Origin of the sequence: Pelagicoccus enzymogenes, from assembly GCF_014803405.1 — a bacterium.
In the GTDB taxonomy this organism is placed as follows: Bacteria; Verrucomicrobiota; Verrucomicrobiia; order Opitutales; family Opitutaceae; genus Pelagicoccus; species Pelagicoccus enzymogenes.
Map to the genome: position 1 here is coordinate 814,902 of NZ_JACYFG010000006.1, position 57,671 is coordinate 872,572.

The window sequence follows — 57,671 nt, forward strand, 5'->3', positions numbered from 1 at the left end:
ATCTGGGGACCCTCAGTCGTAATCATGAAGTTTTGGATGAGCTCTTCCATGGAGGTGAGCGTCTTGTCCTTGTGCGGCAGGATTATCTTCTTGGCGTCTTCCGCTCGGTAGGGTCCTTCCGGCACCTGGGCGATGGCCTGGCGGATGATGCGCACGCTCTGTCGCATCTCTTCCATGCGCACGAGATAACGGTCGTAGCAGTCGCCATTTTCGCCGAGCACCACTTCGAAGTCATACTTCTCGTAGCCCGAGTAAGGAGCATCGCGACGCAGGTCTACGTCGACCCCAGAAGCGCGAGCGTTTGGCCCGGTGAGGCCGTAAGCGATGGCGTCTTCCTTGCTGATCACGCCAATGTCCGCCGTACGGTCCACGAAAACGCGGTTACGGGAAAGTAGGCTCTCCACGTCGTCGAGCAGCGGGAGGAACTGGGTACAGAAATCCAGAACCTTGTCCGTCCAGCCCGCAGGCATGTCGCGCGTAACGCCGCCGATACGGCTGTAGCTGGTGGTAAAGCGGGCTCCCGTCAGCTCTTCGAAGAGCGTGTAGAGCTTTTCACGCTCGGTGAAGGTGATCATGAACACCGTCAAAGCCCCCACGTCCATGGTGTAGGCACCCAATCCCAGCAAGTGAGCGGAGATACGGGCCATTTCGCTAGTAATCACGCGGATTGATTGGCAGCGCTCCGGCACTTCGATGCCGGTCAATTTTTCCACCGCGATAGCGTAGATGGCGTTGTTGGCCAGCGGTGCGAGGTAGTCCAGTCGGTCCGTGTAGGGCACGAACTGGTTGTAAGTCATGTTCTCCGCAATCTTCTCGTCGCCGCGGTGCAAGTATCCGAGTACCGGGTCGCACTTTTGGATGATCTCGCCGTCGAGCTCGAGGTTGAGTCGTAAAACCCCGTGCGTGGACGGGTGAGAGGGTCCCATGCTCAGCTCGAGCTTTTCAGTCTCGAACTCTTCCGAAGCTTGCGCCGCGCGGGATCCCGCGTCGGGCATGGTGTATTCTTTGGATTCGGTCGCCATTGGCTTAAATTCGTTTGGGTCGCTAGGCTGCTACAGGCGCGAGCCCTAGCCTTTCGGCTTTTCTTTCTTTTCGTGCCAGCTTTCGTCCTTGGCTCGTGGTTCGCGCTCCGCCTCGAAGCTGGAATTCTTGGAAACGAAAGGACCGCCCATCATGGGAGCGGGAATCGTACCCGTACCCGTCTCCTCGTTGATTTCTTCGTCCCAGAGCGGGCCGTCGTGGCCAGCCAGCGGAAAGTCCTTGCGCAGCGGATGGTACTCGTACTCGTCCCACATCAGGATGCGGCGCAGATCAGGATGGCCCTCATATTTGATGCCAAACATGTCGTAGCTCTCACGCTCGTGCCAGTCTGCCGCCGGCCACAGGTGCGTCACCGTAGGAGCCACTGGATTTTCGCTGTCCGGACAATCCGCGGCCACTCGCACGTAGACCGCGTTGGCAGTCGACTGCAGGTGATAGACGACGGTGAAGCGCGGGCTGGCTTCTACGCCGTTGTCGATTCCCGTGGCGTCGACCAGCATGTCGTAGCCGTGGTTGTCGCGCAGTGCCTTGAGGGCATCGACGAGGGAGTCGATCGGGCAGTTGAAAGAGGGCCAATCGGCAGAATCGCGCTCTGCGACTTCGGAGTTAACTCCTTGCAGGGCGGCGAGTAGATCTTGAGCAATCATCGTGCGAGCAGATCAGGATTTTACTTTGAGGAGGTCCTTGGCCGACGTTTCCGTACGCACCTTGTCCTGCAACTTTATAAGAGCGTCGAGCAACGCCTCCGGCCGCGGCGGGCAGCCGCTCACGTAGACGTCCACCGGCACGATGCGGTCCACGCCCTGCAAAGTGGCGTAGGAGCGATACATGCCGCCCGAAGAGGCACAGGCCCCCATGGCGATCACCCACTTCGGCTCCGCCATCTGGTCGTAGATGCGACGCACGACCGGAGCCATCTTGTAAGTGACCGTTCCCGCCACGATCATCACGTCTGACTGGCGGGGAGAAAAGCGCATCACCTCAGCGCCGAAGCGCGAGATATCGAACTTCGAAGCCCCGGAGGCCATGAGCTCGATCGCGCAGCACGCCAAGCCCATCGGCATCGGCCAGAGGGAATGAGTGCGAATCCAGTTAATAACCGCATCGGCCTTCGAGACGATCACGCCGCCCTCAACCTTGCTGTTGTAACCTATGTCTGCGTTAGAAGAGACCATTTTTCTCAGAAAGCTTCAAACGCCCGAACCTACGTCGCCCTAGGTAACATGCAAGCGGGATCTGCCCGAAAGCGGGGCGAATTCCCCGCGAATTTATTTTTTGAGAAAAGACATTGACCGCGGAGATACGAATCGCCTTATTTGGCCGTTCTTTTCTGGGGGCTCCAAGGAGGCCCGATGAAAACCGACCGTGGAGAGATGGCTGAGTGGTCGAAGGCGCGCGCCTGGAAAGTGCGTGTACGGGTAACCGTACCGAGGGTTCGAATCCCTCTCTCTCCGCCACTTTTGCCCTAGGGCAAAAGCGGCTCCGTTCGAGGGATACTCCCTTGTCTCGTCGCAGAGCTCCTCGAGTGTCGTCACTTCGCTCCTCGGTACTCTCCGTCACTTACAACGCCCGCTCTATGCGGGCTTTTTTGTGGGCGGACCGGAGAGAGCTATTTGAACCCGAGCAGAGGGTTCGACCAAGGGAGCGCAACGACCAGAGATGGGACGCCGAAGGCGGGTCCGCAGGACTTGAGCAACGCTCAACCAATCCCTTGTCTCGTCGCACACTCCCCGTACCGAAGCCGAAGGCAGACAGTTGAGGGCCAAAGGGAGGAAACATGTCGTCACTTCGCTCCTCGACATGTATCGGATTTAGAACACACAGTGTCGAGAGATCCCAAGCCCAGACCCTTAACGTTTCGCAACCGGATTCCTTGGCAGTCATCTTCGAGCTGCAAGCGAGTCGTCTCCCAAGCGACAAGCGGTACCGCGCCCTCAGGCTGCCTCCCCCGAGCCCTCTTCGCCGCTAGGCAAATTCCGGGACAGGCATCGGTAGTGGAGCCGCCTGTTTGTATAAAAGAAATGTTATCTCCTAGCCTGCGGGGCGTTTGCGTTAAGCGAGATTTCCGACCGGTCGAAGTCACTACCTACCTCGCATCTCGAGCGGCAGGAAAACCAACCCTACCATGAAGGGCTGGGGTCCGCTCGGATCCTTAGTCCTCTTCCAGAGGAATCGAATACCCAGCTTTTCAACGATGAGATCCGGTAAGCATATAACAACAACAACCCTAGTCGCCCTTTCCTTTTGGGCGGCGACGTGCTTGTCGGCAGCCGAGATGAAAGTCTTCGATTGGAATGGACCTGCAAGCGAGAGCAATCGCGGATTTCCCCATGATCAACCTCCCCTGCAAAACGGGGATTGGGAAACTCCCATAAATTACGCCGAAGGGACCTTTCATATTCGCATCGAGATTCGCAGCCAGCCCGTTCCGCAATCAATGAAGCTCCAGTTCTGCATTTGGCAGGAAAAGGACGGAAACAAATTCGAACTGGAAACCTGCACGAAGCAGCAGCTAATTGTCGGCAGCGAAGGGGCGACCCTGATCCATTCCCAAGCGATCGCGGACATGTGGAAAAAGGGCGGTAAACCAATCGAATGGCATAGGGCGCGTCACAGGGTGGGCGTTGCCATTAAAACCCAGGACGGAACGCCTGTTAGCGACTACCAAGGATGGAATTGGAACGGCGAAGACCCCAAAGCATGGTATCCCTTGGACTTTCGCTACACCGTGGTTGTGGTATCGAAGGATAGCGAGTTTTCGGGTTGGGAGAACTACCTTGAAAAAGGCAGCGAAGAGCCGACGGATCCTTCGGATCCTGAACCGGAACCCGTTGATCCCGAGCCAGAACCGGTTCCCGGTCCAGAACCCGAACGAGGTTTCGGCGTTCTTTCCAATGGAGGCTTCGAAAAGGGAATGGAGTCCTGGAAATTTTATACGAACGGATCGGGCAGCGCCCTGGCGACCAGCCCGGGCTACGATGGGTCGAGCAAATGCGTTTCCGTGGCGATCGATTCTTTGGGCAGCAACATTCAATTGAATCAATCCGGCCTGGAGCTGGCAGCCTACCAGGACTACCGACTCACCTTCGATGCGTATTCAAGCACCGGAAGCGACCTGCGCGTTTCTCTGGCCAAACCAGATAGCCCCTACACAGTTTACGGGCTCAACAGAGTGACGGTGGAACTGAGCTCAAGCTGGCAATCGCACTCCATCGATTTCTCTACCATGAACTTCAATTCGAAGGTGGCCGATGGGCGCTTGTTCTTCTGGTTCGCGAACGATGCCCGGCCCGGCGACGTGTATTACATCGACAACGTGAGGTTGGTTCGCGCTGCTGAGATGTCACTCCCACTCGCGCCGAGCAATCTGATGGTGCGGTAAGGAACTCCGTGCAAACAGACGCAATCCTCCTCGCGCTCCTCTGCCAGCAATGAGCTCACTTTAAGTCACGCTCTAGATTTCGCCCTGCGTTACCCGCGCTATAGCTTGAGCTGGATCGGCAGCGCTTCGCTCTTGCTGGGGGCTGCGGGCGGCTTAGCTTAGCTCTATGCGTTTGCCTACCCCCTTTGTGATGCTTTGCTGCGTCTGGGCGTTTGCCTGGAACGGCGTCGACCTGAAAGACGCCCGTGCGGAGACGGATAAAGTCCGCGTATGGGAGATGCAGGAAATCCTGCTGGAGGCGAAGGGCGAATACGAAAATCCGTACCTCGAGGTGTTGTGCTGGATCGATCTCCAAGGACCGGGATTCAGCAAAAGAATCTACGGATTCTGGGATGGGGGCGCTGTCTTCAAAGTCCGCTTCGTGGCCACTGCACCGGGAAATTGGTCATGGGAAAGCGGCTCGAATCAGACTGAGGATTCAGGCCTGAATGGCCATGGAGGCAGCCTTCAGGCAAAAGCATGGAGCGAGCGCGAAAAACGGAAGAATCCGAATCGCCGCGGTTTCGTGAAGGCGAGCGAGAACGGCCACGCCTTGGAGTACGCGGACGGGACGCCCTACTTCATGCTAGGCGATACCTGGCTGGCTGGCAGTACCTGGCGACTTCCGTTTCGCCATGCGGCAACGAGTCCCGAGTACGTTCCCGGGCCAGGAATAGGCTTCGAGGATGCAGTGCAGTATCGCAAAGGCCAGGGCTTCAACTCCGTCAGCATGATCGCGGCCTTCCCGAACTGGGAAGCCGATCTCAACCCCAGCACCTATGCGGACGAAAACGGCATCTACGTTCGCAACGCGTGGGAGAAATTTCACTACGACGTATCGGAAGGCCGCGGAACCGACGCTTCCGGCGGCTTGAGCTATTGGGGAACCTTCACCGCAAAAAATATGCGGGACGAACGGGGCAACCTGCCCTTCGCCTTGTCCGAGGAGCATCCGGGGGTTTCGAACTTTAACCGCTTGAATCCGCAGTTCTTTCAAAGCTTGGATCGCAAGATGGGCTACCTTTCCGAGGTCGGCTTCGTGCCACTGCTGGAAACGGTGCGGCGCGATGTGGGACCGTCGTGGAACGCCTATTTCGATTTCAACGAGACCTTTGCTCGCTATTACCAGTATCTAATTTCTCGATACGGAGCCTACAATCTATTGTTTAGCGGCATCCATTTGGATTGGGTTCCGGAGGATTTCAGCCTGACGGCGGAGCAGTTCAACCAAGCCTTGATCTACCACCGCGAAACCTACGGGCCGCCGCCCTTCGAACAGCTTTGCACGGCCCTGATCGACCGGGCCACCCATACTACGTTGGGACAGGGCGAGCAAGTGCCTTGGCTCGACATGCACAGCGTGGGAAACAAACCGCGGGACCATCGAGTGGGCGAAAACCTGGAGGTCCAGTTCGCCATCGAACCACCCAAGCCGACCATCAACTTCGAGCCGTACTATACAGGATGGTTGCATGAGATCAACAAACCGGGAGGAGAGGAGCCACCTCCCAATTCCGCCCGCGACGTATACTTCTCTCGGGCCCAGATGTACGGCTCGGTATTGTCGGGTGGACTCTCAGGCCACGTGCACGGCACCGCGGCCTACGACATCACCACCACCGGAGAGCCAGCCGGAGCGCGGCCCCACATCTGGGACGCCCTTAAGTACCAATCTGCTGAATACATGGCTCCCTTGCAGGATTTCGTCCTCTCCGAAGGCAAGCGCTATCAGGAGCTAGCGCCGGCGACAACTTCCATCGAGCCGCGCAAGGCGCCAGGCGCTCCCGAGGACGGACTGGACGGTTGGTCCTACATGATGCGGACCGAGGACGCGAGCTTCGCCTTGCTGTACTTCGAGAACGAGGCAGCGAGAGCAACGCTTTCCGGCTTCGAGCCAAACGCTCGTTACCGTTGGCGTTGGTATGACCCGCGTCGTGGCCAATGGCTTGAGATGCGCGAGCTGCGGTCGAACGAGGATGGCGAAATAAAGGCGCCAACCTTCCCAGAAGGCGCAGACGTCGCCGTGGGCGACTGGGCGGCGAAGGTGCTGCTTCGCTAGGCGGCCCAGAGCGTTACGACCTGCGCCTAGCGAGTCGAGAAATGCAGCTTCGCTGCGTACTTTCCATTGTGGGCGGATGAGTCGTAGATCGTTGCGTCGATTGCGCCTAGAGGCATAAGCAGCAATCCTTTCGTAGTACCGTCTAGGATACGCTGCATAACAGGTCGCGAAAGCGTAATATGCGTCTTGCCGCCGTCAGCTTCCGCTAGCTCGGTGTCGAAGATCATCTGCTCGTTCACCACGTTCCAGAAATCTTGTCCCTCGAGGAAGGAATGGTAGGTGACCGACGCATCGCTCCATTCACTCGGCCCACCGAAAACTTCGAAAATACGAACCTTGCCGAACTCGACTCCTAGGTCCTCTCCAAAGGCCTTGCCGTAGTCGCCGCCCTTGGAGAGCGAGCGAGTCGTGAGCTCAAGAACCCCAGGCCCTGTAGCCTCGGCTCCACGAAGCTCAGCGAGGTCCCAGCGAAGTATCGGATACTGCCCTTCGCTGACAGTGAGAATGGAAATCCCGCTTTGCTGCCAAGCGCCGAAACTGACATCCGGAAAGCGAAGGTTTAACATACCGTCTTCCGCTACGGAAAGATGATGGGCAAAAGAATCGATTGACGGAATTGGGGGATGGTAGAGCAAGGGTTCGCCGAGGTCGGGGCCCGCTTCGGCGGCTTTGACGATATCCGCTTTGTAATAGTCGACATCCATGTGGTAGCGGTCGTACCCCCAGTCGGTCATGCACAGCTGAACGTAAAGATTGTCCCCCGGCTTCGCATCGAGGTTTTCGGTGGTAAAGCTGATGGTGCTCCATTCGCCCGCCTCTTCGATATCGTATTCACGAAGGTGTTCGTGATAGTCCAAGGTTCGCTGCGTGTTGATCATGATATTGACCCGACGCGGCGCATGGCTGGTGCGCAGCTTCACCTCGACGCGTAGTTCGTAGGCCGGATCTTCCAGCTTTTCCATATCGACGAAACTGGATACGTCACGCCGGAGCACCGACCACCACACGTTGTAGGGATCGTCGGTCGCATCTACTTCAGAGCGAGCAAATCCCGAATTCGGAGTGAAGGAGATCGTCGCGAACCCATCGCCGGTGAAAGCATTCCAGCCGTCCACGTTTCCGTCATCGAAGTCGTCCAGAAACTGGCCGTTCAAGGTCGCTTGGCAAACGACGAAAAGCAGGCTTGCGCCAATAGATTTGAAAAATGGATTCACGATATGAGATCTCCTTTCGGTCTTGTCTGGGAACCGTGATGCGTCACGTTCCGCAAAACGTTTGATGAACCACTTCCTCCGGCTTGGGTCGGGCTTCGAGATCCGCATAGGCAGCTCGATCCGCATAGGGCTCCGCGTAGGCTTCAAGCAAACGTTCGAATTTAGAATAGTCACCTGCGTAGGCAGCCTGGATCGCCTGCTCAACGCGATGGTTTCGCGGTACCAAGACGGGATTTGCCTTCGCCATCCCCGCTACCGCCCGCTCGTCGCGAGACAGCTCGCGCCATCCGGCGAACCACGCCTCGAAAGCTGCTCGATCGGAGAACAGGGCAACAAGCCCTCCCGCCTCTTCGCCCTGCGCGACCTGCGTCAAGCGACGGAAGAAGAGCGTGAAGTCGACTTCTTGCTCCGCCAGCAGCCTCAGGGTTTCTTGTATTGTCCTTTCGGATACTCCTACCTCCAGCCCTAGTTTTGCCCTGAAGCGCGCGGTGTAGTTTTCCTGAAACTGCTCGGGAAAAGCCGACAAGGCCGCTTCCGCCTTTCGGGCCGCTTCTTCGGGCTTCTCCGCCAACAAGGGCAGCAAGGCTTCCGCGAGGCGGGTGAGGTTCCACAGGGCGATGTTCCCCTGGTTTCCCCAAGCGTAGCGCGCGTTGCGATCGATGGAGCTGAAGACGCACTCCGGGTGGAACTCCTCCATGAAGGCGCAAGGCCCGTAGTCGATCGTCTCTCCCGATACCGCCATATTGTCCGTGTTCATCACGCCGTGGATGAAACCGAGCGACATCCAATGCGGCACCAAGCCCGCCTGCCGCTCGATCACCCCCCGCAAAAGTTCAAGGTACGGCTCCTCCGCCTCACGAGCTTCCGCGTAGTGACGCTCGATCACGTAGTCCGCCAGGATTCGAAGCCCTTCGACGTCCCCGCGAGCTTGAAAATACTGGAAGGTTCCCACCCGCACGTGGCTGGCTGCCACCCGCGTAAAAACGCCGCCGGGCACCTCCCCTTCCTGCCGAAAGACCGTTTCCCCCGTGCTTATTGCCGCCAATGCACGCGTGGTCGGAACGCCCAAGGCCGCCATCGCCTCGCTGAGGATGTATTCGCGAACCACGGGACCGAGAGCGGAACGGCCGTCGCCCGCTCGCGAAAACGCCGTCTGTCCAGCCCCCTTCAGCTGCAAGTCGCGACGCTGGCCAGATCGGCCCCGCACCTCCCCCAACAAGACGGCTCGCCCATCGCCCAACTGCGACACGAAATGCCCAAACTGGTGGCCGGCATAAGCTTGGGCGATCGGTTCCGACCCCTCCGCTACCGTATTGCCCGCCAGGACGGCAAGGCCCTGCTCCGACTCTAGCCAGTTCGCATCGATGCCCAGCTCCTCCGCCAAAGCGCGATTGATTCGGATGAGCTGCGGCTTCGCGACCGCAGCCGGCGCCCGGCGCTCGAAGAATCGGTCCGGCAGAGCGCAGTAGGTATTGTCGAAAGAAATTCCCATAGTCCTCCCCCAGAGGACGAAGAACTGGCTGCGAGTGTCGAACACAAATCACTGGCCAGCCCAATCGTCGAAAGCGTCGATCATTTTTCACCTAGGGTGGCCTTTGGCGCCCTCCATGCACCGGGCCCGGATAGATGAAAACTCTGATCCTGCTCCTATTCACCCTCTACCTGATTCCAACGATTGCGCTAGCGAAGCCTGACCCCGACGCAGCGAAAAAAAACTGGGACTTGCTCCTGCCATCAAAATTCACCTGGGCAGAACTGTCGCCCAACGGACGCTTTCTGCTCCTCTACAGCAACCTTCCCTACGACTACAAACAGGACCGCAACTTGCGCGAGAAAGAGGGACGCACCCTCGTCAATCCCACCGAATTCATCCGCCGCGGCTACATCTGGGACTTGAAAACAGGGACCATGACCCTCGCCGGGCCACCCGACAAAGCCAGCGCCGGGCAAGATTTCGAGGATCGGCTCGTCGAGACCCGCTGGACCGAGTCGAACACGCTCATCATGGTGACCGGCCAAGATTTCCACGAATACGACCCGGAAAGCCAGAAAACGATCAAAAGCATCAACATCCACGGAGCCCTCGATGAGGCTTGGCCCGTTTCGCTTCCCTCCGGACTGGACGAGCCAATGCTCTTCCGCGACTCCAAATGGGAACAAGGCTACAAGACTTCCCTCTGGTCCTACATTCCCAGCAAACGCAAGTTGAAGCGGCTGCCCGCAGAGTACGTCATCAACGATGTCGTGGTAAGGACCCTGGAACACCGCGGACGCAACGCCGTGACCATCCGATCGAACTTCGGAGAAGAGCTGACCGGCTACACCTACGAACTGGACGAGGAGCAAGTTCCCCATACCTACCCAATGAAATTTCCGGGAGATTGGGATTTCTATTCGGTGAAAACCGAGCACCTGGCAGCAAACGAGATCCTCGCCTACCGGCGTATCAGCGAGGGAAAGTTCGTGGCAGAGGCGCAGCTCTTCGACTACACCACGAATACCATGCACCCGGCGTCCCTGCTCATGACGCAATTCGAATTCGAGGAAGCCGTGCATCTTCTCAAGAAACCGGTGCTCGACGCCCTCCGAGCCTCCTCCGGCCCCCTCGAGCTAAGTTCCGTCTCCGACAAGGCCGTCGTGCAGATCCTAGGCGACTTGGAAAAAGCGTTTCCTGCAGGCTCATTCCTGATTGACGAACCCAGCCAAACGAGCGACCGAGCCCTCATCCGAGTCAGCACCAGCAGTCGCCCCACCGCGTGGTACATCCTTGACCGCAAATCAAACAAGCTGATGAAGCTGCTGGAAGCCGATACAACCCTTTCGGAAAGGTCGCTTTCCGATACGCGCCTGCTGAGCTTCGAATCCGAATGGGAACCGGACGGCAATGGACTCGTCTCCCTCAGCCTTCCTCCTGCCGGCCAAGAGGAAATCCGGGAAGAGCTCATCGTCATGATCGAACCGCAACAAGATCTTGGATACGCGTGGGGATTCGACAAGTACCGCGAGTACCTCACAGCGGAAGGCTTCTCCGTAGTTGCGATAAAACTACCGTGGTCGCTCCAGCTTCTCGGAGCGCAGTCGAACGGGGACACTGAATTCGCGCAAGCCCAACAAGCAGCATCCACTTACATCGACGCGGCCCTATCCACCGTAAAAGAAGCCGCGCCGGAACTTTTCGCGAATCCGGAGAATGTCCACTTCAGCCTGCATGATGCGGCAGCCTCATTCTTCCCTGCGATTCCGAGCAATCCGCAAGGACCTTCGGGCAAAGCCTTTCTGGTCGACCCCAGGTTCCTCACCGGATTGCATGCCGTCCCGCACTCCCAAATCATCCTCGCCCAAAACTTTCCCTTCGACCGCCTCTTCGACGCAAAGGCCTGGTCGGAAGCAGCCGCAAAACTGTCCCCACCACAGCTAAAGCAAGCAGTGATTGTCGGACGCGAAAACAACCATCCCTACTTCAACTCGATCGAACAAATTCGACACTTCCGCAAGTACGCTGAAGCGGAAAGCATCGAAGTGGCGGTCGACCGCTTCAACTGGGCAGGCTACAAAAGCCTCCCCAGCTGGAAGCGCAACGGTTCCATCGTCGTCGCCATCGCCGACTTCCTGAAAGACAGGGACTCAGGCTTCAGCCGAACGAAATCCGGAAGCCTCTAGCGCCCGACCCTCCCCAAGCGAGGGGGAGGCAAAAAGAAAGGTTCATCACCAAAGACAGTAGAAATTCCTGGCTAAGCATTCGGTCCAACTGTGGGAAGCGGCCTAATGCCGCGATTGGGCAGGATCGATCGTGCCACAAGGGCACTTCCCACTGTAGACTCTCTATTCCCGCAAAAGGGTGATGAACCAAAAGAAAGCCGAGCACGATGGCCCGGCTTTCCGATTCGGGCAATCGAATCAACAGACTCTATTGGCTCCACATCTTGGCGCCGTAGCGCTTGAGCAGACGACGCATCTTGAAGCGGCCAAACATAGTGGCAAACAACAGCGGGGCTTTGCCGCCACCGTTGTCGGCATTCACATCGGCGCCATGTTCGAGAAGCAAATCCGCAAGCTCGCAGTACCCCTTGAAAGCAACGCCTCCCAGCGGAGTTTGACCACGGTCGTTGCGCTGCTCCGTTGCCGCACCGCGCTCGAGCAGGACCCTAGCGGTTTCAAGCTGTCCATTGTAGGCCGCCAACATCAGCAAAGTATTGCCCTTCGCGTCGCTCAGGTTGAGCGGCAGCCCCGCTTCGAACATCGACACTAGCGTATCCGTTTCGCCGCGACGGGCGAAATCGGCCGCTTGGACCTGCAACTCCTCGTAGCGCGCCAACTCTTCCGCCGTGATCTCCGATGCTTCAACTAAGCCGGGCATGAGGCAGTCTCCTCCTCGGGCGAAAACTCGATCTCCAAGGCAGCTGCGATTCCCGCCGCGTAGGCTGGGTCGCACTTGTGAAAGTGGTTCAACTGACGCGTCACAATTTCAAACGGCACGCCCTGCATCGCACCCGCGATGTTCCGATGCAGGCGATCACGCTGTTCGTCATTGAAAAGTCGATACAAATTTCCAGGCTGGGTGTAGTCGTCGTTTCCATCGCGATGATCGTAGCGGTCCGCGTCGCCGGAGATTTTGAGCGGGGGCTCCTTAACAGACGCATCCTCTCGGGCCGCCCCTTCCACGGTGTTGGGCTCGTAGTAGGCGTCTGGATTTCCGAAGTCGTTCGTGAAGAATCGCATGGCACCATCTTTGTGGTAGTGGTTGAGAGTCGACTTGGGCCGATTGACTGGAAGCGCTTCGTAATGAGTTCCCAGACGATAGCGGTGAGCGTCCGCATAGGAAAACACCCGCGCTTGCAACATCTTGTCCGGTGAAAAACCGATTCCAGGAACGACGTTGGATGGTGAATACGCAGCCATCTCGATATCCGTAAAGTAGTTGTCCGCGTTTTTGTTCAGCTCAATCTCGCCCACCTCTATCAAGGGGTACTCTCCATGCGGCCACACCTTGGTAAGATCGAACGGATTGTAGCTGGTCTTCTCCGCATCGAGTTCGGGCATGACCTGCACGTACATCGTCCACTTGGGAAATTCGCCCTTCTCAATCGCCCCGAAGAGTTCCTCTTGGTAGGTTTCGCGGCTTTGCCCGATTACCTTCTCCGCCTCTTCGTTGGTATAATGCCTGTGTCCCTGCTGCGTCTTGAAGTGAAACTTCACCCAAAAGCGCTCGCCTTGAGCGTTCCAAAAACTGTAGGTGTGCGAGCCGTAGCCATTCATGTACATGGGCGCCACCGGAATACCGCGGTCGCTCATGAGAATAGTGACCTGATGCAGGCTCTCCGGCGAAAGCGACCAGAAATCCCACATGGCCTTGGGGGAACGCAAGTTGGTGCGAGGGTGGCGCTTCTGGGTGTGGATGAAATCGGGAAACTTGTAGGGATCGCGGACGAAGAACACCGGAGTGTTGTTGCCTACCACGTCCCAGTTCCCCTCTTCCGTGTAGAACTTGAGCGAGAAGCCGCGCACGTCTCGCTCCGCGTCCGCGGCGCCAAGCTCGCCCGCCACGGTGGAGAAACGGGACACCAGCTCGGTCTTCTTCCCCACCTCCGAAAACACCTTGGCACAAGTGTACTGCGAGATGTCATGGGTTACCGTGAAGGTACCAAAAGCTCCCCAGCCCTTGGCATGCACCACCCGCTCCGGGATGCGCTCCCGATTCTGGTGGGCCAGCTTTTCGATCAGCTGGTAATCCTGCAATAGCAACGGACCACGGGGGCCGGCGCTCAAAGAGTTCTGGTTGTCGGCAATTGGATTGCCCGCAGAAGTGGTGAGTCTAGAGTTCGGTTGATTCATATGTCAGGCCGATAGTAACACAGCTTTTGCCATAGACATAATCGAATGAATCAATCACCTTCATCGATAGATTCTATGGAGTTCACCCAACTGAAATGTTTCATCGCCGTCGCCCGAGAGCAAAGTTTCACGCGGGCTGCCAAAGCCTGCAACTTGAGCCAGCCTTCCTTGAGCTACCAAATATCCAAGCTCGAGGAAGAGCTCGGCGAGTCGCTCTTTAACCGCAAGCCGAAAGGCGTCGAGCTGAGCGACTCCGGAAGGCTGCTGCTCGACGGCGCCCATCGCCTTGTCGAAGAGCAGGAGAAGATAGTATCCATCTTTCGGATGCGCGAAGAACTGATGTCGGGCGACATCCGATTCGGAATCATTCCCACCATGGCGCCCTATCTTCTTCCTCCCCTCCTCGGAACCTTTCGAAGCGAGCACCCTCAAGTCCGCTTGCTCGCCCGCGAATCCCGCACCTCCCAACTACTTAAGGAAGTGGTCGAGGGAGAACTCGAGTTCGCGGTCGTCAGCGACGTCGCCCCCGCCCTGCTCAAGCGCTACTCGCTACACCTCAGCAAGCTTTTCGACGAGCCCCTGGCCTTGGCTGTGCCCCACGCCCATCCAAGCTGCTCGCTTGAGGAACTGACTCCCGATCGCATCGACGAAAACGAGCTCATCCTGCTCAGCGAAGGCAACTGCCTGCGCGACCAAACCGTAAAGCTCTGCCAGCGCAGCGAACGCAAGAGCCCCCTGGAATGCGAGCAGCTCCCCACCCAGCTCTCCATGGTCGCCGCCGGCCTAGGGGTTGCCATCGTGCCGGAGATGGCTATCGCCAAGCACCAAGACAAAGGAGTCTCATTTCTCCCCTTCAAAAGCCCAGCCCCCAAGCGCATGATCGGCTTGCTGAAAAAACGAGGCGGCAAGCTCAGCCCCGCCGCCTCCGAATTCCTGAAACGACTCAAGAAACAATCCGCTTCCTAGAAAAAGACAGAAACAATTTACCAACATGATCGGCGAAAGCGAAAAGCAACGTTTGGCAGAAGACGCAACACGAGAAAAGAACTGGAAACGCTGGGGCCCCTACCTCTCCGAACGCCAATGGGGCACCGTGCGGGAAGACTACTCCGTCGACGGCCAAGCCTGGCGGCACTTCCCCTTCGAGCACGCCCACCTGCGGGCCTACCGCTGGGGCGAGGACGGCATCGCCGGCTTCTGCGACCGAGAGGGACGCCTCTGCCTCGCGCCCGCTTTCTGGAACGGAGCCGACCCCATCATCAAGGAGCGGCTCTTCGGCCTCAACGGCGAGCAAGGCAACCACGGCGAGGACTGCAAGGAACACTACTACTACCTCGACTCCACTCCAACCCACACGTATTCAAAAGCTCTCTACAAATACCCGCAAAGAGAATTCCCCTACGAGCAGCTGAGGCAGGAAAACGCTAAGCGCGGCCTGAAAGATCCTGAATTCGAGCTAAGCGATACCGACGCGTTCGACGAGAACCGCTACTTCGACATTCATATCGAATACGCCAAAGGCAGCCCCAACGACTTGCTCATGCGGCTCACCATCACCAACCGCGGCCCCGACACTGCCCCCATTGCCGTTCTTCCTAAGCTTTGGTTCCGCAATACTTGGATCTGGGGCTGCGAGCATGAAGGCTGCTCCCTTAAGCCGTCCATCCAATTCAACAAACCCAACACCCTCGACCTCGAACGCGAAGGGCTCGGACCCTTCCACTTTGCAGCCGGCACAGCCTCCGACGGCACCGAACCTGTCATCGGAATCGCAGAAAACGAAACGGCTTCCAAAGCGCTGTATGGGGTAGACAACTACACGCCTTACACCAAAGATTCCTTCCACCGCTGGATCATCGATAGAGACGAAAACGCCGTCATGCAAAGAAAGGGGAAAGGCACCCTCGCCATGGCTCGCTACGAACTGGAAATCCCCGCTGGCCAATCGGTCACCGTTCCGGTTCGCCTCTACGCCGCGTCCGAGACGCCCGACGAGATCCACGGCCACTCGTTCGACCAAACCTTCGCTACCGCCCAAACCCAAGCCGAGCAATTCTGGAACGACACGCTCACACCTGAAGTCGAAGAGGAAACGCGCGAACTCCAGCGAAACGCCTACGCTGGCCTGCTTTGGACCAAGCAGTTCTATCACTATTCCGTACACGACTGGCTCAAGGGCGACAGCGACGTCGCCCATGCGCCACCCGCCCGCAAGCAAGGGCGCAACCGCAACTGGGAGCACCTCTTCAACAAAGACATCCTCTCCATGCCCGACAAGTGGGAGTACCCCTGGTACGCCGCTTGGGACACGGCCTTCCACATGCTGCCCTTCGCCGAGGTCGACCCCGACTTCGCCAAGAGCCAGCTCCTGCTCTTCCTGCGCGAGTGGTACATGCACCCCAATGGGCAATTGCCCGCCTACGAGTGGGCCCTCGACGACGTCAACCCTCCCACCCACGCCTGGGCTTGCTGGGAAGTCTACATCCAAGGGCGCGATCGCGGAGAGCCGGACATCGACTTCCTCAAGCGCGCCTTTTCCAAGCTTCTCATCAACTTCACCTGGTGGGTTAACCGCAAGGACCCGCAAGGCCGCAACCTTTTCGGAGGGGGCTTCCTCGGGCTCGACAACATTGGCCTGTTCGACCGCTCCAAACCCTTGCCCGGAGGAGCCGTTCTCAACCAAGCCGACGGAACCGCCTGGATGGCCTTCTACTGCTCCAAGATGCTGTCCATAGCCCTGGAGCTCGCCCACACCGACAAGACCTACTCCGACCTCGCGTCCAAGTTCTTCGAGCACTTCATGAGCATCTGCGAAGCAGCCAACCACCTTACCCACGGCGGCCTCTGGGACGAGCAGGACGGCTTCTACTACGACGAGATCGAGTACCCCGACGGCAGCCGCACTCCCCTGAGGGTTCGCTCCGTCGTAGGACTGCTACCCATCATCGCCTCCCTCTCGCTGCCGCAAGAAACGCTCGACGAACTCCCAGGCTTCCGCAAGCGCATGGACTGGTACCTCAACAACCGCAAGGACATCACTCGATTCGTAGAGGCCCTACCCAGCTCCAGCACCGGGCAAACCCGCCTGCTCGCCCTCCCCAATCGCGAACGCCTCACCCGCCTGCTCAGCTACCTGTTCGACGAAAACGAATTCCTATCGCCCTTCGGCATCCGCTCCCTCTCCCGTATCCACGAGTCGCATCCCTACTCAACATCCATCAACGGCGATTCGTTCGAGCTTCGCTACTGTCCCGGCGATTCGGATACCTATCTATTCGGAGGAAACTCCAACTGGCGTGGCCCCATTTGGTTTCCCGTCAACTACCTGCTCATCGAAGCTCTCGACCGCTACCACAAAGCCTACGGCGACTCCTTTCAGATCGAGTTTCCCACGGGATCCGGCCAGTATCGAACTCTCGAATACTGTGCCCAAGAGCTCCGCCGCCGCCTAACGCGACTCTTCAAAAGAAACTCCGACGGACGGCGTCCCGCTCAAGGGCCGGAGCCACACAAACTCGACGAAAACGAGCCGCCGCTCTTCTACGAGTTCTTCAACCCCGAAACCGGCAAGGGCCACGGAGCCAGTCACCAAACAGGCTGGACCGCCCTCGTCGCCACCCTCGTAAAAGAAATCCACCGCGAAAAACTCCAGTGACGCGTCATGCGTCAAACGTAGCGCCGAACTTTAGTCGGTGACAGGACGCTAGCCCCGCACAAAGCCCCTTCGTAGGGCTGACGCTCGCGCCACGCCGCAGCGCACAAACGCTCCGCCGCGAGGGCTCGAACCAAAGTTGGCACGCGACTAGCAAGTCACAGATCGAAAGAAGAACGGTCGCATGCATGCGCCCGCAACCACAACCCACCAAAACCATGAATTACAGCATAGACGACAAGAAGCCCCTGAGGACCAAGATCGCTCAACGGTGCGTCGCCCTAGCGACCGGCTTGACGCTGCTGACCGCCAGCATCGCGTCGCCTGAGGGCCACGAAAGCAACGAGACTCAAGCCCTCCAAGTCTACTTCGATGACCTCGAAGGCGCTACCTACACAGACATCTCCAACGCCCGCGACGACCTATTGCACAATGCATTCGCCGACGCTGCAGACCGCAAGGAATGGATCGGCGAGTTCGACATCGAGTACAACACCCTTCCCGACGAGGACGAGAGCGGCTACCTCATGTTCACCGTGATCGACTGGGAACGTTCCCGCTCCAACTTCTACAGCTTCAGCGCTCGGGCCGAATACGTCGACAACGACGGCGTAACGCACGATCTGGGAGTTGTGCGCGGACAAAACAGCGGCATCTCGGTTTCGACGCCGCGTGACGCCGGGGAAATGTTTTCCGAAGTTGCCGAAACCGCCATCAAGCGCGCACTCGAGAGCCTAGAAGATAAACTCGAAATCTCCTAGTCGTCCCAACATTTCAACTACACAAAGAGCCGAACCCCCAAAGGGTTCGGCTTTTTTCTGGAGGGACGACTTCCACGTCGTCCGCAGATTTTGCCTAGCAAAAACAGATTCGCAAAAATACAACGAACCGCACTGTGGGATGCGGCCTTGCGTCGCGATTGTTGCCGTCCCCGATGATCGCGACACATGCCCGCTTCCCACGATCAACCACCTACAGTTCGTCCTTATATTTTCGATACAGTGCCCGAAACTGATAGTAGGTTAGCCCCAACTTATTCGCCGCGTCCTGCTGCTTGTATCCAGATTCCAACAATGCCTTTCGCAGCAAACTGATCTCCAGTGCCTTCACTTGATCATGCAAAGGTCGCGATAAATCCACCCCCGATCGCTCACCATCGTCCCGCTCCCTAGTCACATCCTCCTCCGCAAAAGGATTCACAAACGGATCAAACTCGATCTTCCGAATCTTTCCTCCTCCGCTGCGATAAACGCTGCGCTCCACCACATTCTTGAGCTCGCGCACATTGCCCGGCCAATCGTAGGCCTGCAAGCTGTCCAGAGCGGCCGCGCTAAAATCCGGCACTTCCGCCATCTCCAACTCCCGAGCCATTCCCGCCGCGAAGTGCATCGCGAGGTACTCGATGTCTTCCCTGCGCGATCTCAATGGCGGCAGGTAGAGCACGTCAAAGGAAAGGCGATCCAACAAGTCGCTCTTGAACTTTCCATCCCGCGACATCGCGGAGAGATCCGCGTTGGTCGCCCCTACGATACGGGCGTTCACCTTCACCGAAGACGAACCACCCACCCGCTGGAAAACCCCGTACTCCACCGCCCGCAGGATCTTCTCCTGCACCGTCATGGAAACGAGCCCGATCTCGTCCAAAAAGAGAGTGCCCCCATCCGCCGCCTCGAAACGCCCTTCCCTCCGCTTGACCGCCCCTGTAAAGGCGCCCGCCTCATGACCGAAAAGCTCCGACTCTAGGACCGACTCCGACAAAGCCGCGCAGTTCAAAGCCACCAAAGGCCCCTGCCAACGTTGCGACAAAAAATGCAAACGGGCTGCCGCCAGTTCCTTACCCGTTCCCCGCTCGCCAATCAGCAGCACCGGCCGGTCGATCTTGGCCACCGCCGAGAGACGCTGCTGGAAATCCAGAAACGCCTCCGAAACCCCCAAAGCCTCCGGCAAGGCGCCCATCCCAAATTGCTCCGAATCGTCTTGGCTCATTTACTTGGCTTTTTTAGCCAAATACTGGCGAACTATACAACCAATTAGTTGTAACCTCTAAAAACCCAAGTGGGTTAAAATTTTTATCACTTTGATTGTCAGTATTTTAAGTAAAACTACAAACAACTTGGCACGAGTCGTGATGTAGGAGAAGCATCACTTCAATTTAACCACGAAAACAACATGGGAATATTCACACGCTTCAAAGACATCGTCTCCGCCAACATCAACTCTATGCTCGATAAGGCGGAAGACCCTGAAAAAATGATCAAGCTGATGATCCAGGAAATGGAGGACACCTTGGTCGAAATCAAAGCCTCCTGCGCCCAGGCCATGGCCACCAAGTCCAAGGTTTCCCGCGCCCTCGACGACGTACAGTACCGCGTCGATGACTGGGAAAACAAGGCCCGCCTCGCCATCAGCAAGGGACGCGAAGACTTGGCCCGCGAGGCCCTCGCCGAAAAGCGCGTCTTCGCCGACGAGCACGACCGCCTCACCAAGGAAATCAGCCAGCTCGAAGGCATCGTCGCCAAGTACCAAAGCGACATCAAGCAGCTCGAGGAAAAGCTCACCAACGCTCGCAAGAAGCACCAGATCCTTTTGCAGCGCCACACCCAGGCCCAGAAGAGCTACAAGGCTCAGAGCGTGCTGCGCAAGAACGACAACGTCGACGCCTTCGCTCGCTTCGACGCCTTCGAGAACCGCATCGAGCGCATGGAAGCGGACGCCCAGCTGGTCAACGCCAAGGCCCGCCCCTCGCTCGAGGACGAATTCTCCAAGCTGGAAGGCGACGAGTCGCTGGAAAACGAACTTGCCGCCCTCAAGGCCGAGATCGAGAATAAGAAGGCTCAGTAGCAACGGCCTCCGCGAACCTCACTCACCTCAATCCTCCGACCCTTGCCCATAAAATGAGAGTGGAAATACTCATCTTCCTCATCCCAATCGTCGCCATCATCTGCGGCACCATCATCTCGCTCACTAAAAACAAGCGAGAGCACGAAAGGGCACGGGGCAGTTCGCTGAACGAGGAAGAAACCCGCATCATGCAGGAGCTTCACCAATCGCTCAGCAAAATGGAGAAACGAGTCGAGGCTCTGGAGACCATCATCATCAACAAGAAGTAGTAGTCGCTACGCCAATACATAAGAATCGCTCAGCCATGAGAAAAACACTTTATCGCTCCCGGAACCGAGTCATCTTCGGTATCTGCCAGGGCCTCGCCGACCACTTCGACCTATCCGTCGTTTGGATACGCCTCGGCCTCGTAGCCATCTCGCTCTTCTCCGGGATCTTTCCCTTCCCCATCTTCTACGTGATCGCCGCCTTCATCATCAAGGAGGAGCCCCTTCACGAACAAAAAGAGGAACCGAAAGACTTCTACGAGGAGGATTACTTCGAGACCAACGTTTCCGCCCGCACCCTCAGCCTGCGGCGCTTGAAGAACCGCTTCGACTCCATCGAATCCCGCATCCGCCGCATGGAGAACTACGTGACCAACAAGTCCTACGACTGGGAACGCCGCTTCAACTCCGGCCAGTAGCCTAAGGTGGATCGGCCGCTCCGCGGGCGATACCTCCCATCCAACGCTTCCAAAAATCCAAAGTCCCGCAAACGGGCGCCAGAGCTACTGCTTTGCCCGCCCGCAAGACTCCACCACCCTCGACAATAATGAAATCACTCGCCACTCGAGCGCTCCTGCTCCTCGCCGCTTCCGGCCTGAGTCTTTTCACGCTCCTGAAGACTCACGGCACCCCCGGCGAAACCGACGCCCCCATCCCGTATTCAACGATTGGACACGGCCCCAGCATCCTCTTGCTGCACGACTCCTCCACCGCCGACCTCGACTGGGCCGAGACCGCTCGCCGCCTCTCCACCCGCTTCGAAGTCACCCTCGTCGACATATCCAAGATCATCCACGACCACCAAGGCATCCGCCAGCTCCGCCAAACGCTCGCCAAGCTCGACATCGACGACAGCCATATCGCCGGCTCGGCCAACGGAAACAAGTTCGCCCTGCGCTACGCCCTCTCCTTCCCCCAGGAGAGCCACCACTTCGTACTTCCTCAAAATAGCGAGGACCTGCAAATCCTCGCCGACATCGTTAACTCAACACCCTTTTGCAAATCATGAACGGACAAGGAACCGCCGGAAACGTCATCGCCGCCCTCTGTAGCTTTTTCATCCCAGGCCTCGGCCAGCTGCTGCAAGGCCGCGTGCTCGCCGCCCTCTGCCACTTCGTTTTCGCCTGGTTGCTCTGGTTCATCCTGCTAGGATGGGTCGTCCACCTCTGGTCCATCATCAGCGCCGCCACCTACGAGGCCCCCGAACGCGTCCGCTACCGCTACTGCAGGTAGTGATGTTCGAAAGAAACAAAATTGTGGGAGCGCGCTCGTCACACCAATCACTTCCCAAAAGGCCCGGTTCACCTCCGGGCCTTTCTTACGTTCAGACTAGGAACCCCTAGCAAAATCCGCTCGCCTTCCCTTCCCTCACTCCTGCCCCCATCGCCCTTACCGACAAACCAATACCTTCCCAAGGCCCCATGCCATCCACCAGCCGACGCGCCCTCGCCTGCCTGCTCTCTCTTGCCCTCGCGCTTCCCCTATTCGGAGCCTCCCAACTCGAGAAACTCGGCCGCGGCCTCGTCGCCGTACGTACCAGCGAAACATCCGTCTACCTGAGCTGGCGCCTGCTGGGCGACGAACCCGTCGACACCCTTTTCAATGTCTACCGAGCCAGCGGTGACGGCATCGCCACCAAGCTCAACGTCTCCCCCATCGGCGACTCTACCAACTTCGTCGACAACGATGCCCCCGACAGCGAAACCCTCCACTACTACGTGCGAGCCATCATCGCCGGAACCAAACTGTCGCCCAGCGAGCCCGCTACCGTCGCAGCCAACGCTCCCATCCAGCAATACCTGCGCATCCCCCTCAACATCCCCGCCGGCGGCACCACCCCCGACAACGTCAACTACAGCTACTCCGCAAACGACTGCTCCGTGGCCGACCTCGACAACGACGGCGAGTACGAAATCATCGTCAAGTGGGAGCCCTCCAACGCCAAGGACAACTCCCAGTCCGGCCACACCGGCAACGTCATCCTCGACGCTTACGAGTTCGACGGCACCCAGCTCTGGCGGCTCGACCTCGGCGTCAACGTCCGGGCCGGCGCCCACTACACCCAATTTCTCGCTTACGACTTCGACGGTGACGGGCAAGCCGAACTCGCCCTGCGCACCTGCGAAGGCTCCAAGGACGCCACCGGCGCCTACATCGCCAAGCCCGAGCTCTTTTCCGGCACCCGCCCCGACATCGACCACAGCGCCGACCGCCGCAACAACAGCGGCTACGTCGTAACCGGCCCCGAATTCATCACCGTCTTCGACGGCAAAACCGGAGCCGAGCTGGCCACCACCCTCTACGTCCCGCAACGCGTCCCCGGCACCTTCTTCCCCAGCTCCTCCCAAGCCGAGGCCATCTGGGGCGACAACTACGGCAACCGCATGGACCGCTTCCTCGCCACCGTCGCCTACCTCGACGGCGCCAAACCCAGCATGGTCTTCTGCCGCGGCTACTACAAAGGCCGCAACGGCGTTCCCGGACGCACCGCCCTCGCCGCCTTCGACTGGCGAGACGGCGCCCTCAGCCAACGCTGGACCTTCGATACCTATCAAAACGCGGAAAACGACTCCTACCGCGGACAAGGCGCCCACTCCGTCACCGTGGGCGACGTCGACAACGACGGCAAAGACGAGATCGTCTACGGAGCCTGCACCATCGACGACGACGGCACCGGCCTCTACTCCACCGGCATCGGTCACGGCGACGCCCTCCACCTTTCCGACATGGACCCCAGCCGCCCAGGACTGGAAATCTGGATGCCGCACGAGGAAATCGGCACCTATGGCCCCCACGGCTCCGAGCTGCACGACGCCAAAACCGGCGAAGTGCTCTACAGTGTCAGCGGCGAAAACTCCGACGTGGGCCGCGGCATGGCCGCCGACATCGACCCGCGCCACCTCGGCTACGAAACCTGGGCCTCGCGTGGCGGCCTCAACAACGCCAGCGGCACCAATATTTCCAGCCGCCGCCCTAGCTCCATCAACTTCGCCTGCTATTGGGACGGCGACCTCCTGCGCGAAATCCTCGACGGTACCACTATCTCCAAATGGGACTGGGAAAACGAACGCCTCAACGCCCTCCTCTCGCCCGAAGGCGTTTCCTCAAACAATAGCACCAAAGCCACCCCCACCCTCTCCGCCGACCTCTACGGCGACTGGCGCGAAGAAGTCGTCTGGCGCGAAAACGACAGCTCCGCCCTGCGCGTCTACACGACCACCATCCCAACCAGCCATCGCGTTCGCACGCTCATGCACGACCGCCAATACCGCGTAGCGATATCCTGGCAGAACACCGCTTACAACCAGCCGCCACATCCCAGCTTTTACCTCGGCGAAGGCATGCAACCTCCTCCCACTCCCGAGCTTGAGCTCGTAGGCAGCGGCGTACCCAGCCAGCAACTACACCCAGAGGAAAAATTCGCCGCCTGGCTATTGAGCATGAACCTGCCCGAAGACTCGGATCCCGCAAGCGACCCTCACGGCACCGGCTTCACGTTGCTCGAGCAATACGCGTTCGCCCTCGACGAAAACCCTGAACCCGTATCCATCGACTGGAAACAACCTGCTCCGCAAACCATCGAAATCTCGACTCCCCGCGACGAGTTCGACTACATCCTCCAACACTCGGATAACCTGCAAACTTGGAATTCCAGCCCCGTCATTATGGGTGGACCACAAACCGTCGCTCTCCCCGCCAACAGCTCCACCTCGTTCGCAAGCTTCTACCGAGTGGCCACCACCAAAGTCGAAGAATACAACGCCTTCCCCACCGTCACCCTGAGCTCACCCGCCTCCGGCCAAACCTTCAGCGAAGGCGATACCATCACCTTCGCCGCCGAAGCAAGCGACTCAGACGGTGCAATCGCCAACCTGGAACTCCTCCTCAACGGCGAAACCTATGCCACCTTCGCTCAAGCCCCCTTCACCGCCGACTGGACCAGCGTCGGCGACGGCGGCCAAGAGCTCCGAGCCATCGCCACCGACAACCAAGGCGCCAAAGGCTACGCCACCCCACTCATCTTCTACGTCGTCTCAAACAGCTCGAACGAAGGCACCCTCTACCCCGCCGAAACCGCCACCCGAGTGGGAGGCGTCGACGAATCCAGCAACGCTGGCTTCAACGGCAGCGGCTACATCAATTTCGACTCCACCGGTACCAGCCTCACCTTTTCCAACGTCGATGGCGGCAACGGCGGCAGCCACACCCTCAAGTTCCGATTCGCCCTCGGAGCCGCCGAGAGTCGCAGCGGCCAGCTAACCGTCAACGGCAGCAGCCAAACCATAACCTTCCCCAGCACCGGCTCTTGGACCACTTGGGAACAGCACGAAGTCACCGTAACGCTCAATGCCGGAGCGAGCAATACCATTTCCCTCAGCTCCAACGGCCAAGACCTCGCCAATATCGACGAACTCCTCGTCGCCGTCGCCGAATAAACACCCGTTTCGCATAGAGCGAGCGACCTTGGTCGCGATCACTCCCACAAGGTCTACGTATTTATAAACTGGTTACACAAACCCAGATCCTCGCAAAACGCGCGCTCCGCGCGACGCCTTTCCTTCACGTCCTGCAGTCGCAACAAATAAGCCGGATGAAACGTCACCACCACCGCGTAGGGTAGACCGGGATCATCATGCAAGCCTCGCTCCTGCGTCACCGACACCGGCCGGCCCAGGATCGCCGACGCCGCCGTGCTTCCCAAACAAAGCACCACCTCCGGACGTACCTGCTCCAACTCCCGCTGTAACCACGGCTTACAAGCATGCACCTCTTTCGCGTCCGGCTTCTGATGCAAACGCACCTTGCCGGAAGGACGCCACTTAAAATGCTTAACCGCATTGGTAACATACGCGTCATCTCGATTGATCCCTACCACCTGCAAAGCATCGTCCAGTAACTCGCCCGCCGGTCCCACAAAGGGCTTGCCAGCGATATCCTCCCGATCCCCAGGCTGCTCGCCCACAATCATCAACCGAGCATCAAAGCGTCCCTCGCCAAAAACAACCTGCGTCGCACGCTCGTACAAGGGACAGGCCTGGCACCCTTGAGACAACTCCCGCATTGTCTCCATCGACTGCCCCTCACTACGCAACCGCACCTCGTCCGCCGATCGCAGAAGCCCGCGCTCGCGACCGTCGGGAGCCCCTTTCGGCCGTCGAGCGCTCACCCTCTCGTTCTCCTCCAGCTCCTTCTTCATCTTCTCCGAGCGGCCATAGGAGCCGCTCGAAAGCTCGGCGATCAAGCTAGCTTCCGGCAAGTTCTTCCAGTACCGCCGCGGCATCTCCCGCTCCATCATGGAGATATTGAGCCGAGACGGGTTAAAAATACTAGCGTAGTACTTCAGCCAATACGCTTCCAAATCGTCCTCAGCAGGAGCATCTCCCCGCGACGCTCCCTCGCTAAACCTCAATTCGCGCCCATCCCAGTGCACACAGGTGCGCGGCGTCAGGATGGACCAATCCATAGAAGCGAAGCGATCCCGAAAAAACGGAGCCGCCAGCCGCACCACATCATGCACCGGTTCGTACCAGGCCACGAACTGCTCGCGGCCCGCATCTTCAGCCGTAGCAGCCACCTTCCGAAACCGCACAAAGGCAGTCATTTTGTGACGCTCTCGCCGCACCGCTTTTTCTTTGAGCTCGAAACTCCTCACGTCCGCATCGTTGGCGCGATGCAGCAGTTGACGCTCTCCACCGCGGGCCATCCGCCAAAGCATCCGATACAAAAGTCCCCACGTATCCGAGTCATCATGACATGCTACCACCGCTGCTCGACTTAAAAAGCTCTCCGACACCCTGCCCCGCCCGCTCACAGCTTTTTCGAATTGAACCTCCTCTGCAAAACCAAGACTAAGCTCAGCCTCCGGCGGTTCGTTCCACACCACCCTTTCGGGAGGAATCATCTTGGCAAGCAATTCCCGAGCAGCCGATCGCCACTCCTCGAAATCACCCGCCTCAACATGTATCCGACCCACAATGACAACTGCTACGCTCGACTCAAAGGCAAGAGCATCTGCTCTGCAGGAACGCCGAGCTTTACCTTCAATTGGGCATTGCTCAGTTCCACAACCCCCGGCGAATGGTCCGCTGCAATGATGAACGCGCTCGCCTTCGCCAGCGGCAGCCGCATACGACGCAAATCCGCCAGCGACAGCTTTCCAAAACGCCTCGCTTCGATAATTCGCTCCACACTCCGCACTCCCATACCAGGCACCCGCAACAAGGCCTCTCTCGGCGCCGCGTTCACATCTACCGGAAAAAACTCCCGATGCCGCAAGGCCCAGGCAGACTTGGGATCCAATTCCAGAGGCAAGTCTCCTAGATCGCTGGGCACCACCTCATCCAAAGAAAACCCATAAAAGCGAAGCAGCCAATCCGCTTGATAAAGCCGATTTTCTCGCACCAGCGGCGGCGACTTCGGAGGCAGCAAAACCGAAGCGTGCGGGATAGGGCTGTAGGCAGAATAATAAACGCGCCTCAGTTGGTAAGACTTGTAGAGCGTGTCCGCCCGCGACAGCACCGCCCGATCGTTCGCTTCGTCCGCGCCCACAATCATCTGCGTGCTCTGCCCTGCAGGCGCAAACGCCCGCTCCCGCGACACCTGCGACCGCTGCCGCTCCGAATTGGCCTTTCTCCGGCGGTCTAAGTCGTCCTCCTTGATTCCCCGAATACGAGCCATCCCTCCTTGAATGCGACGCAGGTTCTTTTCCGGAGCCAGCTTCTCCAGCCCCACTTGTGTCGGGAGTTCCACGTTCACACTCAAGCGATCCGCCCAACGCCCCGCCGCTTCAATCAATTCCGGCGACGCCTCCGGAATCGTCTTTAAGTGAATGTATCCGCGAAACCCATACTCCAAACGCAAGCTTTTCGCCACTCGCACGAGCTGCTCCATCGTGTAGTCAGGATTCCGGATGATTCCAGAACTCAAAAAAAGCCCTTCAATATAGTTCCGCTTGTAGAAATCGATGGTCAGCTTCACGACCTCGTCAGGCGTAAAGGCAGCCCGCGGCGTGTCGCTGGAGCGCCGATTCACGCAGTACACGCAATCGAAGATGCAGACGTTGGTGAGCAATATCTTGAGTAGGGAAATACAGCGGCCATCCGGAGCATAGCTGTGGCAAATGCCGGAGCCTGTGGTGGAACCGATTCCCTGCGCTCCAGGGCTCGTCTTGCGCCGCTCCCCGCCGCTACTCGCGCAAGAAGCGTCGTACTTGGCTGCATCCGCCAAAATCTCCAGTTTCCTTTCCAATTCCATAACCCCTGAACACCCTCAACTAACCTGCTGACTCGGATAACTACAGTCCCACACTCTAGTCCCTTCAAGTTCACTCCCTACCCCTACGCGCAAACCACGAAACAGTTCAAACTGTCTCAAAGGAAACACAGAGCCACCTAGGCAAACAAACCTCTGCCCGGTAAAGTGTCGCTCCCGTGAGGGAGCGACGTCGGGCCGATCAGCAACTCGGCGTTTGTGGTGTTTCAATCCGCGCTCCCGTGAGGGAGCGACACGACGAGCACGGGCGAATGGGATAACCAAATTGTTTCAATCCGCGCTCCCGTGAGGGAGCGACGACCTCGTCAGCCCTGCCAGTGAGGTGCAGAGCGTTTCAATCCGCGCTCCCGTGAGGGAGCGACTTCGAGTGGAACGTATCGGCAACCCTAGTTTGTGTTTCAATCCGCGCTCCCGTGAGGGAGCGACCAATGCCGTTGCTGGCTACCGTGAGTGCGTTAGTTTCAATCCGCGCTCCCGTGAGGGAGCGACGGTGGGAGACGCTAAGACAGCCAACCTCTGGAAGTTTCAATCCGCGCTCCCGTGAGGGAGCGACGTGCAGACCGCAGAAGAAGACGAGACGCTAGCAGTTTCAATCCGCGCTCCCGTGAGGGAGCGACCAGACCCACTCAAGCCAGCGTCGTGGAGAATAAGTTTCAATCCGCGCTCCCGTGAGGGAGCGACACAAACTCGATTGCCGATTGCCGACTAATTGCCGTTTCAATCCGCGCTCCCGTGAGGGAGCGACCCGCCACGGCCCCCAGCACCAGCGGAGACACGGTGTTTCAATCCGCGCTCCCGTGAGGGAGCGACGCCCCTGTAAGCCTGAGAAAGCCGTCGCAATAGGTTTCAATCCGCGCTCCCGTGAGGGAGCGACGTAATTGCATTGGGGATGCCATCCTACTCAACGGTTTCAATCCGCGCTCCCGTGAGGGAGCGACGTAATTGCATTGGGGATGCCATCCTACTCAACGGTTTCAATCCGCGCTCCCGTGAGGGAGCGACGTAATTGCATTGGGGATGCCATCCTACTCAACGGTTTCAATCCGCGCTCCCGTGAGGGAGCGACGTAATTGCATTGGGGATGCCATCCTACTCAACGGTTTCAATCCGCGCTCCCGTGAGGGAGCGACGTAATTGCATTGGGGATGCCATCCTACTCAACGGTTTCAATCCGCGCTCCCGTGAGGGAGCGACGTAATTGCATTGGGGATGCCATCCTACTCAACGGTTTCAATCCGCGCTCCCGTGAGGGAGCGACGTTGGTGTCGAGCTGCCGGTCTCGATCTATCTTGTTTCAATCCGCGCTCCCGTGAGGGAGCGACACTCCGGCAGCGTCTTCGCTTCGCGATCAATAGTTTCAATCCGCGCTCCCGTGAGGGAGCGACGGCGGCTATTTAAGCCATTGTAGCACAATTAGATCAAGGGCCATATTCGCGAAGCAGTCCATCGGAGATACACGTACGCTATAAGTTGTGGAATAATACTGTCAAAGAACCTGGGAACCAACAGTTTGCGAACTCCGCGAACCTCGGGTGGACGGCATGAGCACTCTAGGTTCGCGGAACCGCCACTCAAACCATCAAAGTGCCATCCACATCGTATGACTCCTTCGCTCCATGGTGCTCGACCCTTCGCTGCCAATTCGATCCTAGATTGTAAATGCGAATCGAATCAGTATCCACGTTTATGATACTCAAAAGACGGGTTTTTAGATCAACCAACTGGGCCGGATCAACCTTGCACTCGAAAACCGAATTCTGCACTCGCTGTCCATAGTCCAAACACGCTTTTGCCACCCTTCTCAAGCGCCTTTGGCCCGAGGGGGTTTTGGTGGAAACATCATAGGCAATCAAAACGTACATGCTCGATCCTCCTACTTTTGCAGATACGCTGGATACCCGTCCAGATCGCCTCTCAATAACCGAGCCAACAGGCGGGCCTGCAAATGAGGCAGCAACCCGACAGTCGTCTTTTCATTCAAGAAGGGATGCAAGATTTCAGTCTGCTTGCGCTCCTGCCAAGCCGCGTAAACCTTCTTGCGGGCCGCCTCCTTCAACAGCACTGCCCCTGACTCTTCCTTTTGAAAGTCGCCCCGTCCAATCTGCTTTCGATTAATCAAGGTCAAAACGAGGCGGTCCGCCAGACAGGCTCGAAACTCTTCCATCAAGTCTAAGGCCAACGACGGACGCCCAGGCCGATCCTTGTGCAGAAATCCGCACTGCGGGTCCAAGCCGCAGCTTTCCAATGCCGACCGGCAGTCATGCATCAACAATGTGTAAGCAAGCGAGAGCAAGGCGTTGATAGGATCCCGAGCGGGACGCCGCGATCTCCCCTTCATCGCAAACTCTCCCTCGCAACCTGTGAGCATCGACGAAAACCCCAAAAAATAGCAGGCTGCGGCCTCCCCTTCGATCCCTCTCAAGCTGTCAACATCCTCCGCGACCAAGGCACTGCGAATCTTGGGATATAAAGCATCCGACGTCATCCGCAACGTATCCATTCGATCAATACTCTTTGTCCCGTGATCTCGCAAGGCCCTTTGAATATTGGTCCGGCTATTTGCGATCTTCGCGGCGACGAGGTGAGACGCGATAGCCAAGCAATCTTCCTCCCTATCCGCTCGACGATATTGCTCACGCCTCAGCAAGACGTTTCCCGTAGTGAACCCGTTGCTCGCTGCCAGAAACTTACCATTTGGATTGTGAAATGACAAAGACACGTTCGCCTCCGCGCATGCAGCCATCAAAGCTGCGCTCGCGCTGCAGTCCCATGCGAAACACGCAATTCCATCTAGATTGTGCAATGGCACGCGCAGCCGCGACTTCCCTTCGTGCCGGATGTCGATAGCAGCCCCGTCCTTCTTTAGGTAAGCTCCTTCCAAAGTCACAAACAATGTATTGAGATGACGTCTCACGTTCGTTTCGATATTCAGGTTTCAGGTTTCAAATTCGCGATGGCATGACGAAACCAAGCTTTGGCACCTCGCTTTCTCCCTAAAGCCTTCGGCTCGCAAATCTCCAACAACGAACAAGTGTCACAACGCTTCGCCTCATACTCAATAATCGGAGTATTCCCTTTTTCGATACAGTTCATCACCTCCGCAGCAACTTTCTCAGTCAAAGCCCTCAAATCAGAAGAAAAGCATACTTCAGTCCGCCGACGATTTTTGCCGTAGTAAAGGTAGCCGCATTCAATCTCCGCCTTTCTCATCTCCTCCAAGCAGAGAGCCTGAGCGCAGAGCTGCACCTCATCCGCTCGATGAGCCTTCGGCCTGCCTCGCTTGTACTCGACCGGAACGATCCGACCATCGGGGTGAAACTCCACCACGTCGCACTGTCCCGTCAGCCCCAAACGCCTAGAACTCACCGGCAAGCCGCGCGTAATCCGCACTCCCTCCCGCAATTCATGCGGACCGTCGTGAGCTCGCTCATGCATCGCATTGCCCTCTGCCGTGTAGCGATTATCCAACCACACGCGCTCCACATGAATCAAAGCACACTGTCGCGGACAGAACAGCCAATGCTGAAGCGCGGATATGGCGACGAAGAAGTCTTCGTCGCCACAACCGCGATCTGAATGATCAAAATTCAAAAGTCACTAGTGTCCAACTAAGGGCGGGTTCAGGTTTTGTAAGTTAATGTTTTTCAATTGGATAGATCGATTTTTGCGTGTCACGCATTTGAATCTGCTTTGGATTTTTCAGGGGCTTATTGAGACTGGGCGGCGTGAACTCCGGCAGCCTCGTATTCTCTCAAATCGTCGACATCATCGATCGGAAGCAATTCCACCGATGCGTATCCAAGTATCCGATGCCGAGGGCTTCGAGGAGCTTCTCCGCTCGCGACCAGTTCCTTTGCATGCTCTTCGCTCAGCTGACTTATCGCGAGAGTCTTCGGGACATCGAGGCATGCCTTCGCTCGCAGGCTCAGCTGCTCTACGCCATGGGCATCCGCGGAGCGGTTTCCAGAAGCAATCTCGCCTACGTCAACGAGAAGCGGGACTGGCGCGCCTTCTTCGAGCTTGCTGGAGTCCTCACGAGAAAGGCTCGCCGCCTGTATTCGCAGGAAAGATACATCGAGGAGATCGACCAAGCGGTCTACGCCTTGGACGCTTCGATCGTCGATCTGTGCATGTCGCTGTTCCCTTGGGCGAAGTTTCGACGCAGCAAGTCCGCCGTCAAGATTCACGCAGTGATCGACCTCGCCGGCCCGATACCCGCCTTCATCGCGGTGACCGAGGGAAAGATCCACGACGTGAACGCCTTGGACTGGATCGCGTTCGAGGCGGGAGCCTTCTACGTGATGGATCGCGGCTATCTGGACTTCGGACGCCTCTTCCGCATCGACTCGGCCCGCGCCTACTTCGTGATAAGGGCGAAGTCGAACATGAGCTTCTACGTCAAGGAGTCCAGAACCGTGGACAAGTCGACCGGACTGAGAGCGGACCAGACCGTCAGGCTCAACGGCGCGAGAACCAAGGGACTGTACGGATCGAACTTGAGGCGTATCAGCTATGTGGATGCGCAAACGGGAAAGACGCTGGTCTTCCTCACCAACAACTTCGATCTCGAAGCAGCGGTCGTGGCGAAGCTCTACAAGGCTCGCTGGCAGATCGAGCTCTTCTTCAAATGGATCAAGCAGAACCTGCGCATCAAGTCCTTCTACGGCACGAGCGAGAACGCGGTGAAGACCCAAATCTGGATCGCAGTCTGCGCTTACCTGATGGTGGCCATTCTCAACAAGACGACAGGTTTGGACGAGAATCTGTCCAGAATCCTGCAAGTCGTGAGCGTCAATATATTTTCGAAAGACCCTATCCATCAGCTGTTTATGAAAGATGATACAAGAAACATAGAAATCGATAATTCTAACCAATTGATGTTCAACGACTTTTAGTTGGACGCTAGTGTTCAAAAGTACTAAATTTTTTTCACGCAGAAACCAGAGCCTCATCAAACGCCCAAATACGCTTAATCACCTCAACTCCTTCCGGTATCTTCGACACATCGATAACCGCTTCATAATCGCGATGAGATCGCGGAACCTCGACTCTCTCACTTTTCTTTATGCTCACCGCCTCAAACAGCTTGTGACTCGGAGCATTGCCCAGCTGTGATGAATGCTTGAATACAAGCAATCCACGCGGATTCATGCTTCCCGCCGGACGCGCCGCAGACTGGTCAAATTGAAACGCATTTTCCAAAGCTGTCAGAAGCAGCTCTAAATCCTCGTCCGAAAAACCAGTTTGCTTTGCCAAAAACGGATTTACGAAGCCTTTTGCCAAATACAGCCCGTAAGGCACCGTAAACTTCCGCCCCATAGTCCGCTCCTTCTCGATGTCCTTCTCGTTGGTCACCGAAGTCCGTGTAATCGCATGCTCGCTAGAAACGACCGGATCAATCGAACGAGCGAACGACAACTGGATCGGTCCACGTACCTGACCACAGTTCACCTCAGTCGACATCACCGCCCCAAAGGTTCTGACATCAAAATAGTTCTCACACATCCAAGCCGTCGCCTTGTCCTTAATCTCCGGTTTGACCTTTTTTTCGGGCTTTTCGCCAATCGCTTCGTAGGCCTCTTTGTGCTGGTTGTTGTGAACCGCACCCTCCACGAAATAGATACGCTTGTCAGTCGTTTGATCGACGAAGTTACGGATCTTACGCTTCAGGCAAACATCCGTCACCAGCCCCTGCCCCGTCTCCACATCGAGTCGCGGCAAATTGCCTGCATCGGGATCGCCGTTCGGATTGGCATCTTGGCAGTCGAAAAGGAAAAGGAAATCGTATCGATTTTGCATAACAGTATTTATTTAGAAGTCAGGTTTAGGATTCGTCGTTTTCGGTTTTTGAAGTGAAAAAGGCTTTGCGTTGGTGATAGTAGCCAATGGCAAAAAGACCTTGAGCCTTGATATTCAGCTGAGAGGGAAAGCCTGAGCTTTCCAGTGGATCAATGATTTCTTGTACTAGTTTTTCTCGTACAACTTTTCCACCTGGGTTCAACTTCGACAGGTGATGCTGATACGTCCTCAAGAGGCGAGGAAACACGCTAGCAGGCGTAGCGGAAGCGGCACTGTAGAAACGATCTCGGATCGTCGCATTGAGACCTGACAGAGCGTCTTCCTGAGTTTTCTCTAATGCGGAAAATAGACGCCCTAGCAGATACGCAGGGGTGGTTTCGGATTTGTCTAACATAGTTGGAATTTCATATTGATGGTTTCTTACGAGGGTCGCTTTCACTATCGCGACTCTCAGATAATTGATCGTTCGATCCGCCCTAATACGTCGCAGTACGGCTCCGTACAGAGCTTCCGGATACCGCGTCCCTTCCACAATCGCTCTCGTCAACGCTCCACCTAGCAAAGGCGGAACCTCATCGCTAACCCGAGCCGATTGGTTCAACAGCTGCCACACAGCAGGAAACTCAGGATCCGGCTTCCGCCCCTTCGTCGTTTGATTCTCAAACTGCCGGACAATCTTCATATCCTCGAGATGGGCATTCAATTTCTTCAGCAATTCTTCAATCGTAGACCGTAGGAAAAACCGAACCGAAAGCCGCGCCGCATTCGGAGCAAGACCGAGAAGGTAGAACGGCGTTTCCACAGGGGCTTTATCGTCCACGAATCCGCGTCCGGATTGTATCGCCTTCAAACACCGCTCAATTCGCTCGCGTTGTGTCTCATCTTGAACCTCGTCGGTCGCGTGGGATCCACTCCCAAGAATATCCGCAAACACGTCTTCGAACGCGCTCTGCCTCTCAGTCCAGAAAACACACGTTGTATCCCCGATTCGAATTCGATGATCCCTTGACTTCGGTCCCGTCAATAGTGCGTTCAACGCAGTACCATAACGAAAGGCAACGTCTTCACTCACAGGACTATTAAAGCTCTGCGTTTTCGCGTAAGACTCATAAGCTGCATCGTTGAAGGATACGATAGATGCTCCCGCAGACTGAGCCCCAACGACTCCCTTTATCTTTGGATGCAGCCGGGCGATCTCAACATCGCGTTCACCACTGATCAAACACTGCCCTCGTGAGGCCGATACTTCCCTCGGTTGATTTTTGATCCACCAGTTCCGAATCTTCGGCGTCTCATGCACATACCCCTTTTGTCCTTGGATCTGAAATACACCAAATCCAGTTCCCAACTCGTTTAATATTGGATACGTCTCTACATTAACAGGATCCCAACTCTCGAGAAACCGACAGACTGCGGAAAACTCCGGACAATCTATCTCCTTCTCGAGGGCCAAATGGCGTTCTCGAAAGGCCTCGAATCGCTCAATTCCAAAGCCAGACTTTTTATCCTCAGGCTGTCGCCCGAGCAGGTAAGTCTGATTATCCCAAAGAAAACACGGATTAACTCCTGCCCCGGACGGCTTCGCACCACCAGGAACTTCGACCAAAGTGTTCTGCAGCTTCCCCTTGTCATTAGGGCTTCTCGCGTCCTGTGGCGGAATAAAACTCCCATCAAGACGGATCACGATTTTGAAGCTAATCTTCTGCGGAGAAAATCCCGGTGGCGAGATAGCGTATGCCTTGTCTTCCGCGAGACGATCGTAGAGTTCGTTTAGCGATTGCAGAATCATGATGCGACGGGGAATGGAAGTTCAGGCACAGCAATCACTCCGTTCAGCATTTCAGCCCTGAAGAAATGCGGAGTGGTAGATTTCACCTTCTTGGTAGCTCGGTCCTGCTGGAACTCGATGTCATGAAGCATATAACCGAGATCCTTAGTATCATCCGTTAGCAGTTCCTCGTGTGGCCGAGGCAAGTTCGCTTCCTCTTCGATCAACTCGAAGCTCACAGGAAACTCTCGACACCCAAAGTACGGCTGGTGAAATGCCTGCCCCTTCCGCGCTCGACGCTTAAACATATCCAAATGCTTTCCCACGGCTTGCGGCAGTGCGATCTTCTCGCCGCCTCGCTCCATCCTCGTATCCAAAATTTCGACATGCGCCTTTATCACATACGACACGTCCTTCAAAACCATCGATGCCCGCTGTTGACGATTTTGATCAACCGCTAGACGCGGCACCACCGTCGGATCCTTCATGCCTGCATTGACGCCACTTGCCCCCTTAACCGCCACCTTAGCCGAAATCTCGTTTCTCCGAATATTCGTAAAACGAATCGGGTTAAGCACAGTCAACTCGTCGATGATCCACCGGATCTGCGGCTTCCAGTAAATCGCTTCGAGAATTCCGCGGGCCGCGGAAGGGGTGATAACGTCGTAAGAGACCCGCTCGACCTTCATCTCGGGTCGAGAAAACAGAGCGTAGTCTCCAAAGACTTTGAGTGTGATTCCATATTTCATAATGTCGTATTCAAATGTTCAGTAGCTGAGCTCCGCCGTGTTCTTCATCGAAAGTAATCCCAAAATCCTTCGAGTAATTCAGCTGTGGAGAAATAAGCACGAGAAACTGTCCATCCCTCAATTCCTCAAACGAGCCTGAATTCTCTCGAACCCATTTAGGCGGCACCTGGACCGTAAACCGCTGTAGTCGGCGGAGTAAATTTCGATGGATTGGTATCGACTCGTTCCGCAATTGCCCGATCAACGCTTCCGCCGACTCATCGAAAGGGATGATAACAGTCGTCTGCCAATCATCGATCAGCTTGAAGCACTCCGCTACGCTTCTGAACTTGAAACGAAACGGACAGTCCTTTCTACGCCCCTCGAGTCGGAAGCTCTTCACAACCTCCTTCTCGTCCCAACGACTCTTTTGTTGGTAGTAATAGAGATCAAAATAGTGATGAATCGCTTTCTCCCCCAAGAGATCGTCATGCATATCCAACACCTGGGCAGCAACCTGAGCGGTCTCCCTGAAATAGCTTTCCGCCGCCTGTTCCTCCGCTTCAAACACAAAAACCTTTCCCAAGCACGGCACCCCGTCGGCACCTTTCAATTTTCCATTTCGATTACAACGCCCAGCTGCTTGAGCGACCGAATCCAGCCCCGCCAAAGAGCGATAAACCACCGGAAAATCAACATCCACGCCAGCCTCGATAAGCTGAGTCGAAACCAGCCGCACAGGTTCTCCCTTATCCAAACACTTTCTCACTAACGCTAAAATTTGGCTACGATGCTCTGGGCACATAAGAGCCGACAAATGAAAAGCTCCCCCCGACCCATTGAGCTTTCGAAATATCTCCTGCGCGTGCTTTCTTCGATTCACAATGCACAGCACCTGCTCCGAACTCCCCATTCGCTCCGCCAGATGCTTATCCGAACACATACCAAGCTGCTCAACCTCAACACGCTTCAGCGCATCGAAAAGAGCCTTCGGGTCTTCAATAATCTCCCGACATCCCTTCAGCCCAATCGGAAACTCTTCTTCATTGTATCCAATCGCTGGTTGCGTCGCCGTGCAAAGCACTGTCGTCGTATTGTAGTGGTCGCTCAGCTCCTGCAAACTCTTCAAACACGGCTCCAAAAAGCTCACAGGCAAAGTCTGCGCTTCGTCTAATATCACCACCGCGTTCGCGATATTGTGGAGCTTGCGACAACGCGATGTCTTCGCACCATGCAAGGACTCGAAAAACTGCACGGACGTCGTGATTACAATCGAAGCATCCCAATTCTCAGCCGCCAAGCGACTTTGCTCCGTCTCCTTTTCTGGAGAAAGCGACGAATGGTGCTCCACGAGTGGCGTGAACGATTCCGTCTGTAACGGTGCCACGATCGAACGAATCACCTCAGCATTCTGCTCGATGATCGAAGAAAAGGGCACCACGTAGATAATCCGCTTTTGCCTGTTCCTCAGAGCATGCTGCAACGCAAAGCGAAGCGACGACAGCGTCTTCCCACCCCCCGTAGGAACGGTCAGCGTAAACAACCCCGCCGGAGCTCGAGCCTTTTCCACACAGTCCGCCACCACCTTCGCCCGCTGCTGGTTGACGATATCGTTACTCGCAGGTTCGCCAAACGACGCGATCCTCTCAGCGACCAGCCGATTGATCGCCTCCAAACAATTGCCTTCAACCGCATTGCGACCACCCGCCTGAGCCGCGTTCATGAAAGACTCGGTCGCCAAAAAATCCGCGTCCACCAAACAGGAAAAAAGCATACGCGAGAAGAATGATGCCACATAAGCCCCCTCTTTACCTTGCCTGATCGCATCCAACACAAACTCAGGCGGAGCCCCCGATCGACGCTCCAGAAGCTCCTCTGGAGCATTCGAGTAATCCTCAACTGTCTTTGAAAGCCGAGCCTCCTGACAACTCGTGCCATTGGAAACCACGTCTAGCAAACCACTGTGGTGCCCAACAATCCCATACGCTAGCAAATGCCCCCAAAGTCCATCCTGCTTCGCGGCCCATTGCCCACCCGCCGTCGAGTGGTCCACCGTCCCAATACACTCGTCCTCATGGGCATCGCCCACCTTCTTCCTCAAATACACCTGCCACTTAGGAGCAAATTTCCCGAGGTCATGCCAAAAACCCGCTAGCCTCCCCCACTCCCTTGCCGCCTTCGCTTCCTCGCTTCCTGCGGAAAACATCTCCTCCGCAAACCTCCCCGCCAAATACGCCACCTTGTTAAGATGCCCGTGTTGCGGGTCCCTCGATTCGCACTTCTCGCAGGGCTGCCACTCCAAGCTCCCGCACTCCTCGGAGTACAGCGGTTCCCATTCGCACAAGGGGGCAACGCTTCCATCGGGGCACGTTTTTGTGTGGGCGTAGAAACGCCGATCGGTTTCGGGGGGATCAGATTCCTGCATGTAGAGTTGGGACCGCAGCAATCCTAGCAAGCTAGCTGGGACAATTACCGTCCGACCCTAGTAATTCTTCTCAGCAACGAAAGCCAAATCAACAGAAGCTAAAAAGAATCATATCTAGCATCTATCTCCCCCATTCCCATCGGTGAAAACCCATGAACTCCACCTTTCGCTAAAACCACACCCGCACTATAGTGCCAAAGACCGCGTTCGTGACATTCGCAAGCGGTCAAATGCCAATGGATGGCAGAGAAACCTAGGCCCCGTCTCAATTCAAACAAGCACTCCCTCGACCACTACCTGCTTGTGGTCGCAGTGTAGCCTCCAGACTGATTGCAGGGACTCTAGATAGGGACTACTCCGGGCATCCTCGCCGTTGATAGATTCAAGCTTCAATTGGCTCAACGCCTGCAAGCCGAGCGCATCCGCCATCACGCCAACGATCTGCGTCAGATCTGCATCCTTGGGCTCAAGGTGAAATCGCAAAACCCGTCCACCCCGTTGAGCCTCTGCCACCAACTCGCTGCCGCGGTAGAGCAAACGCGTTGTCGCAAGGCGCTTTGGCAAAGCCGCCTTGAGCTCCTCCAAAGCAATCCCACAAAGCGAAACCGGGTCAACGGCTGACATCCAATAGATTGCCTTCTCCGGCAAAGACTTTTTCAACCGCCGCAGCGCCTCCTTGGAAGCAAACTGGAGCCCCGGGATCCCCTCGAAAAAGCGTCCTCCTACGATCTCACCAGAAAGCTCTAGCAGACGAAACGCCTTGAAAAGCTCCTTCCACCGAAAGCCCACTTGCTCGCGGAGCAACAACTCGCGAAACACAACGCCATAGCGATCCAGCACGATACGAGCTCTTTCTTTCTCAAATTCTAAGGAGTCAACGACATCCAAATCTCCAACCCTCGTGGGCAGCTTGTACCAGGCGCCCGGATACACGATCGGACGACTCGCTCGCGAGCGCCTCCCCAACCGCAATGACCGCGGGCTCTGCTCTCGCCTCGCTCCCCCTGAACAAAGCTGGAATTTTCCGTGCGCTCCCTTTCGTACTGCTGCAAATGCGTCATTCGACACCATTCCCTTCCAGACCAAGCTCCATAAAATCGCTTCCAACTCAGCGGCGCCCACAGACAACCTGTCCAAAAGCTGAGAAAAGCCAAAGCGGCCTCCCATCTCTAGAATCTCGAGCAACGCAGCTTCCTTTTCCGTTAGCGGGTCCCCTTCTTCCTCAGGGCGGAGCAACTCCCAATCTTCAGGCAAGCAAAAGCCAACCCCCGCTCCCTTCGTGCCGTACCAAAAAGTACCATCTTCAACCAGCAACGCGTCCAGTTTCGACCCGCTGTATCCATCAACTCGAGACCGCAACAACGAGCCCTCCCATTCTGAGACTGAAGCCGTCCATCCCAGCAGGCGATCCAAGCAATCCCGCAATCCATCCTCTTGCTCGTGGTTTCTCGCAACCCCTTGCCAGCTCGCAAGGAACAGGCCAAAACGGGCCAGCGGCAGAGCCTGGAATGCTGCACGTCCGCGAGCCCGCTTCATGCGCAGCAAGATTTCGAAATTTTCCGCCTCGCAAACGAACTCCGCATCCTCCCCTTCCAAGAGAGGACCCCTCACAATTCGCCTCGCATCCTCCAAGCTGTCCAGGAGCACAGTCAGCTCGACTGCAGAAGCCTCCAGCCAAGCGCGTAGTCCCTCAATCGATACGGGTCCATAGTACGAGAGGAACTCGCAGAGCAAGTCCACATCAGGAACAGGGCAAAACAAACGTTCAAAACGTTGCTTATCCTCCTTCAGGAAAACCCAACCTCCCGAGGTAGCGGCAGCGCTCCGAGCTGTCTCCAAATCGTCCTCCGGTCCGCTCGGAGAGCGGACGCTACCTCCCAAAGCGAGCCTATCGCAAAAGAGCTCCCACTCCCTTTGGGGAATCGCGATCCGATCCCGCAACCATTCCTTCAGCTCCAAGCCGTCGGTCGGCGCGTACCCTTCCGCCAATCGTTGCCGTTTCGCCTCAAAAGCGAGCACTAGCTCCTCGTCGACTTGCGGACGGTTCTCCGCGTCGAACGCTACGGAGCGAACCAAGTCTTCACGCAAATTCGAACGCCCCGAACCGCTGGGACTATCGGTCGCGTACATGTACTCGTCGTTGATCTGTCGCCACGCCACACTGGAAGCAAACGGACTTGCCTTGCTCCCGCGGGTCATGGTTACCGAAATTTCGCCCTGTTCCAACTCTCCCAAAACCAGACGCAGCGAATCCATGTCGAAAGCATCCTTCAGGCAACTGCGCCATGCCTCCAAAAGAAGCGGGAAGTCGTCGTAACGCTGCACGGATTCGAACAGTTTCTTGGAACGCATACGACTCAGCCAAAGCGGCAATCGCTGCCCTGCCTTGTTTCGCGTGATCAGCAGCGAGGTTCCTGCGGCCTCACGAAAACGGGCGCCAAAAAAACCAGAGCCTTCCAAGCGGTTCCGCAACAAGGTATCCACATTTCTTAGACTCACAAGACCCAGAACTTCCTCTAGCGAGACCTCGTCCGACAACATCACGACCACACAGTCGTTGTTCACGTATACCTCCGTCCTATGTCCGAAGGACTCGCTCCAAGCAGCGTCTAAGGCCAAGGCATAGGGTCGATTCACCCGTCCACCCCAGTGGGTGTGCAGCACCAACTGCTGCCCGGGAGCGCCTCCGGGGGCCGCGTCGATGACTTCAGCCAGCAGGTGATGCCGATGAGGCAAGCCTCGCCCCGTCGCCAAACGCTGCCGCTCAAGGAACTCCTGCAAGGCCTTGGATGCGACCGCATCCATTTTGAACCGTTTCTGAAGCTCGTCGACAAAACCGGCACTGCCACAACGCTCGTCAGCCCATTCCAAAAATTCTCCGATGCGATTCGAAAAGTGAAAATCTCGATCGAAGACATCCGCTCTCCAAAAAGGGGGAGCTTCTTCGCCACCACTTGCCGGAGAGACCAGCACGTCGTTGTAGGTAATCTGGTCGATTCGCCAGCTTTGTACCCCTAAAGTGAATACTTCTCCAATCTTCCTCTCCCAAACAAACTCTTCATCCAGTTCGCCTATCCGCCCACCGTTGCCGCTGTGGCGCAAATGGAAATAACCTCGATCCGGAATCACTCCTCCCGAAAAATAGAAAGCCATCAACGCTCCCTTTCGCAAGGTCGCCGTGTTGGCCTCCCGGTCGATCGCAATCCTCGCTTTAAGCTCCCGCAAGCGGCTCCCCGCATAACGTCCCGCTTGCATGTTTAAAACAAGGTCGAAGACTTCTCGCGACAACGATCGGTAAGGGTAGGCATTGCGAACCAGTGAAAAGAGAGCGTCGATTTCTTGGGGTCCCGAACCGAGCATCGAAACCAGCACCTGCGCCAGCACGTCTAGCGGCGCCTCGACCGGATGTACCGCTTCGATAGCTCTTTCCTGTATCGACTGCGACAATACAGCCGACTCCAAAAAATCGCGGGAATGCGACGGAAAAACCACAGCTCGACTAATCGCCCCGACTTGATGCCCCGCTCTTCCCACCTTCTGCACCGCCGAGGAAATCTGTCCGGGACACTGCACCATGACCACGCAATCCAGGGCACCCACATCGATTCCCATCTCCAGAGAGTTAGTTGCTACGATTGCCTTCAGCTCCCCCTTCTTTAGTCGTTGCTCTACCGCAAAGCGAATTTCCTTCGAAAGCGATCCATGATGCGAATACGCGATTGGCGCCGGCTCATCCCGATTGATCTTGTAAGCCAACTTCTCGCAGAGCTTTCGGCTGTTTACGAAGATGAGCGTAGAACGGTTATCAGACACCAGCACCTTGAGGTCCTGCACGATCGGGCGCCAAAAGTCATCGTCATTCGCGTCTTCGTTCGCTTCCGCCGGAAACCGGACCGAAATCTCATAAGACTTGCTCGCCTCCGAGCGAGCCCGCGCAACTGTTCGGGGAACTCCGTCCTTGTATCCACCAATATAGGACGCGACCAGCTCCATAGGGCGCACGGTCGCGGATAGCGCGATACGTTGAAACTCGCCGCAAAGATGGGCTAAACGCTCGACAGCGGTCATCAAGTAGACCCCACGCTTGCTTCCTACCACGGAATGGACTTCGTCGATGACAACGGACCGGATCCCCTGCAGGGAACGTTGCCCATCCTTTGAAGTAAGGAGCAGGTTGAGGCTTTCCGGAGTGGTGATGAGGATTTCCGGCGGATGGCGCAACATCTTGCGGCGATCGCCCTGCTGCGTGTCGCCGCTTCGAGTCATCACCCGAATCTCCGGCCAAGCGACTCCCTCTTCCTCGAAAAGCTCCCGCAGGGCTTCCAAGGGCCCCAGCAAGTTCCGACGGATGTCGTTATTCAGCGCTTTCAAGGGAGAGACGTAGAGCACTCGAGTCTGGCCAAGCTCCCATTCGCCGGAGGCGAGTTGGCTTATGGCCCAAAGGAAGGAGGCCAAGGTCTTTCCGCTACCCGTTGCGGCAGAGATCAAGCAGTGCTCGCCCGCTGAAATCAAGCGCCACGCCTTCCTCTGAATGTCCGTCGGCTCTCCCAGCTCGTCCGTGAACCAACGCGCAACTAAGGGGTGAAAACGTTCAAAGGCGGTATCAGGAAGGGGAAGCATGAAAAAGAAGGCAGGCTAAAGCGTCGCTATCGCCATGCCAATCACGATTCCCGCGAACAAGCCTAGGCTTTGATGCGGCGATCACGCCACAATCTCAGCTTTTTTTCGAGGACCATCACCGAGTATGGCTTCGCCAAAAAGTCGTCGAAGCCACGCTCCTTGCATTGGGCCTCCGTAATTGCCGAGGCGTGGGCAGTGAACGCGATTACCGGGGTCTCCTTGTTCTTCTCCGAGCGCTGCCGGATCTCCTCCATCGCCTCGAACCCGTCCATATCATCCATTTCCAAGTCCATCAAAACAAGGTCTACTTGAGCTTCATCGGCTCGTTCCACCGCCTCCGCCCCCGAAGAAGCGGAGATGGTCTCGTAGCCGAGCTTCTTCAATTGAACTTCAATCAAGCGACGGTTTTCAGTGTCGTCCTCCACGACGAGCACGCACTTGCCCGCAGTCTGCGTCAGGGTGGCGGCTTCCTCAGCCGACGCGGCACTTGGGTGGGCTGCTTCCACGTCGACGGGGATTTCCAGCCAAAACTCGGTGCCCTTGCCCAGCTCGCTCCGACAGCCTATTTCTCCCCCCATCGCTTCAGCCAGCTTGCTGCTGATCGCTAGACCGAGGCCGATACCCTGGTGCTTGCGGCGAAGCGAGGAGTCAACCTGCGTAAAAGCTTGAAAGACCTTCTCGATGTCTTCCTCCGCAATCCCTATTCCCGTATCCTTAACGGATAGACGAAGTTTCCCAGGAACTAGTAATGTCTCTATGGATACACTCCCCTCGCTCGTGAACTTGATGGCGTTCACAAGAAAATTCAATGCGATCTGCTCGAACTTTGTCTTATCGCATACGATATGAAAGTCTCCGCCCTTTTCCTCCAATCCGCCCGCAAAACGATGCTCGGCGCCGACGCTTAGCGTTTTCTTATCCGCCTCCAACTTAACTGAACCCAGCAGGTTTTCGCAAACGGACCGGTAATCGAACACCGTCACCTCACATTGCGAAGGATCACGCTCAAGTTTCGTGTATTCCAGAACCGACTCGATCAAACGGAGCAAGTGCGAGGCCGAGTTCAAGAGCACTCCCATTTGCTCCAGCAACTCAGGATCCTCCAGCTCGTCGTTGATCAAGTTTCCAAAGCCGATAATCGGATTCAAAGGCGTACGCAACTCGTGGCTCATGATCGAAAGAAAGTCGTCCTTGGCCCGGCTAGAAGCTTCCGCCCGATCCCTGGCAGATTCGAGTTCTCGATTGCGCTGCTTGAGCGCCTCTTCCGCCTCCTTCAATTCTTCAATACCTTGGAATACCGTGACCGTGTAATCAGAAACCTGGCCTTCCAACATCACAGGCGAGACACTGGCATAGACAAACTTGCCCTCTTTTTCCCTCGAGAGACACGCGAGCCTCCCCCGACCAAACACGATCCTTCGAAGTTCCATTCCAGATGGAGAGCAGCGTATCTACGCTCTCACTACTTTCCACGCTTAGATCGAGAGGCTTCCCCACCATCGCGCCTTTCCGCCTTTCAAACATACGGCAGAAAAAAGGATTCACGTCGACAACGACCCCCTTGCGATCCGTCACCACAACCGCTTCTCGTAAGGACTCGATTACATGGCTCGCAATACTCAGCTCTCGCATGGGAGCGATCAATGCCTTGCGCAAGATGAAGAACAGGCAGGCAACGATAAGGACCGAGACAGAGAGGGCTTCAGCCACGTCGATGAGCAATGTGTTGCGAATCAGGTTTCGATTCTCCCTCGAGCTGAGGTAAACGCGCACGTTACCAATCGTCATCGGACCGTTTTTGATCGCCTCGTAGAAACTCAAATCCGCCTCGCTTTGGATTCGCTTCTCCAAAGCCTCATTGTAACCCACCAACGCTTCGCCATCTCGAAAACGCCCCATGTAGACGTGCCCAAAATTCCCATACACAACAACCCCAAGAACAAAGGTATCGCGAAATTCCGAGTCTAGGACGGCCGATGAGACCTCCGCAGAATACTCTCGGTGGTCAGACTTACGATAAATATCCCATATGGTCGGCGATATTGCGTCCACGATGCGCAAGGCCACATTCTCCGCTCGGCGTTCCAAGTCCTTATCCAAGCCTCGCTTCGTCACCGAAAAGCGAACAGCCGTGAACCCCGAAATCAGAATAAACACAGTCAGAACAAGTACCCAAAAAAGGAATACAGATCTATGTTCAACAAACTTCTTCATTCATACTTTCGGCTTACGCTACCCCCTCTGCCTAAACTCAATCATACGCTCCAAAGTACTCGTAGTAGCGGTTGTAGCGCTCCTTGAAGGCTTGCTTCTCCGAGATCAGCCTCTTCGTGTAATCATCCCGGGCCCGATATCCTTCAAGGATTGACTCGTTGGCGACGCGCCAACGCTCGATGTCCTCCTTGCTCCAGGCATGAAAGTTCACATTGGCCTGCTTGAGCGCCTCGAGAGCATCGAAGTCCGCCAACTTCGACTTCACGGTGGTCGTCAAGGCATACGCTTTTAGAGCGGACTCCAATATCGCTTTCAGGTCCTCGCCAAGCTCGTCGTATGCCGCTTCGTTTATCAGAAAATCGGATACAACTGCAGGTTGCCAGATCGCCGGAACAATCGCGTTAGGGCTGACATCGTGCAGATTCAAATCCAAGACGCCTCTCGCGGTCGTCCATTCAACTGCATCGATCAAGCCCTGCTCTAAGGCAGGGCGCATCTCCTCCGGAACGAGCGGAATCGTGTAGGCCCCCGATGCCTCCGTGAAGACTTCACCCGGCAAGCCCGGACCGATGCGGACCTTCTTGTCCTTCAAGTCGTCGAGCCCCATGATCGGCTCCTTCGAAAGCAAGCCAAACTCCATGCCCGGCCACCAAGCCGGTCTCCAAATGATCCCGTCTCCGCTAGCCAACTCGTTGGCCAAAGCCGTGCCTTCCCCCTCCAAGAAGAACATCATGGAGGCGTCCAAGTTCATGAAGTCGAACGGCCCCGCATTCATGACCGACCAAGAAGGATGCCGGCCCGACCACCAATTCGGCCATCCGTTGCCCATCTCTACCCGACGTTCCGACACCGCCGCATAAATGTCCGGGCCGCTGGCAACTTCGCCGCCGGGAACAGGGCGGATGAGCAACCTTCCGCCCGACATCAACTTCACCTGCTCCGCCATCTCCAAGAGCTCGACGAAATCCAAGCTGCCCGCTGTGGCTTGGGACTGCAGCACCCATTCGTGAGGCGTTTGCCTCTGCGAAGAACAGCCCTGCAGCAGGATCAGGAACAGGCAAAGCGATACGACCAGGCAACCGAAGATGAGAGCGGAACCGAATCGAGAGGATAGGTAGGAGGGTGTAGCGAGCACTCAGCGAATGAAAGCGGCTGGCAAACGCTGTCAAACCAAGCCGTAACAATCGTAAAAGAGACCGTCAACGGCTCGCAGGAAACGCTGAGTCGAGCAGCCCTTGTGGACCGGTTCTGCCCGGCCCACCGCAGAGGAGTCGTTCCTTAAAGGCTGAAGCGTAGAAAACGACTTTCCACCACCTTTGCGGATGAACCAAAAAAAGCCCCGTCCGGAGAACCGGACGAGGCGCAAAATGGAAGCTTAGCGAAACGCTAGTAGCGATAGTGGGCAGGCTTGAAGGGGCCCGCTTGGTTCACGCCGATGTAGTCCGCCTGCTCAGGAGTGAGCTTGGTCAGCTTCACCCCAATCTTGTCGAGGTGGAGGCGAGCCACTTCCTCGTCGAGCTCCTGGGCGAGACGGTAAACGCCTACCTTGTACTCGTCCTTCTTCTTCCAGAGATCGATCTGAGCGAGCGTCTGGTTCGCGAAGGAGTTCGACATGACGAAGGATGGGTGACCCGTCGCGCAACCGAGGTTCACGAGGCGTCCGCCAGCCAACAAGAAGATGGCGTTGCCGTCGGGGAATGTGTACTGGTCGACCTGCGGCTTGATATTCAGATGCTGGATACCGGGATACTTGAGCAGCTTGTCTACTTGGATCTCGTTGTCGAAGTGACCGATGTTACAAACGATCGCCTGGTCCTTCATCGCCTTCATATGCTCGAGGGTGATGATGTCCTTGTTGCCGGTGGTGGTGACGTAGATGTCGGCACGGCCCAGAGTGTCCTCGACTGTCGTAACTTCAAAGCCTTCCATGGCAGCCTGCAGGGCGCAGATCGGATCGATCTCAGTGACGATCACACGAGCTCCCATGCCGACGAGGGCTTGAGCGCAGCCCTTGCCCACGTCGCCGTATCCACAAACCACTGCCACCTTGCCGCCTGTCATGACGTCGGTAGCGCGCTTGATGCCGTCGATCAGCGACTCGCGACAACCGTAGAGGTTGTCGAACTTGGACTTGGTCACGGAGTCGTTCACGTTAATGGCAGGCACCAAAAGCTGACCAGCCTTCTCCATGTGGTAGAGACGGTGTACGCCAGTGGTCGTTTCTTCAGAAACGCCCTTCCACTCCTTCACCACGTCGTGCCAACGCGTGGGATTTTCAGCGTGGGTTTGCTTGAGCAGGTTCTTGATGATCTGCTCCTCTTCGGAACCGGATTCCGTGTTAACCCAGTCGCTGCCGTCCTCGAGCTCGTAGCCCTTGTGGATCAGCAAGGTCGCGTCGCCACCGTCGTCGACGATCAGCTGCGGGCCAAGGCCGCCAGGGAAACGGAGCGCTTGGTCCGTGCACCACCAGTATTCTTCCAAGGTCTCGCCCTTCCAGGCAAAAACCGGAACGCCTGCCGCCGCGATAGCCGCCGCCGCGTGGTCCTGAGTTGAGTAGATGTTGCAAGATACCCAACGCACGTCGGCGCCGAGGTCGACCAAGGTCTCGATGAGGACCGCGGTCTGGATCGTCATGTGCAAAGAGCCCATGATGCGCACGCCTGCCAGCGGCTTCTCGGCAGCGTACTTGGCGCGGACGCCCATGAGGCCCGGCATCTCCGCTTCCGCGATGGTGATTTCCTTGCGGCCGAATTCGGCGTGTTCCTGGAACTCTTCTGGGGTCTTGGCTGCTACCTTGTACGGCAGCGTTTCTGTCGTTGTTTCACTCATTATTTCTTCTCCTCCTCTAGTTATTGGAATTTCGTAACCGCCTTTTTGAGAGCTGCGACCTTATCCGTCTGCTCCCAAGGCAAGTCGTCCTTGCCGAAGTGGCCGTAGTTGGTGGTGCCGCGGTAGATCGGACGCAGCAAGTTGAGCTGCTTGACGATGTTAGCCGGCTTGAAGCTGAACACTTCGGAAACCGCAGCTTCGATCGCCTCTTCGGCGACGGAGCTGGTGCCAAAAGTATCCACCGTCACGCTCACAGGCTCGGGGTAGCCGATCGCGTAAGCAACCTGCAGCTCCGCCTTCGAGGCCAAGCCAGCGGCCACGATGTTCTTCGCGACCCAACGGCACATGTAGGCAGCGGAACGGTCGACCTTGGAAGGGTCCTTGCCCGAAAAGGCGCCACCACCGTGACGGCCCGCGCCACCGTAGGTGTCCACGATGATCTTGCGGCCCGTGAGACCCGCGTCGCCCTGAGGCCCGCCGATTACGAAACGGCCAGTCGGGTTGACCAAAAACTTGGTGTTCTTAGTGATGAGCTTCTTGGGCAGGCACTTCTTGATGACCTTGTTGACCATGAAATCCTCGATCGTTTTCTTGGACACGTCGGCCGAGTGCTGCGTAGAAATGACCACTGCGGTGATCTCCGCGATCTTGCCGTTCTCGTAACGGACCGAAACCTGCGACTTGCAGTCCGGACGCAACCACTTCGCTTGGCGGCCACCGTGGCGTACGCGAGCGATCTCGCGGCCGATGCGGTGCGAGTACATGAGGGCCGCCGGCATCAATTCCGGCGTTTCGTCGCAGGCAAAGCCGAACATGATGCCCTGGTCGCCAGCCCCTTGCTCCGCCGTGTCCTTGCCCTTGGCCTTCTTGGCGTCCACGCCCTGGGCGATGTCCGGAGATTGGCTGGTAAGGTTGTTGGTGATGAAAACCTGGTCGGCATGGAAAACGTCGTCGTCGTTGACGTAGCCAATCTCGCGGATGGCGTTGCGGACGATGTCCTCGTAGTTGAGCTTCGCCTTCGTGGTGATCTCACCTGCCAAGACGACCGCGTTGCTCTTCACGAGCGTCTCGCAAGCGACGCGGCTGGTTGGATCCTGCTCGAGGCAGGCGTCCAAGACGCTGTCTGAAATGTAGTCAGAAACCTTGTCGGGGTGTCCCTCGGCAACGGATTCAGAGGAAAATACGAAGTTTTTTGGCATAGTGGTACGATCGATTTTTCTAGAATTTCAGGAGGCGAAACGAATGCATCCCATCAACGTATGCGGATTTGTTGATATGAAACTTGAGAAAAATCAAGAACCGAGTTGCAAATGGCACGTTAAACGTGCTCCAAGCACGGCAGCGGACAGTGGCCAACGTGAGGATTTTAATCTTCGACGCTCCGCGAGAGCAGGGCTTCCCTTCTCTTTCTCGCGTTTTCTTTGCGGAGTTCCTGCACGCGCTCGAAGGACATTACCATCGTTGCGTCGAAGGAGATCTCTGCCTCGCTTTTCCGCCGCTCTCGAACTTTTTGAGCTAAGTTGAGCGGCCGTACCTTGGCCTCCCTCAGTTGGATTTTCTTCACATCGCCCCCTCTGGCAACCGTTGCCGATGGCGGCGAAAGGCTCGCAGAGACAATTGCGATCCCCATCCTTTCACGCCCAACTTCAATCCAACCGAGATGGCCATTTTGCTTGTGCGATAGACTCACTTTTGTGGAGCCTCCGAATTCAAATACACCCGTCAATTCCAACAGATCTAGTTCGGCTGCCCAGACAGGTGCGGCAACCAACGAAGCGATGAGACAAAACAAGAGGACGAGACGGTCCCGCAGCACAGCCACCGCAATTCTCTTTCGGGCAATATTCATTGCTTTAACTCCCACTGATTCAAAACGAACAAAACCGGCCCCCCCGCCAAGGAGGGCCAGTCCCCGTAATCACAAAGCCAATCGGCTTTGAAAGATTTTGCTCAACGACTAATCGACGAAAGTGACAGCCATAACTGATTCGCCGGCTGTACCATCTGGATTGTACACATCAACTGAGTAGGCACCCGGATTGAGCGAGAGAAGGGCAATCGCGCTAGTGGTATCTCCAGTGAGGTCACCACGATCATAAACGCGGTACATGGCCTCGATAGCGTCCTTCTGGTCCGTCTCAGCCCAGTTGGTCCAGATCTTGTTGTCCATGATGTACTCGCCTTCGCTGTAGCTGTAGATTCTGAAGGCTGTGGAGGAGGCAGCTGTAAGTACCGGCGGGGTTAGGTTAAGGAGAGCTTGCCCCTCAGCGTGGATCATCACCATACGAGGTACATCACCAGTTACAATAAGCCCCATAGCACGGACTTCTCCAGCACCCACGTCGAGGTCAGTACGAACTGCCGTGGCAAAGATTTCGCCACTTTTACGCTCGATAGACTCCGGGAGGTAGCCATCGATGGATAGCTTCGTCCATCCAGCTGCCCAATTGGTTTCACCGAATGCACCTTGGAAGTCTACGTCGAGGAACCAACCATCAGCTGGCTCGTCCTTGAGAGCGTTAGTAAATGCTGGGCTGGCAGCCATGGGGCGAGGGTCGAGTCCACCGTCTGCGATACGACTCACACCGTAGAGCATCGGGTCTTGGATCGTGTTGCCCTTACCGGTTGCGGTCAAAAAGGTTACAATGTCTGCATTGGAAGAAAGACCGTTGGCTGTTCCGTCACCAAGATTATACCAAATGTTGTTGCGGAAATCGATACGAGTCACTCCGTCGCTAACTTCTGTCAAACCCGAGATAGAGTCGCCAGCAATTGCGACACCCCCACCCGCAAAATCCATGAAGATGGAGTTGTAGTAGTGAACACCCGCGTCATCTTCGATGCTGAATACTTCTTCGTTTTGGTTAGCACCGATATAGGTCGCATTGTAGATGTCGCCCATACCTCGATAGGGGTGACCTGCTGGAGTCTGAGCAAAACTGGCCGTTCCATCGTGCTCTCCAGCGTGATCCATTTCGGCACTGCCAGCGATACCAGTAGTACCGATAGTGAACCAGAACTGTCCACGACCGGTCCAACCTTGGTCATAGTCAAAGCTCTCGTCGTTACAGTAAGCTGCGACGAGGTAACGAGCGTCTACCGTTCCACCAAACCACTCAAATCCGTCGTCTTTGTTGGCAAATACTTCGACGAACTCAATTGTGGTTCCACGACCAACGCCACCCATGGTAAGACCGTTGATTTCATTACCTGAACCGATTTCGGATCCACCATGGCGAATAGACACATAGCGAAAAATACCTGAATTGTCATCTGGATCCAATCCTCCGAACTCCGTCCAAGTATTGGATTCTTGGTTGTCTAGGCCTTCGACGTTTTCCAAGGTCGGAATTTGCGGATCAGAAAGAAAGTCACCTGTTGTGCCCTGCTTGTGAGAGTTCACAGGAGCTGCACCGAGGATGATGACACCACCCCAGAGATTGGTTTGACCCGCACCAAAAGAACCATCCAATGGATCATCTTCAGCTGTGAAGATGATCGGATCACTTGGAGTTCCCATGGCGAAAATTTTCGAACCGCGAGTAATGATCAATGCGGTCGCTGGGTCCGCGGGCGCAGCAGGTTTACCTCCCTTGATCACAGTGCCCGGCTCAATTGTCAAAGACGCACCATCTGTAACATAAATTTGGCCCTTGAGGACATAAGTTGTGTCCTTCGTCCAGACCGTGTCCGTAGTAATGTTAGCGGTAATATCCTCACCGTAACTCATTAAGCAAGCGGCAATACCTGCAAGCGATGTTATTATACGTTTCATAGAAGTTCTGTGGATTACAGTTCTTTGTGGTTATATTATTCGAATCTTTTCGAAAAGCTCAGCGAAATAGTCCTTCCCTTAGACACATCAGAATAGACAAGATGTTCGTCGAAATCATCCCAAAATATCTGATTGCCATCATCTAGTATATTCTTAATCGACAGCTTCATCTTATACCCTCTCGGTAAACTTCTAGAGTATATAAAATCCAAGCTATCTCCACCGGCTTGATACACATCAGGCAATCCATCCCTTGAAACTAAATATAGACTCTCTCCGGTATGGTTATACACAAAACTGTATGACTCTCCCTTTTCGATCCGATTCCAGAAAACGTCTAAGTTACCGATCAACGAGGATTGACCTTGTAGCTCACGCGTTAGGGATACATCGGGGTCCCGAAGTCGCTTTTCGATGAGCTCCTCCTGGGATCTGTCCACTTCAGATTCGAGGATCGAAAAGTTACCGCCCACAGAGAATTCACTATTCTCGTTACTGAGAAACGCCAATCGTCTCCGAGCCTCAAATTCTACACCGGAAACAGTCCCTTCATCTACGTTAACATAGGTCAACTGACCTTCTGAGTAATTCTGCTCGATTGGGTTGTGCATATCCTTAGAGAACACACTAAACGCAAGTAGGTCAGTGCCCTCCAAGAACCACTCATACCTCAAGTCAAAATTCTCTATTCTCGTACGAGTGAGCGAAGAGTTCCCAATAAAGACCTCTCCTCCCACGTTGTCGAAAGAACCAAAAGGTGAGAGTTCTCTGAAATTCGGACGAGCTAGGGTCTTGGAATAAGCAAATCTGAGATTCTGACTTTCGGTCAACTCGTGAACGATCTGAACAGCAGGAAGCCAATCGCTATTGTCTAAATCGCCACTGTTGGGAATAAGATTCCCATTTGCCCTGAAACTCTGAACTTCTATGTTAGCTTCTTCTATTCTAGCACCAGTGACCAATCTCCATTTCTCAAGAGGTCGAAAGTCAGCCATCATATAGGCTGCATCAGTTTTCTGAATACCATTATATTTTGGTACAAAGCCTGCGAACTCCCGAACGTAACGCTGAATCTGACCTTCACCGTTGAACCCTAACTTCTCCTCATCAAGGAAGGAGTAAGCAACTCCATCATACGAGGTGGCAAGGTTATCGATATAGATAAATGCACGCTCTTTAAAATTTCGCGTCGTCTCGCTTGTGAGAAAGCCAAACTTGATTTCGCCCGATTTGCCTCCAAAAGGCAGTTTGAAATCGGCTTTCAGCTCGTCAGTGGACTCATCCAAATTTCTCCAATAGCGACGCGGACCGGGGAAATTACCTTCATAGGCAGCCCTTCCATTTTCGCCCGGCTCCACCGAATCGTAAAAGAGCCGGAAGTCAGGCTCTTCTTGGACACTCTTGCTAGTCGCAGCCTCCCAGTTCACCTCTAATCCAGCAAGCCCATCAAACTTGTGTTCTCCGAATAACTGGTAGGAAGAGAGAGCTCGCTCGGTATAGTGTAGGTTGCGCACCCGAAAAGTTCCATCGCCCGCCCCTATGAAGTATTCACCTTCGCGATAAATCGCTTCATCAGCACCGCTCTGGTTGTACATCGTTTTAACACCTACTTCATGACTCCCCCCGAAGGTAACCGCAGCATTCAGGACGGAACCCCACTGTGCTTCATCGACCCCCTTGGACTCAACAAAGCCTTCTTTAACCCCCAATTGGAAATCTCTACCTACAAGCTCGTAGCGCCCCACTTCGCCATCATCGTAGGCGGAGAAACTCCGCTTATAATTGAAACTGCCGATAACACCGAGGACCGGACCATCAGCTGAGTCATTCAAAGGGTAACGGTCTCCAAAAGAGACAGAGAAGGAGTGATTCAAAGGAGCCGTTTTGAGACGTGGTGCGAGTTCCGAACTGAAAGACTTTACCGCAGCATCAATGAGTTCTAAGCCAGCTTGATCTTCACCGTTTGGCGAAAAAGGGACCGAACCTGCATCAACGATAACCTGAGGCACAGACCTGTGGCCATCATCAGTGCCCAGCCAATCAGAATCTCCTCCTTCGGATGCCAAGTAATCGCGGAAAGTAGTTTTTTCGTTGTAACTGACGCCGAAGCTAAAGGTTAAGAAACCAGCATCCGGAATAGACTTGGTAACGACGTTAACCGAACCACCCGTGAAACTCCCGGCTTTATCTGGGGTGAACGATTTGGTCGTAACAATCGACTCGATAATACCGGAGGGAAACTGGTCTAGCTGGACAGCACGCTTGTCAGGATCCGCACTGGGAACAGTAGATCCGTTGAGTGTGGTATTGTTGTAGCGGTCGGACAAACCGCGGACCACCATGTATTTTCCATCAGCTATAGAAACTCCAGTCGTCTTGGAAAGTGCGTCCGCCGCATCACCAACTCCTAGTCTGCTAAACGACTCCGAACCGATCGCGTCACTGATGGAGGATGCTTTCTGCCTCTCGGACAATAGCGCTAAGCTCGAGCCCTCCAGCGCTTTCGCCTTTACGGTGAAACCGTCTAACTCGACGATTTCTGAGTTGTCCCCATAAAGTGGAACATCGACTCGGGCAACACCACCGGAAGCAACTTCAAGCTCCTCGACACGCGATGCTTTATAGTACATAGCAGAAGCCATGACTGTGTGTTCGCCAGCCGGGACATTCACAATGATGAACCGTCCGTCCTTGTCACTCGTGGCAGTCAAAGGAGTACCCAATATCGCAACGCGAACACCAGACACACCTCCACCGAACTCGGCATCGACAACGGTACCAGAAACGATACCGGAAACGCCTGCTTCTTGGGCAGACGCTTGGGTTGAAAACAGGACCACTGCTATTGTTGCCAACAACAGTTTGGCGAGGCCCCAATTGGACTTTGTTTTACGGGAATTTTGAAACATATCAGTAGATGATTAGGCCATGAAAGACTCTGAAGGCCTTATAAATCTCAATGGGAAAGACGGCCCGTCACCATCTTGTCACCTCTGCGTCACGCGTTCCGAATGTGCGTAACATTCCCGTCACATCATTGTGAATAACACACGGCTTTCGGCGCATTTTTGGCGCATGATTTGTCACATTATCCAACGCCGATGCTCCCGCACCTCCGCGCTGCGCAAAGTCCCAGATTCGCAATCAATATTCTCATTGAGGTCAGTTGAAGATTTGAAGAAACTACGCTGCCCCATGAAAATCCGCCCCTACCAAACCGAAGACGAAGCTGCCCTCATAGAATTGTGGCGGGACTGCAACTTACTCGTTCCGCACAACAATCCGCTGCTGGATATAGGGCGTAAGCTGGCCGTGAATCCCGAATGGTTCGCTGTCGGCATCGAGAAAGGCACGCTCGTTGCGTCTATCATGGCAGGCTACGATGGGCATCGCGGCTGGATCAATTACCTCGCAGTGACTCCCACTCAGCGCGGCAAGGGCTTCGCTCGCCAGCTCATGGAATTCGCCGAGACCACTCTCACAGATGCAGGCTGCCCCAAGATCAACCTGCAGATACGGTCAAGCAACCAACAGGCGCAGGCCTTCTACGAAAAACTCGGCTACACCATCGACCCAGTAGTCAGCATGGGCAAGCGCCTCATCCCGGACAACTGAACCGCCATGCAAACAGAGATACTCTACCGCAGCGAAAAGCGACTGCCCGAGGCCCAGGTCCAAGCCCTCTACCGGGCAAACCATTGGTCATCAGCCGAGCTCCCAGGAACACTATTAGCAGCCTTGGCTAATTCACACTCGCTGGTCAGCGCCTGGAAAGGCGAGACGCTGGTCGGCCTCGGCAACGCCCTGTCCGACGGGCACCTCGTGGTTTACTATCCGCACCTGCTCGTTCTTCCCGAGTATCAGGGACAAGGCATCGGCAGCGAAATCATGAAGCGGCTGCAAGCTCGCTATGCTGGCTTTCACATGCACATTCTTACCGCCGACGGAGAGGCCGTCGACTTCTACCACAAACTTGGATTCACCCGCGCCGGAAAAACCCAACCCATGTGGATCTACGAGGGAAACGACCACTAGGACGTGACTTTAAACAAGCTCCCCCGTGCCACCCGTATTCAAAGTTTCGCGACCCAGTGAGTCATCAAGTCTGAAGGAAATCGCCGTCCAATCAAAAAGCTACTGGGGCTACCCCACTGAGCTGCTGGAAAAATTGAAATCGGCCTTCCCCATCACGGAAGACTATATCGAGAGAAATTTAGTACGCACCCTTTGGGACGAATCGAGCCCTGTCGGCTTCTTCTCGATAGTGAAAGGCCCACCCGCTCTCCTAGACCACCTTTGGCTACTTCCCTCGCACATCGGCAAGGGTCACGGAATGCAAGCCCTCGAAGAGATCAACGCCCTCTGCCGGGAGGAGGGGATTTCCGAGCTCACCCTGCATTCCGACCCAAACGCCGCCGCCTTCTATCTGAAGCACGGAGCGGAACGCATCGGCGAAGTTTACAGCGAGCTCCAAAAGACCATGCTTCCAAAGCTGAAGTTTTCGATCCGACCATCCCCAAGCTCATGAAAATCGCCAACACCCACCACATGAAAGAATTCGGCTGGACCTCTCCCTCCGGCAAATTCGCCGGAGCCGGCAAGCAGGTCTCCGAGGCCCTCGGCCGCGTGCACGATTCCACCGACCTGGAAAAACGGCACCCCTTCGACGTCGAGATCCTCCGTGTTCCCCCCGGCAAGATCCCCTACCCCTACCACTCCCACAGCGCCCAGTGGGAATTTTACCATGTGCTTTCCGGCACCGGCAAAGTACGCCACCTCGAAGGAAAAGACGCCATAGGCCCCGGCGACGCCTTCCTCTTCAAGCCGGGAGAGCCGCACCAGCTGATCAACGATGGCACCGAAGACCTCATCGTCACCGTGGTCGCTGACAACCCAATCGGCGAGTCTTGCCACTATCCCGACAGCGGCAAATGGCTGGTCCGCTCCCCCAAGAGCCGACTCATCCGCTCGGAGCCGCTCGACTACTACGACGGCGAGGATGCCCGCCCCGAGTAGCCAAGCGCTGCCCCGACAGAAGTCATGAATTTGAAGTAAATCCCCAAGCTCCCCCTTGCCTCGCCCCCAGCACTTTCACTACAGTCCGATCCAATGCCACTTGTACAGATCGCCTACGCCAGCTCAGCAGCTGAGCCCTTCACCAAGGAAGAGCTTGTCGAACTGCTGAAGAAAAGCCGTCAGAAAAACCAAGAGCGCGGCATCACTGGATTGCTGCTCTACAAGGAGGGAAACTTCTTGCAGATCTTGGAAGGAGAAAGCCCCATCATCAGAGAAACCTTGCAGCGTATCGAAGCAGATCCACGCCACCGCGGGTTCCTCACCATCTTCAAGCGCAACGTGGAAGAGCGCGAATTCCCCGACTGGTCCATGGCCTTCCGCAATTTGAACGATCCGGAAATTGACCGAATTCCCGGCTACAACGAGTTCCTGAACCTGAAATTCGATCCCGAATCCCTCCAGGAAGACAGTTCTAGCGTCGAGCGCCTTATCGGCACCTTCGCCAAAGCCATCCGCTGAAGCCCTGGCTGCTAGCGGCCGCTGTCCCAGCGGACGCCCTCCACTGCTACCCGCTTCAGCCAGATCACGCATTCGCGAATTTCCCTCTTTACCCAATCGAGCCTCTATCCCTAAGTGGCAGCGTGCTCGTCAAGAAGACTATTGAATCTGCTGAAATCGCCGCGGCCATCGACTCCATGGCCGAAGCAATCGCATCCGCCCACCCGAAGGCCGATAACCTCGTGCTAGCCGGCATCGCCAACGGAGGCCTCCCCCTCTGCAGCCTCCTAGAAGCCGCCCTCGCAAAGCGCCTCGGCAGCTCCATCCCCAAAGCCGTCATCGATATCTCATTCCACCGCGACGACATCGGCCAACACCCCATCACCAAGGAAGTCCAAGCC

At 56.2% G+C, this 57,671-nt stretch carries 45 protein-coding genes, 1 tRNA gene and 1 CRISPR repeat array (2 of these 47 cut by a window edge); of the genes, 20 read left to right on the plus strand and 26 right to left on the minus strand.

Annotated features, from left to right (window positions below):
- The 3 genes in view from nuoD to nuoB are tightly spaced (at most 45 nt apart) and all read right to left on the minus strand, a layout consistent with a single transcriptional unit that may run on beyond the window.
- Positions 1-1,022: the 5' portion of an NADH dehydrogenase (quinone) subunit D gene (nuoD, locus tag IEN85_RS05760; RefSeq protein WP_191616115.1), read on the minus strand. The gene continues 220 nt to the left of window position 1, outside the view; only the first 1,022 of its 1,242 coding nucleotides appear in the window; the start codon lies at positions 1,020-1,022; its stop codon lies off the left edge, out of view.
- Positions 1,023-1,067: 45 nt separating this feature from the next.
- Positions 1,068-1,688, minus strand: a complete 621-nt coding sequence (locus IEN85_RS05765) for an NADH-quinone oxidoreductase subunit C (RefSeq protein ID WP_191616116.1) — start codon at positions 1,686-1,688, stop codon at positions 1,068-1,070.
- Positions 1,689-1,700: 12 nt separating this feature from the next.
- A complete protein-coding gene (gene nuoB, locus IEN85_RS05770) occupies positions 1,701-2,216 on the minus strand; it encodes an NADH-quinone oxidoreductase subunit NuoB (RefSeq protein WP_191616117.1) in 516 nt (171 codons plus the stop codon).
- A 192-nt stretch (positions 2,217-2,408) separates the two neighbouring features.
- Between nuoB and IEN85_RS05775 the strand changes: the two genes are divergently transcribed.
- From IEN85_RS05775 to IEN85_RS05785, 3 genes are all read left to right on the plus strand, one after another.
- A tRNA-Ser gene (locus IEN85_RS05775) sits at positions 2,409-2,498 on the plus strand.
- Between the two features lie 737 nt (positions 2,499-3,235).
- Entirely contained in the window at positions 3,236-4,423 is a 1,188-nt protein-coding gene (locus tag IEN85_RS05780; protein WP_191616118.1) for a carbohydrate binding domain-containing protein, read from the plus strand.
- A gap of 172 nt (positions 4,424-4,595) precedes the next feature.
- Positions 4,596-6,521 carry a DUF5060 domain-containing protein gene (locus tag IEN85_RS05785; protein ID WP_224772453.1) on the plus strand — a complete coding sequence of 642 codons (1,926 nt, stop codon included), beginning with the start codon at positions 4,596-4,598 and terminating at the stop codon, positions 6,519-6,521.
- Between the two features lie 26 nt (positions 6,522-6,547).
- Here IEN85_RS05785 and IEN85_RS05790 read toward each other — a convergent pair whose 3' ends face one another.
- Together IEN85_RS05790 and IEN85_RS05795 are read right to left on the minus strand one after the other, a co-directional pair.
- Positions 6,548-7,735, minus strand: coding sequence for a carbohydrate binding domain-containing protein (locus tag IEN85_RS05790; protein ID WP_224772454.1), 1,188 nt, complete (start codon positions 7,733-7,735; stop codon positions 6,548-6,550).
- A 43-nt stretch (positions 7,736-7,778) separates the two neighbouring features.
- Entirely contained in the window at positions 7,779-9,227 is a 1,449-nt protein-coding gene (locus tag IEN85_RS05795) for a protein adenylyltransferase SelO (RefSeq protein ID WP_191616119.1), read from the minus strand.
- Positions 9,228-9,361: 134 nt separating this feature from the next.
- On the opposite strand from IEN85_RS05795, the gene IEN85_RS05800 reads away from it, so the two are divergent.
- Positions 9,362-11,395: a hypothetical protein gene (locus IEN85_RS05800; RefSeq protein ID WP_191616120.1), complete on the plus strand. Its 2,034-nt coding sequence runs from the start codon at positions 9,362-9,364 to the stop codon at positions 11,393-11,395.
- 247 nt (positions 11,396-11,642) lie between these two features.
- Here IEN85_RS05800 and IEN85_RS05805 read toward each other — a convergent pair whose 3' ends face one another.
- Together IEN85_RS05805 and IEN85_RS05810 are read right to left on the minus strand one after the other, a co-directional pair.
- Complete coding sequence (locus IEN85_RS05805; RefSeq protein ID WP_191616121.1) at positions 11,643-12,092, minus strand: ankyrin repeat domain-containing protein; 450 nt, start codon at positions 12,090-12,092, stop codon at positions 11,643-11,645.
- Positions 12,080-13,567 (minus strand): catalase, encoded by a 1,488-nt coding sequence (locus IEN85_RS05810; RefSeq protein ID WP_191616122.1) that lies wholly within the window; start codon positions 13,565-13,567, stop codon positions 12,080-12,082. Before IEN85_RS05810 ends, IEN85_RS05805 begins: the two co-directional genes overlap by 13 nt.
- A gap of 45 nt (positions 13,568-13,612) precedes the next feature.
- Here IEN85_RS05810 and IEN85_RS05815 point away from each other — a divergent pair, with 45 nt between their 5' ends.
- The 3 genes from IEN85_RS05815 to IEN85_RS05825 all read left to right on the plus strand — a co-directional run bounded on the left by IEN85_RS05815 (position 13,613) and on the right by IEN85_RS05825 (position 17,980).
- Entirely contained in the window at positions 13,613-14,533 is a 921-nt protein-coding gene (locus tag IEN85_RS05815; protein ID WP_191616123.1) for a LysR family transcriptional regulator, read from the plus strand.
- A gap of 25 nt (positions 14,534-14,558) precedes the next feature.
- Positions 14,559-17,222 (plus strand): MGH1-like glycoside hydrolase domain-containing protein, encoded by a 2,664-nt coding sequence (locus IEN85_RS05820; protein ID WP_224772455.1) that lies wholly within the window; start codon positions 14,559-14,561, stop codon positions 17,220-17,222.
- A 215-nt stretch (positions 17,223-17,437) separates the two neighbouring features.
- Positions 17,438-17,980 carry a hypothetical protein gene (locus IEN85_RS05825; RefSeq protein WP_191616124.1) on the plus strand — a complete coding sequence of 181 codons (543 nt, stop codon included), beginning with the start codon at positions 17,438-17,440 and terminating at the stop codon, positions 17,978-17,980.
- Positions 17,981-18,191: 211 nt separating this feature from the next.
- On the opposite strand, the gene pspF is transcribed toward IEN85_RS05825, so the two are convergent.
- Positions 18,192-19,205: a phage shock protein operon transcriptional activator gene (pspF, locus tag IEN85_RS05830; protein ID WP_191616125.1), complete on the minus strand. Its 1,014-nt coding sequence runs from the start codon at positions 19,203-19,205 to the stop codon at positions 18,192-18,194.
- Positions 19,206-19,388: 183 nt separating this feature from the next.
- Here pspF and pspA point away from each other — a divergent pair, with 183 nt between their 5' ends.
- The 6 genes from pspA to IEN85_RS05860 all read left to right on the plus strand — a co-directional run bounded on the left by pspA (position 19,389) and on the right by IEN85_RS05860 (position 24,762).
- Entirely contained in the window at positions 19,389-20,060 is a 672-nt protein-coding gene (pspA, locus tag IEN85_RS05835; RefSeq protein ID WP_191616126.1) for a phage shock protein PspA, read from the plus strand.
- A gap of 53 nt (positions 20,061-20,113) precedes the next feature.
- On the plus strand, positions 20,114-20,329 hold the full coding sequence (locus IEN85_RS05840; protein WP_191616127.1) for a hypothetical protein: 216 nt from the start codon (positions 20,114-20,116) through the stop codon (positions 20,327-20,329).
- 35 nt (positions 20,330-20,364) lie between these two features.
- Positions 20,365-20,745 carry an envelope stress response membrane protein PspC gene (gene pspC, locus IEN85_RS05845; RefSeq protein WP_191616128.1) on the plus strand — a complete coding sequence of 127 codons (381 nt, stop codon included), beginning with the start codon at positions 20,365-20,367 and terminating at the stop codon, positions 20,743-20,745.
- Between the two features lie 128 nt (positions 20,746-20,873).
- The gene (locus tag IEN85_RS05850; RefSeq protein ID WP_191616129.1) at positions 20,874-21,335 is read left to right on the plus strand and encodes an alpha/beta fold hydrolase; all 462 of its coding nucleotides are present in this window, start codon (positions 20,874-20,876) and stop codon (positions 21,333-21,335) included.
- Positions 21,332-21,559, plus strand: a complete 228-nt coding sequence (locus tag IEN85_RS05855; RefSeq protein WP_191616130.1) for a hypothetical protein — start codon at positions 21,332-21,334, stop codon at positions 21,557-21,559. The genes IEN85_RS05850 and IEN85_RS05855 overlap by 4 nt, the downstream gene beginning before the upstream one ends.
- Positions 21,560-21,747: 188 nt before the next feature.
- On the plus strand, positions 21,748-24,762 hold the full coding sequence (locus IEN85_RS05860) for a rhamnogalacturonan lyase family protein (protein WP_191616131.1): 3,015 nt from the start codon (positions 21,748-21,750) through the stop codon (positions 24,760-24,762).
- Between the two features lie 53 nt (positions 24,763-24,815).
- On the opposite strand, the gene IEN85_RS24755 is transcribed toward IEN85_RS05860, so the two are convergent.
- The 5 genes from IEN85_RS24755 to cas4 form a co-directional block, all read right to left on the minus strand.
- The gene (locus tag IEN85_RS24755; RefSeq protein WP_318186580.1) at positions 24,816-26,300 is read right to left on the minus strand and encodes a UdgX family uracil-DNA binding protein; all 1,485 of its coding nucleotides are present in this window, start codon (positions 26,298-26,300) and stop codon (positions 24,816-24,818) included.
- Positions 26,301-26,311: 11 nt separating this feature from the next.
- A complete protein-coding gene (locus IEN85_RS05870) occupies positions 26,312-27,580 on the minus strand; it encodes a putative DNA modification/repair radical SAM protein (RefSeq protein ID WP_191616132.1) in 1,269 nt (422 codons plus the stop codon).
- A 221-nt stretch (positions 27,581-27,801) separates the two neighbouring features.
- Positions 27,802-28,983: direct repeats of the CRISPR family, unit length 31 nt; unit sequence GTTTCAATCCGCGCTCCCGTGAGGGAGCGAC.
- A gap of 186 nt (positions 28,984-29,169) precedes the next feature.
- The gene (gene cas2 / locus IEN85_RS05875; protein ID WP_191616133.1) at positions 29,170-29,460 is read right to left on the minus strand and encodes a CRISPR-associated endonuclease Cas2; all 291 of its coding nucleotides are present in this window, start codon (positions 29,458-29,460) and stop codon (positions 29,170-29,172) included.
- A gap of 11 nt (positions 29,461-29,471) precedes the next feature.
- Positions 29,472-30,512, minus strand: a complete 1,041-nt coding sequence (cas1c, locus tag IEN85_RS05880; protein ID WP_191616134.1) for a type I-C CRISPR-associated endonuclease Cas1c — start codon at positions 30,510-30,512, stop codon at positions 29,472-29,474.
- A gap of 14 nt (positions 30,513-30,526) precedes the next feature.
- On the minus strand, positions 30,527-31,189 hold the full coding sequence (gene cas4, locus IEN85_RS05885; RefSeq protein ID WP_191616135.1) for a CRISPR-associated protein Cas4: 663 nt from the start codon (positions 31,187-31,189) through the stop codon (positions 30,527-30,529).
- Positions 31,190-31,323: 134 nt separating this feature from the next.
- On the opposite strand from cas4, the gene IEN85_RS05890 reads away from it, so the two are divergent.
- A complete protein-coding gene (locus IEN85_RS05890) occupies positions 31,324-32,493 on the plus strand; it encodes an IS4 family transposase (protein WP_191616136.1) in 1,170 nt (389 codons plus the stop codon).
- Between the two features lie 34 nt (positions 32,494-32,527).
- Here the strand turns inward: IEN85_RS05890 and cas7c are convergent, their stop codons facing one another.
- The 13 genes from cas7c to IEN85_RS05955 form a co-directional block, all read right to left on the minus strand.
- A complete protein-coding gene (gene cas7c / locus IEN85_RS05895; protein ID WP_191616137.1) occupies positions 32,528-33,397 on the minus strand; it encodes a type I-C CRISPR-associated protein Cas7/Csd2 in 870 nt (289 codons plus the stop codon).
- A 25-nt stretch (positions 33,398-33,422) separates the two neighbouring features.
- Positions 33,423-35,186: a type I-C CRISPR-associated protein Cas8c/Csd1 gene (gene cas8c / locus IEN85_RS05900; protein WP_191616138.1), complete on the minus strand. Its 1,764-nt coding sequence runs from the start codon at positions 35,184-35,186 to the stop codon at positions 33,423-33,425.
- Positions 35,183-35,914 carry a type I-C CRISPR-associated protein Cas5c gene (gene cas5c, locus IEN85_RS05905; RefSeq protein ID WP_191616139.1) on the minus strand — a complete coding sequence of 244 codons (732 nt, stop codon included), beginning with the start codon at positions 35,912-35,914 and terminating at the stop codon, positions 35,183-35,185. Before cas5c ends, cas8c begins: the two co-directional genes overlap by 4 nt.
- 10 nt (positions 35,915-35,924) lie before the next feature.
- Positions 35,925-38,132, minus strand: coding sequence for a CRISPR-associated endonuclease Cas3'' (locus IEN85_RS05910; RefSeq protein ID WP_191616140.1), 2,208 nt, complete (start codon positions 38,130-38,132; stop codon positions 35,925-35,927).
- A gap of 456 nt (positions 38,133-38,588) precedes the next feature.
- Positions 38,589-42,938 carry a DEAD/DEAH box helicase gene (locus IEN85_RS05915; protein WP_191616141.1) on the minus strand — a complete coding sequence of 1,450 codons (4,350 nt, stop codon included), beginning with the start codon at positions 42,936-42,938 and terminating at the stop codon, positions 38,589-38,591.
- 62 nt (positions 42,939-43,000) lie between these two features.
- A complete protein-coding gene (locus tag IEN85_RS05920) occupies positions 43,001-44,272 on the minus strand; it encodes a response regulator (RefSeq protein ID WP_191616142.1) in 1,272 nt (423 codons plus the stop codon).
- The gene (locus IEN85_RS05925) at positions 44,250-45,152 is read right to left on the minus strand and encodes a PAS domain-containing protein (protein ID WP_191616143.1); all 903 of its coding nucleotides are present in this window, start codon (positions 45,150-45,152) and stop codon (positions 44,250-44,252) included. Before IEN85_RS05925 ends, IEN85_RS05920 begins: the two co-directional genes overlap by 23 nt.
- A gap of 37 nt (positions 45,153-45,189) precedes the next feature.
- The gene (gene dctP / locus IEN85_RS05930; protein WP_191616144.1) at positions 45,190-46,287 is read right to left on the minus strand and encodes a TRAP transporter substrate-binding protein DctP; all 1,098 of its coding nucleotides are present in this window, start codon (positions 46,285-46,287) and stop codon (positions 45,190-45,192) included.
- Positions 46,288-46,538: 251 nt separating this feature from the next.
- Positions 46,539-47,981 (minus strand): adenosylhomocysteinase, encoded by a 1,443-nt coding sequence (gene ahcY, locus IEN85_RS05935; protein ID WP_191616145.1) that lies wholly within the window; start codon positions 47,979-47,981, stop codon positions 46,539-46,541.
- A 20-nt stretch (positions 47,982-48,001) separates the two neighbouring features.
- Entirely contained in the window at positions 48,002-49,180 is a 1,179-nt protein-coding gene (gene metK / locus IEN85_RS05940; RefSeq protein ID WP_191616146.1) for a methionine adenosyltransferase, read from the minus strand.
- Positions 49,181-49,347: 167 nt separating this feature from the next.
- The gene (locus tag IEN85_RS05945) at positions 49,348-49,830 is read right to left on the minus strand and encodes a hypothetical protein (protein ID WP_191616147.1); all 483 of its coding nucleotides are present in this window, start codon (positions 49,828-49,830) and stop codon (positions 49,348-49,350) included.
- 108 nt (positions 49,831-49,938) lie between these two features.
- Positions 49,939-51,756, minus strand: coding sequence for a T9SS C-terminal target domain-containing protein (locus IEN85_RS05950; RefSeq protein WP_191616148.1), 1,818 nt, complete (start codon positions 51,754-51,756; stop codon positions 49,939-49,941).
- A 35-nt stretch (positions 51,757-51,791) separates the two neighbouring features.
- Entirely contained in the window at positions 51,792-54,665 is a 2,874-nt protein-coding gene (locus IEN85_RS05955) for a TonB-dependent receptor (RefSeq protein ID WP_191616149.1), read from the minus strand.
- 286 nt (positions 54,666-54,951) lie between these two features.
- Here IEN85_RS05955 and IEN85_RS05960 point away from each other — a divergent pair, with 286 nt between their 5' ends.
- From IEN85_RS05960 to pyrR, 6 genes are all read left to right on the plus strand, one after another.
- The gene (locus IEN85_RS05960; protein ID WP_191616150.1) at positions 54,952-55,371 is read left to right on the plus strand and encodes a GNAT family acetyltransferase; all 420 of its coding nucleotides are present in this window, start codon (positions 54,952-54,954) and stop codon (positions 55,369-55,371) included.
- A 6-nt stretch (positions 55,372-55,377) separates the two neighbouring features.
- The gene (locus IEN85_RS05965; protein WP_191616151.1) at positions 55,378-55,791 is read left to right on the plus strand and encodes a GNAT family N-acetyltransferase; all 414 of its coding nucleotides are present in this window, start codon (positions 55,378-55,380) and stop codon (positions 55,789-55,791) included.
- A gap of 25 nt (positions 55,792-55,816) precedes the next feature.
- Positions 55,817-56,284: a GNAT family N-acetyltransferase gene (locus tag IEN85_RS05970; protein WP_191616152.1), complete on the plus strand. Its 468-nt coding sequence runs from the start codon at positions 55,817-55,819 to the stop codon at positions 56,282-56,284.
- A complete protein-coding gene (locus tag IEN85_RS05975) occupies positions 56,281-56,772 on the plus strand; it encodes a cupin domain-containing protein (protein ID WP_191616153.1) in 492 nt (163 codons plus the stop codon). The genes IEN85_RS05970 and IEN85_RS05975 overlap by 4 nt, the downstream gene beginning before the upstream one ends.
- Before the next feature lie 93 nt (positions 56,773-56,865).
- Positions 56,866-57,291 (plus strand): BLUF domain-containing protein, encoded by a 426-nt coding sequence (locus tag IEN85_RS05980; RefSeq protein ID WP_191616154.1) that lies wholly within the window; start codon positions 56,866-56,868, stop codon positions 57,289-57,291.
- A gap of 122 nt (positions 57,292-57,413) precedes the next feature.
- Positions 57,414-57,671, plus strand: the beginning of a protein-coding gene (gene pyrR, locus IEN85_RS05985) for a bifunctional pyr operon transcriptional regulator/uracil phosphoribosyltransferase PyrR (RefSeq protein WP_191616155.1). 279 nt of this gene lie beyond the right edge of the window; 258 of the gene's 537 nt are visible here — the first part of the coding sequence; its start codon is at positions 57,414-57,416; its stop codon lies off the right edge, out of view.

What these genes read in the sequence shown, in the direction of transcription:
- IEN85_RS05965 (WP_191616151.1), top strand. Translation starts at nt 55,378, where the DNA reads ATGCAAACAGAGATACTCTACCGCAGCGAAAAGCGACTGCCCGAGGCC.
- IEN85_RS05765 (WP_191616116.1), bottom strand. Translation starts at nt 1,688, where the DNA reads ATGATTGCTCAAGATCTACTCGCCGCCCTGCAAGGAGTTAACTCCGAA.
- IEN85_RS05810 (WP_191616122.1), bottom strand. Translation starts at nt 13,567, where the DNA reads ATGAATCAACCGAACTCTAGACTCACCACTTCTGCGGGCAATCCAATT.
- IEN85_RS05960 (WP_191616150.1), top strand. Translation starts at nt 54,952, where the DNA reads ATGAAAATCCGCCCCTACCAAACCGAAGACGAAGCTGCCCTCATAGAA.
- pspC (WP_191616128.1), top strand. Translation starts at nt 20,365, where the DNA reads ATGAGAAAAACACTTTATCGCTCCCGGAACCGAGTCATCTTCGGTATC.
- metK (WP_191616146.1), bottom strand. Translation starts at nt 49,180, where the DNA reads ATGCCAAAAAACTTCGTATTTTCCTCTGAATCCGTTGCCGAGGGACAC.
- IEN85_RS05825 (WP_191616124.1), top strand. Translation starts at nt 17,438, where the DNA reads ATGAATTACAGCATAGACGACAAGAAGCCCCTGAGGACCAAGATCGCT.
- pspF (WP_191616125.1), bottom strand. Translation starts at nt 19,205, where the DNA reads ATGAGCCAAGACGATTCGGAGCAATTTGGGATGGGCGCCTTGCCGGAG.
- IEN85_RS05800 (WP_191616120.1), top strand. Translation starts at nt 9,362, where the DNA reads ATGAAAACTCTGATCCTGCTCCTATTCACCCTCTACCTGATTCCAACG.
- IEN85_RS05805 (WP_191616121.1), bottom strand. Translation starts at nt 12,092, where the DNA reads ATGCCCGGCTTAGTTGAAGCATCGGAGATCACGGCGGAAGAGTTGGCG.
- cas8c (WP_191616138.1), bottom strand. Translation starts at nt 35,186, where the DNA reads ATGATTCTGCAATCGCTAAACGAACTCTACGATCGTCTCGCGGAAGAC.
- IEN85_RS05850 (WP_191616129.1), top strand. Translation starts at nt 20,874, where the DNA reads ATGAAATCACTCGCCACTCGAGCGCTCCTGCTCCTCGCCGCTTCCGGC.
- IEN85_RS05795 (WP_191616119.1), bottom strand. Translation starts at nt 9,227, where the DNA reads ATGGGAATTTCTTTCGACAATACCTACTGCGCTCTGCCGGACCGATTC.
- IEN85_RS05780 (WP_191616118.1), top strand. Translation starts at nt 3,236, where the DNA reads ATGAGATCCGGTAAGCATATAACAACAACAACCCTAGTCGCCCTTTCC.
- IEN85_RS05870 (WP_191616132.1), bottom strand. Translation starts at nt 27,580, where the DNA reads ATGGAATTGGAAAGGAAACTGGAGATTTTGGCGGATGCAGCCAAGTAC.
- cas7c (WP_191616137.1), bottom strand. Translation starts at nt 33,397, where the DNA reads ATGCAAAATCGATACGATTTCCTTTTCCTTTTCGACTGCCAAGATGCC.
- IEN85_RS05950 (WP_191616148.1), bottom strand. Translation starts at nt 51,756, where the DNA reads ATGAAACGTATAATAACATCGCTTGCAGGTATTGCCGCTTGCTTAATG.
- IEN85_RS05815 (WP_191616123.1), top strand. Translation starts at nt 13,613, where the DNA reads ATGAATCAATCACCTTCATCGATAGATTCTATGGAGTTCACCCAACTG.
- IEN85_RS05975 (WP_191616153.1), top strand. Translation starts at nt 56,281, where the DNA reads ATGAAAATCGCCAACACCCACCACATGAAAGAATTCGGCTGGACCTCT.
- IEN85_RS05945 (WP_191616147.1), bottom strand. Translation starts at nt 49,830, where the DNA reads ATGAATATTGCCCGAAAGAGAATTGCGGTGGCTGTGCTGCGGGACCGT.
- cas2 (WP_191616133.1), bottom strand. Translation starts at nt 29,460, where the DNA reads ATGTACGTTTTGATTGCCTATGATGTTTCCACCAAAACCCCCTCGGGC.
- IEN85_RS05840 (WP_191616127.1), top strand. Translation starts at nt 20,114, where the DNA reads ATGAGAGTGGAAATACTCATCTTCCTCATCCCAATCGTCGCCATCATC.
- IEN85_RS05955 (WP_191616149.1), bottom strand. Translation starts at nt 54,665, where the DNA reads ATGTTTCAAAATTCCCGTAAAACAAAGTCCAATTGGGGCCTCGCCAAA.
- ahcY (WP_191616145.1), bottom strand. Translation starts at nt 47,981, where the DNA reads ATGAGTGAAACAACGACAGAAACGCTGCCGTACAAGGTAGCAGCCAAG.
- IEN85_RS05820 (WP_224772455.1), top strand. Translation starts at nt 14,559, where the DNA reads ATGATCGGCGAAAGCGAAAAGCAACGTTTGGCAGAAGACGCAACACGA.
- IEN85_RS05860 (WP_191616131.1), top strand. Translation starts at nt 21,748, where the DNA reads ATGCCATCCACCAGCCGACGCGCCCTCGCCTGCCTGCTCTCTCTTGCC.
- pspA (WP_191616126.1), top strand. Translation starts at nt 19,389, where the DNA reads ATGGGAATATTCACACGCTTCAAAGACATCGTCTCCGCCAACATCAAC.
- IEN85_RS05855 (WP_191616130.1), top strand. Translation starts at nt 21,332, where the DNA reads ATGAACGGACAAGGAACCGCCGGAAACGTCATCGCCGCCCTCTGTAGC.
- IEN85_RS05925 (WP_191616143.1), bottom strand. Translation starts at nt 45,152, where the DNA reads ATGAAGAAGTTTGTTGAACATAGATCTGTATTCCTTTTTTGGGTACTT.
- cas5c (WP_191616139.1), bottom strand. Translation starts at nt 35,914, where the DNA reads ATGAAATATGGAATCACACTCAAAGTCTTTGGAGACTACGCTCTGTTT.
- IEN85_RS05920 (WP_191616142.1), bottom strand. Translation starts at nt 44,272, where the DNA reads ATGTTGGAAGGCCAGGTTTCTGATTACACGGTCACGGTATTCCAAGGT.
- IEN85_RS05915 (WP_191616141.1), bottom strand. Translation starts at nt 42,938, where the DNA reads ATGCTTCCCCTTCCTGATACCGCCTTTGAACGTTTTCACCCCTTAGTT.
- IEN85_RS05980 (WP_191616154.1), top strand. Translation starts at nt 56,866, where the DNA reads ATGCCACTTGTACAGATCGCCTACGCCAGCTCAGCAGCTGAGCCCTTC.
- nuoB (WP_191616117.1), bottom strand. Translation starts at nt 2,216, where the DNA reads ATGGTCTCTTCTAACGCAGACATAGGTTACAACAGCAAGGTTGAGGGC.